The sequence below is a fragment of the Luteibacter rhizovicinus DSM 16549 genome (assembly GCF_001887595.1).
Taxonomy (GTDB): domain Bacteria; phylum Pseudomonadota; class Gammaproteobacteria; order Xanthomonadales; family Rhodanobacteraceae; genus Luteibacter; species Luteibacter rhizovicinus.
In genome coordinates this window covers 1,196,300-1,253,970 of sequence record NZ_CP017480.1, presented here as the reverse complement: position 1 = coordinate 1,253,970, position 57,671 = coordinate 1,196,300, and the positions used below count along the sequence as shown (strand labels likewise).

Here is a 57,671-nt window from a genome sequence, read left to right as displayed (position 1 = left end):
CGGCACCGGCAAGACCATGCTCGCCGAGCGCCTGCCGGGCATCCTGCCGCCGATGACCGAATCCGAGGCGCTGGAGAGCTGCGCTATCCGCTCTCTGTCCAGCGAGGCCATCGATCCGGCCTGCTGGCGCCGCCGCCCCTTCCGTGCGCCGCACCACACGGCGTCGGGCGTGGCCCTGGTCGGTGGCGGCTCGACACCGCGTCCGGGCGAGATCTCGCTGGCGCATAACGGTGTGCTCTTCCTCGACGAGCTCCCCGAGTTCAGCCGTCACGTGCTCGAAGTACTGCGCGAGCCGCTCGAGTCGGGCCAGATCGTGATCTCCCGGGCGGCGCGGCAGTCGACGTTCCCCGCCGAGTTCCAACTCATTGCTGCGATGAATCCCTGCCCATGCGGCTACGCCGGCGATCCGACCCACGACTGTCGATGTACGCCGGACCAGGTGCAGCGCTACCGCGCACGTATTTCCGGCCCGCTGCTGGATCGCATCGACCTCTGTGTCGACGTTCCCCGCGTGCCGATCACCCACCTCACCGCGCCTCGCGGTCCGCATGACGACGACAGCGCCACTGTCCGGCGTCGCGTGATCAACGCACGCGAGAAGGCCTTGCTTCGCGCTGGCCAGCCGAACGCCGAGCTGAGCGTCGTGAACCTCGAGCGCGACTGTGCACTACCGCAGGCCGAGCGCGAGTGGCTGGAAGCGGCGGTCGAGAAGCTCGGTGCCTCGGCACGCGCTTACCACCGGGTGCTACGCGTCGCGCGCACCATCGCCGATCTCGAAGGTGGGGCAGGTTGTGTCGAGCAGCACCACTTGGCCGAGGCGCTGCACTATCGCCGGTTCTGATCGCTACGCGGATCGTATCGCCGCCACCGGCGGCACGGAAGCCGCTCGCAATGCCGGTGCCAGTACGGCCAGCTGCCCAAGTATCCACAGGGCCACCGCGCCGATCGGCAAGTACCCGAAGGGCAGCCTCGGCAATTCGTAGATGCTCATCAGAACCAGGTTGATCGCATACGCGAGGATCATCCCCGCGACGATGCCGATCGTGACGATCAGGAAGTTCTCGATCTGGAAGTAACGCAGGATATCCCCACGCGTGGCCCCCAGTGCGCGGCGGACGCCAATCTGCCGGCGCCGTTGCGCGACCCAGAAACTGGCCAGGCCGACAATGCCCAGCGCGGTGGTTCCGAGCAAGGCGACGATGACGGCGATCAGCAGTCCCGTCATCACGCGGTCGCTGAGGAAGAATGTATCCCGCAACTGGTCGATAGTCCGGCTCTGCTCGAGGTCGAGGACGGCATCCGGCGCCGTTTTGAGAGCGGCAATCCGGGCGTCGCGCATGACACGGGGGAGATCCTCGGGGCTGGCGCTCAGCAGGTACTTGCCGGCGAACTGCGGGCCCGGCATGGCTGGCACCACGATGGACCAGTCAGCGTCTTTCTCTTCACCGGAGCCGGGCTGTGGAATCGTCAGGTGATCGACCACGCCGATGACACGAAAGTGCGTGTCCATGCTCCAGATCGTTTTGTCGAGCGGGTTCTCGCCCGGCCAGAGGTGCTCGGCGAGGACATGCGTTATCAGGATCGGGGCTTCCTTTGGCACGATCTGGGTCACCGGCATGTACTCGTCCGGCGCCGGCATGCGTCCGGCGAGCAGGCGGAGGCCCATGGCTTTTGCTGCGCCTGGTCCGGCGACATAGAAGTCCACGACGCCACCGAACTGCTGGCCGGCCGCATCCCGTGTCACCCCGGCGATGACACCGGGTTCGCCGAAGGGCACCGCGCCGATCGAACTGACCGATTGCACACCAGGCAATGCGCGCAAGGCGGCTGTGACGCGTGCATTGAGGTCGTTCGCTTGCGAGCCTTCGAAGCCTTCGATCTTGATCGTGCCAAGCGCATGTTCATCGACGCCGCTTTGCACGTGCATGGCTTGAACGCGGCGCACAATCAGGAAGCACGCGTTGCATAGCACGGCGCATGCGAGTGCGATTTCGAGTGCGATGACGATCGTCGCGATCCGGTGCCGACGTAACGCAGCGAGGACGGGTTGAATCTGCAGGCTACCCATCTCAAAGCACCTTCAGCTGCAGGGCGGGTTCAACGAGGCTGGCGCGCGCGGCGGGCAGCAGGCCGGCGAGCAGGCTGGCCCCCACGGAAATGAGGAACGTCACCAGGAACATCGATACATCGAGGTGGACGACGTCGGCATACGGCAGTGGCTGTCGACGCACCAGCCAGAGTCCGAGCACGGTAAGGAACAAACCACCTATCCCGCCAAGAACGCCGATCACGCCCGCCTCGACCAGACATTGCATGAACACTGCACGACGCGTGGCGCCCATCGCCCGGCGCAAGCCGATCTCGCCGCCGCGACGCAGGAACTTCGCCAGCAGCAAGCCAACGACATTGCACAGGCAGATGGCGAGGAAGGCGAATGCCAGCGACGTCTGCAGTTTCACGTCACTGGGAACGACGCCGTTGAAGTCGAGCCATTCGGTCAGGCTGCGCATCCGCGTGTTGTCCGTACGCGTGAGTCGACCGAGCGCGTGTTGCTGGGCAACGTAGCCATCGAGAAACTGACGATACGCCGCGACTTTGGCGGCATCGCCCAGTTGCACCCAGAGCGCGATCCACACGCACGATGCGTTTTGTAGATGCCCGGGCGTGGCGGGGACGGACCAGCAGGTGAACGGCTGGAAGTTGCCGTCGTTGATCTCCAGCGCGGTGGAGAATGGCGTGATGACGCCTTCCGGTTTGCCATAGAAGCTCGCCGTATCGCCACTCGCGAAGCGGCCGCCGCGCACGTCGTAGAACAACGGGGAAGGGCGCCACGGGGCAAGCACGCCGACGATGCGTACGTCGCTGTTCTTGAGTCGCAGCGTGCGGCCGACGCTGTTCTCGCCGGCGAACAGGCGATCGTTGAGATCGGCGGAGATCACGGCGACACGCGCGTGTGCCGCATCGTCCTCGGCGCTCCAGCTCCGACCGAAGCGGAACGGCACGGCGAACATCGGGAAGAAATCCGCCGTCGTCGACAGCATCGGCTGCATGAGCGGCGGAAGGCGTGTTCCGGGGGCTAGCAGCTTGATGGGGCTGTTCACGACCAGAGCCTGGCGGTCGGCACGGTGTGCGTTCCACAGGGCCGTCGCGGATGGATAGTCCAGCATGTCGTAGGGCTGCCGCCCCTTCGAATCGGGATTCGCGTCGAGCTGCGGGTAGAAGATCTGCCCGCTCCGTCCGTGCAAGGGATCGCCTGAAAGCAGGTGCATGATGGTCAGCGTCGTCATGCTTGCACCGATGCCGACGGCGATCGCGAGGACCATCAGCGCTGTCAGCACCTTGTTGCGCCTGAGGCTGTGCACGGCCAGCTCGACGTAGTATCCGATCATGCAGCGGTTCCTCCCTGTGCGAGATACCCGACCCCTCGAGCTCGACGCGGATCATGTCCCCGTCTGGGATCCGCGACATGTGCGAAAGGTAAGGATCGCCGTCGCGGCGTTGAGCGGGTATGGTCGGCTATCCCCCGTTGGGTCACCTGCCGTCCATGCCCGCGCTTACCCTGCTCAGACTCGCCTGTTTTTTCTTCTCGATCATCGTAACGATCACGGGGTGCAGTGTGACGGACGCGAGCCAGCGGCCGGACGCCGGACGGGCACTGATGGTCCACGTCGAGAACGGTTTGCCCGGGACGCCGCGACGGGATGACGAAGGCCATCCCATCGATGCCCACGATGGCCAGATCCAGCGCTTCGGCGATCGCTACTATCTCTACGGCACGCGTTATGGCTGCGGCTTTCGCTGGAACGACAAGAAATCGCCGTTCTGCGGGTTCGTTTCCTATTCGTCCACCGATCTGACGCATTGGCGTGCCGAAGGTGCGCTGTTCGATGCGTCGAGCCCTGATTGGCAGAAGCGCTGCGACGGGTCCACTTACGGATGCTTCCGACCCCACGTCGTCTTCAATGCGCGCACGCAGCGCTACGTACTGTGGATCAACAGCTACGACGTTTCGGTCGGCTACCACGTCTTCACCGCGACGACGCCAACCGGCCCGTTCGTCGAGGCGCCGCTACCGAAGCTCGCCATCAACCGCGAACAGCCGCCCGGCCTCAATCATGGCGACCACGACGTCTTCGTTGACCTCGATGGCACGGCGTATCTCGCGTACACGGACTGGCGGCAGAAAGGTGACATCGTGGTCGAGCAGTTGGACGACAGTTATCTCAGCGGCAACGGGCGCTATGTGCGTCTCGGCCTGAAAGCCACCGAAGCGCCGTCGATCTTTCGCCGTGGGTCCACGTATTACCTGACGTTCTCCGACCCCAATTGCGGCTATTGCACCACCGGCACATCGTACCTGCGCGCAACGACACCGCTGGGTCCATGGAGCGGCAAGCCTGCTCGAGGCATATCGGAGACGCAGCATCGCGGCCTGCCGATCAGCGACACATCGTGTGGCGGACAGCCTGCCGATGTCGCGATGCTGCCGGGTCGTAACGGACCGATCTATCTCTATCAATCCGATCGCTGGGACAACGGCAATCCGAGCGAGACCAAGGCGACGCACTACTGGGAGCCGTTGCGGTTCGACGCCGCCGGAGATATCGAACCGCTGACATGCGCCCATGGGTTCAACATCGAGATGACCTCATAGAGCCAGCAAAACACGGGCCAAGATGACTCAAAAGAGTTAATACTTATTTCATGTACTGGCTAGTTGACGAATCCCAGGACCGAGCGGATAGTTCTGTACCAGGCGGTTCTCTAATGGGCTGCCCGCCCCGCTCCGGTGCTGGATACCCCTCCCTCCCCCCGCTCCAGCACCGGGGCCCGGCCTTTTCTTCACCTCAGTATCCTTAAGCTGTCCCTTTCTCGGCCCGCCTCACGGTGTTGGCCGATTTTCTTTTTGGGACAAGGGAAATCATGGGTATCGAACTCGGAATGCTGCTGACCCTGATGCTCGGCATCGGGTTCCTCTGCCAGTGGATCGCCTGGCGGGTGCGGCTGCCGGCGATTCTCTTCCTCCTCCTCGCCGGCATCGTGGCAGGGCCGGTGACCGGGCTGCTCCATCCGGACAAGGTGCTGGGCGACCTTCTCTTCCCCATCGTGTCGCTGGCCGTGGCGGTGATCCTGTTCGAGGGAAGCCTGACACTGCGCTTCCACGAGCTGAAAGGCATCGGTCATGCGGTGCGCGGTCTGGTGACCTACGGGGCGATCCTTGCTCTGCTGATGCTCGCTGGCGCGGCCCACTGGATAGGGGGTCTCAGCTGGGAGCTCTCCTTTCTCTTCGGTGCGCTGACCTGTGTCACTGGCCCCACGGTGATCGCGCCGATGTTGCGCACGGTGCGTCCGAACGCCCGCATCGCGAACGTGTTGCGCTGGGAAGGCATCGTCATCGATCCGATCGGTGCGCTGTTCGCCGTGCTCGTCTACGAAGGGATCGTGTCCCATCGCGAAGGGCATTCCATCCAGGTGTTCCTGGGCACAGTCGCGTGCGGCGTCATCGTCGGTGGCGTCGCGGCGGTCATTCTCGGCCGGTTGCTTCGTCGACAGATCATTCCGGAATACCTGCAGAACTACGGGACGCTGGCGGCTGTGCTGGCGGCCTTCAGTGTGTCGAATACGGTGGCCCATGAATCGGGACTGCTGGCCGTGACCGTCATGGGTATTGCCCTGGGCAACATGCGCGACGTCCACATGGACGACATCATGGACTTCAAGGAGCACCTTACGACCTTGCTGGTGTCGACCTTGTTCATCCTGCTTGCCGCGCGACTGGACTGGCCGCTTCCCGACGGCGCCTTGCTCGCCGGCATCCTGATCTTCGTCGTCGCGCAACTTTTCATTCGGCCCCTTTCGGTATTGCTGTCGAGCTTCAGGAGTGCGCTGTCCTGGCGCGAGCGTGCGCTGATCGCCTGGGTTGCACCGCGTGGCATCGTGGCGGCGTCGGTGTCCGCTCTGTTTGCGATCCGGCTCGAGAAAATCGGCATGGTCGGTGCGGACAGAATGGTACCGCTCGTGTTCCTGATGATCATCGGCACGGTCGTGTTCCAGAGCGCGACGGCGCGTCCACTTGCGCGCTGGCTGACGGTCGCGGATCCAGAGCCACGCGGCGTGCTGATCTACGGATCCGACACGGTGGCGCGCGACGTGGCGCGTGCCCTTGCAGCAATCGATGGCCTGCGCGTGGTCGTCGCCGACGATGACTGGAACGGCATTCGCGCCGCGCGGATGGAAGGCCTGACGACGTTCTTCGGCAATCCGCACTCACAGGCGGCCGACCGCAACCTCGACCTCGCGGGTATCGGCAACCTGCTGGCCATGTCGACGCACCGCGAGCTCAATTCGCTGGCATGCGTCCACTACCGCGAAGAGTTCGGGCGCGACAAGGTGTATCGGCTGCGCAACCTCTCCCCGGAAGAAAGTCATGGCCGCGCGTCACTCGCCGGCAGCCTGCTGGCGACGGCGCTGTTCGCCGATGACATGACCCACGCGCGTTTCGTCGAGATGCTGCACGAGGGCTGGCGAATCAAGTCGACACGCCTGACCGAGACCTTCGACTGGCCTCACTTCATCGAACAGTACAGCTCGCGCACGGTGCTGCTGTTCGGCGTGGAAGAGAAGGGCGACCTGCGTATCGCCTCGAGCCGCCACGAGCTCGAGCCACGTCCGGGTTGGACGGTCATCGCCCTGGTGCCTGCGGCGCACTGAGGCCCGCGTCGAAGTTGGCCGCGCCCGGTGACTCGGGCGCGGCCAGCGATGTGCCTGAATCAGGCCGCCGACGCCGGATGGAACTGTTCTTCCTCGGTCGAACCACTCAGGGCCGAGAGTGAACTGAACGAACCCGAGATCACCTGGTTCACCGTGTCGAAGTAACCGGTGCCGACTTCTCGCTGGTGCTTCGCCGCGGTGTAGCCATCCTTCTCTGCGGCAAACTCGGCCTCCTGCAGTTCCACGTAAGCCGCCATCTGGCGATCGCGATAGCCACGCGCCAGCTGGAACATGGAGTAGTTCAGCGCGTGGAAGCCGGCCAGCGTGATGAACTGGAACGCGTAGCCCATCTCGCCCAGCTGTTTCTGGAAGGTGGCGATGGTCTTCTCGTCGAGGTTCTTCTTCCAGTTGAAGCTTGGCGAGCAGTTGTAGGCCAGCTTCTTGCCGGGATACTTCGCGTGAATCGCCTCGGCGAAGCGGCGCGCCTGCTCCATGTCGGGCGTGGCCGTTTCGCACCAGATCAGGTCGGCATACGGTGCGTAGGACAGGCCGCGGCTGATCGCCTGCTCGATGCCCTGCTTCGACTCGTAGAAGCCCTCGACCGTGCGCTTGCCGGTGAGGAAGGGCTTGTCGTTGTCGTCGATATCCGTGGTGACTAGCCCGGCGCCCATGGCGTCGGTGCGCGCCACGATCAGCGTCGGTACGCCGGCGACGTCGGCAGCGAGGCGTGCGGCGATCAGCTTCTGCACGGCTTCCTGCGTCGGCACGAGCACCTTGCCGCCCATGTGCCCGCACTTCTTGGCGCTGGCCAGCTGGTCTTCGAAGTGCACGCCGGCGGCGCCCGATTCGATCATGTGGGCCATCAGCTCATAGGCGTTGAGCACGCCGCCGAAACCGGCTTCGGCATCGGCCACGATCGGGACCAGCCAGTCGATGTTGTCCTTGCCTTCGGCGTGATGGATCTGGTCGGCACGAAGCAGGGTCTTGTTGATCTTGCGGACCACGTTCGGCACCGAGTCGACCGGATACAGCGACTGGTCCGGGTACATGGTGCCGGCGGTGTTCGCGTCGGCGGCGACCTGCCAGCCCGACAGGTAGATCGCCTGCAGTCCGGCCTTGACCTGCTGCATGGCCTGGTTACCGGTCAGGGCCCCAAGTGCGTTCACGTACGGCTTGTCGTGGATCGAGCGCCAAAGGCGCTCGGCGCCGCGGCGGGCCAGCGTGTATTCGATCTGCACCGTGCCACGAAGACGAATCACGTCCTCGGCGGTGTACGGACGCTCGACGCCATTCCAGCGGTCGTTGTTCTTCCAGTCCAGCGTGATCTGTTCGGCGGTATGCGTCTTCATGATGTGGCTCCTTGGAGGATGATCAGGACAGGTGTTCGTAGGCGGGCAGGGTGAGGAAGTCGCGAAGCTCGTCGGCGTGTGTCAGCGCGGAAATCAGTGCGGCCGCCTGATCGGCGCGCGATGCGCCGGGATGCGAGCTCTCGCGCAGGCGATGCGTGTGCGTGGCCAGCGCGTGATCGAACAGCGCGAAGTCGATCACCGCGTGGTCGCTGAATTCCAGCGGCTCGTGATGGAGCCACTGCCAGAGCTGCGCACGCGCGATCTCGGCGGTGGCGGCGTCTTCCATGAGGTTGTGGATCGGGACGCAGCCGAGTCCTTCCAGCCAGGCCGCCGTATAGCGCAGGCAGACTTCCACGTTGTTGTCGAAGCCGGCGCGCGTGATCGTGCCGATCGCCGGAGCGATAAGGGCGTCGCGCGAGGCCACCACATCGTCGCGCTGCACGTGCAGCTGGTTCGACGTGGGCATGTGTGCATCGAAGATGGCCTGCGCGATCGGCACGAGCGCGGGATGCGCTACCCATGTGCCATCGTGTCCCGCAGTCACTTCGCGGAGCTTGTCGGCCCGGACCTTGGCCATGGCTTCGTCGTTCGCTGCGTCGTTACCGCGAATCGGAATCTGCGCCGCCATGCCGCCCATCGCGAAGGCGCCACGACGATGGCAGGTGCGAATGAGCAGTTCCGAGTACGCCTTGAGAAAGGGGACGGTCATGCCGACCTGACCACGTTCCGGCAACAGACGATCGCCATGGGCGCGGAAGGTCTTCAGGTAGGAAAAGATGTAGTCCCAGCGACCGCAGTTCAGACCGACGACACGATCGCGCAAGGCGTGCAGGATCTCGTCCATCTGGAACACGGCGGGCAGGGTCTCGATCAGCACCGTGGCCTTCATCGTTCCGGGCGGCAGGCCCAGCACGGTCTCGGCGTGGGTCATGACCGATTCCCACAGCGCCGCCTCTTCCATGCTCTGCAGTTTGGGCAGGTAGAAGTACGGGCCACGGTCGCGCGCATGAAGGGCCTTCGCGTTGTGGAAGGCGTAGAGCCCGAAGTCCACCAGCGCACCGGCGACGACGTCGCCGTCGACCTCGGCGTGGCGCTCGGGGAGGTGCCAGCCGCGCGGACGCACGACCAGCACGGCCGGGTCCTTGCCGACGCGGTAGACCTTGCCTTCGGCGTTGGTGAATTCGATCGTGCCTTCCACGGCGTCGCGCAGGTTGCGCTGGCCTTCGATCTGGTTGGCCCAGGTCGGCGCGCTCGAATCCTCGAAGTCGGCCATGAACACCTTCGCGCCGGAATTCAGCGCGTTGATGATCATCTTCCGTTCGACCGGCCCGGTGATCTCGACGCGACGGTCCATCAGGGCGTCAGGTATGGCGGCGACCGACCAGTCGGCCTCGCGGATGGCCAGGGTGTCCGGGCGGAAATCGGGAAGCTCGCCGGCGTCGTAGCGAAGTTGCCGGGCGGTGCGCTCGGCGAGCAGGGCCAGGCGGCGGCTGTCGAATCGGCGGTGGAGGTCGGCCACGAAGGCGATCGCGCCGGGGCTCAGGACATCCGCGTAGGAGCTACTGCCGTCGCCAAAGCGAACGCCGGCCAGGGGGTCGATCACGCTCTTGGGAACTGCCATGGGATCGTGCCTCGGAGTGCGGGTCTGGCATTTACCCTAGGTCCGGAGCTACGATTTTGACAAAACAAATGTTTCAATGATTTGGATTAACAATGTTAATGTTATATATAACCCATTAATCTATCGAGATTAATCGCATGGTCCGCAAGCTGAATTCCGCAAAAAAAGCTGTCGTGAAGCGTGCGAAGCCGCGTATGGCGGACCGACCTGCGGACGACGAAGGTGGCCGGTTCTACTACAAGGGCAACCGCCTCAAGCAGCTGCGGGCCTTCGTGTACACCACGCGGCTGGGCACCCTCAGTCGCGCGGCCGAAGCGCTGTTCCTGTCTCAACCATCGGTGAGCCTTCAGCTGAAAGCGCTGGAACGGGAACTTGGAACCGCCTTGCTGGAGCGCACCCGCCGCCGCGTCACCCTGACGGATGCCGGCGAGGCGCTCTACGAACTCGCCCGTCCCCTGGTCGAGGGGTTCGAGAACCTGGATCGCGAGTTCCAGACAAAGACAAAGGGCGCCCAGGCGGGGCGACTGACGGTGGCGGCCGGCTCGTCGACGATCCAATATCTGCTGCCCGAACTGGTGAAGACGTATCGGGAGCGCTTTCCCCATGTCCACCTCGCGCTATCCAACGTGACCAATCGCGATGGGCTAGCACTTCTGCGCAGCGACGAGGTCGACATCGCGGTCGGCTCGATGATCGACGTGCCTCACGATATCGCCTGGGCGCCGGTCTACCACTACGACCCGATGCTGATCATGCCGCCCGATCATCCGCTGGCGTCGAAAACGGATATCCGCCTGGAGGACCTGTCTCCCTATGGCTTGATCCTCCCGCCCAAGCGCCTCACCACGTACCGCCTTGTCGACATGGTGTTCCAGCAGCGACACGTGCCATACACGGTCGCGATCGAGGTCGGCGGCTGGGATGTGATCAAGCAGTACGTGGCGATGGGCCTCGGCATTTCCATCGTCACCGGCATCTGCATCACCGAGGCGGACCGTGAACGCCTGGTCGTACGCAACTTGCGACAGTATTTTCCACAGCGCAGCTACGGCGTGGTGATGAGGAAGGGTAAGTTCCTCAGCCCGGAAGCGCGGGCCTTCATCGACCTGATCAGGCCGGGTCTGCTTACTCATCGTGATTACGATGAGTCGGGACATTCCGAACGGTGATTACGCGTAGACGTCGACCGTCTTGCCGTTAAGACAGTCGATCAGGGCCTCAAGGCCTTCTATGGCGTCGATAGCGGCCTCATAAAGTTCGACACACAGTGGGTATCTGGAAGCACCTATTGCACGTAGGGATTCGAACGCATCCTTTGTTTTCGCGAGCGGATCGAAGACACCCTTCACATCGAGCTGAAAGAAGCCTAGCTGCATCGTAGCGTCATGCGAGAGATAGCCCTCACTGTGCAGCATGTTGGCCAAGTCAGATAGTTCGAGAGGATCGATAGAGCGGATGTCTGTTGTCCGAAGACGTTCCTTTAATCCATCCGGAAGCGTTCGGGCGACATCGCGGATCTCGCCGTTTCTGATCGGCACATCTTTATAGACACACTCGGGTCGGCGACGATGCTGAACTTGCCACAGGTTACCCGCTGGCGTGGAGCCGCCCAAACCGCTTGTCACCTGCATTGTTCGCCCTTTAATGCACGTCGGTTCAACGACTGTGCCTGCGCGCGATCAAGTTCGAAAGTCGGTGTGTTGCGCGACGTTCGCGAGGGAATGTCGCCAATTTTGTGGGTCTTCGATGGCGCCACGAACTCATTGCGGTTCGCTTACGCCGATCGCGGGCTATCCCTGGTGCGTGGTCGATTTAGTCGCAAGTAACGTTCATATGCGCAACGACGCGCTAGTTCGGGAGTGAGTATGAAGACCGCATTGAAGATCATCACGACCGGTGCATTCGCATCGTTCGCGATGTGCCTCGCATTCCATCCGGGGTCGTCTTTCGCCAAGTCACAATCAGTGCAAAAACGCCGCTTTGCCTATCCCAAGGCTGCGACATCGCAGGGGCGCCTTGTCGCGAACGAGACATCCCTGCAGCTCAGCTGGACCACTAACTGCACAAGCCCATTCTTCGCGACAGCGAGCGGCAGCACGTCGCTGACCGCATACCTGCAACGATTCGAGAACGGCGACTGGCGCACGATCGATAGTGGACTGTCATTGTCCGCCACCGTCGGCCCGGGGACATACAGGGTCCTCGTGGTCAATCAAGTGGGCATGCCCAACCTGTACTCGTTCACCTATCGCAAAGCGCTCGGCTGATTGTCGGACGCGCTAGGCAGCCCGGTGCTTGCCCTGATACCCGGCGAACATGGCGCGGATGCGCGTCATGTCCGCTTCCGTATCGCCTGTCGTCTCGATAAGAGAGCCCACGGTGAACGTTTTCGTCGGGTAGTCAATGAAGATCGGAACAATCGGAACGTTCGCCGTGCGCGCGATGCGCAGGAAACCCGACTTCCACTGCTTGACCGGTTTGCGTGTGCCTTCCGGGGCGATGCCCAGCCACATCTTCTCGCGAGTGGCGAAGCGCTCGACCATCTGGCCGACGACGTCGGTCGCGGCTTTGCGATCGATCGGCACCATGCCGAGACGACGTACGATCGGCCCGAAGGGCCCGTTGAGAACTTCGCGCTTGATCATCACACCGAGGTCCAGGCCCATGGCGGATTTCATCAGCAGGCCCCACACGCCGTCCCAATAAGACGAATGCGGTGCGCCGATGACGACGACCTTGGGCAGATTCGGCAGTTCACCGACGAGGCGCCAGCCGCTACGACGAATCGCCCAGCGGCTAAGTCTCATCCACCAGGAATTCGGTAGCGATGGGATATTCGGTGCGAGATGTTCCGGGTAGGGGCTCAATCGTTGCTCCAGTCGCGCGAGCGACCGCGCTTGGTCTGGCCACGCTGAGTCTTGCCTACAAGGCGTCGCTCTTTCGAAGCGCGCGTGGGCTTGGTCGCGACACGTTTCTTCGCCACGACCGTGGCTTCGCGGATCACATCGACCAGACGGTCGCGCGCGTCGTCCCGGTTACGACCCTGGTCACGGAACCGCCGTGCCTGGATCACCATCACGCCTGCATCCGTCATGCGGCGGTCGCGGCGTGCGAGGAGCCGTTCGCGCACTTCGTCCGGCAGTGACGGTGACGAGGCGACGTCGAAACGCAACTCGACGGCACTTTCCGTCCGATTGACGTGCTGGCCCCCCGGGCCGTCGGCGCGCATGAAGCGCTCGACCAGTTCGGAGTCAGGGATCGTGATGCTGGCGGTGACGATAAGCATGGCCGGGCGATTCTAGCAGCGCGGCTCACCGATGCATGGTGCGACGCGGGACTCCGCCGGGGGAGGCCAAGCCGGCTGCCTGCTAGCTCGGCACCTTCCACGCTTCCGTCTGAGCGCCATAAGCATCCGCCCAGCCAAACCGCTCAAGCAGCTTGAGCCATGTCTCATCCAGCCCCGCGTCGATCGCCATCGGGCGCCCATCCACCGGATGCTCGAACTCCAGCCGCGCCGCGTGCAACAGCAGGCGGTGCGACGAGAAATACTGCTTGAACAGGCGATTGTGATCGCCACGCCCGTGCTGGCTATCCCCGATGATCGGGTGATGGATGTGCGCGAAATGCTTGCGGATCTGGCGAAAGCGCCCGGTGCGCGGCTCGGCCACGGCAAAGGCGTAACGCTGCTTCTCGTAACGACCTAGCGCGATGTCGACTTCCGTGGTGCCGAGCTGCCTGTAGTCCGTTGTCGCATCGCGTCGTGGACCGGTATCGCGTGAACCCGGTAACGGGTAGTCGATCGTGCCGGCGTCGGGGTCGGGCCATCCACGTACCACGGCGAGGTAGCGCTTGCGCACGCTGCGCCCCATGAACTGCTCGCCGAGCTGACTGGCGGCTTCCGGCGAACGCGCGACGAGCAACACGCCCGAGGTTGCGCGGTCCAGGCGATGGGCAAGGTGAAGCTTGCCCTCGACTTGCTCGCGGAGCAGGTCGATCAGGAAGGCATCGTCGGGTCCGACGAACTTCGAGCGATGGACGGCGAGATTAGCCGGCTTGTTGACGGCGACGATGTCGTCGTCCTGATAGAGGATCTCGAGCATGCGATCAGGCGACGCGACGCGGCCAGCCGGCGACGAAGGCGATCACGCCCGCAATGCCTGCTGCGATCGCCGGCCACATGCCGCGCGCGGCGAGCGTACCGACCAGGGCGGCGCAGACGAGCAGCGACGAACCGAGCAGGCTGCACGCCACGAGTCGGCGCATGCGGCGCGCGTCGTCCCGGGCGACGGCAAGCGCGAGCGGATCGGCGACCTGTTGTTGCTGGCCGCTGGCGACCTGGCGCAACGCATCCCGCACGAGCTCGGGCACGCGAGGCGCCGTCTGGATCCATTGCGGCAGCCGGCGGCGCACGTCGCGCAGCGTAGCGCGCACGCTGTAGCGCTCGCGGAGAATGCGGCGAAGCACGGGATGGGCAACGGCCCAGATATCGATCTCGGGATCGAGCATGCGCCCGACACCTTCGATATTGAGCAGCGTTTTCTGCAGAAGGATCAATTGCGGCTGCAGCGTGAGCTCGTATTTCCGCGCGGTCTGGAACAGCTTCACCACCAGCTCGGCGATGGAAATCTGCGCGAGAGGACGCGTGAAGTAGGGTTCGCACACCGTGCGTACGGCCGCCTCGAGTTCGTCGAGGCGGACGGTGGATGGCATCCAGCCCGCCGCGACATGCAGCTGCGCGATGCGCGCGTAGTCGCGTTCGAACAGCGCGATGAAGTTCTCGGCGAGCCAGTACTGATCGGCTTCCGGAAGGGAACCCATGATGCCGAAGTCGAGCGCGATGAAGCGCGGCTCGTCGACGCGCGACAGGTCGACCCAGATGTTGCCGGGATGCGCGTCCGCGTGGAAAAAGTTGTCGCGGAACACCTGCTCGTAGAACAGGCGCACGCCCTTCTCGGCGAGATGCTTGCGATCGAGGCCGGCGGCATCGATGGCGGCGATGTCGTCGGCGCTCACGCCGTACACGCGTTCCAGCGTCAGCACGCCTTGGGTGCTGAAGTCCCAATGCACTTCCGGCACGTAAAGGTCGACGCCGCTGGCGAAGTTACGCCGGAGCAGGCTGGCACTCGCACCTTCGCGCTGCAGGTCGAGCTCGTTCGAGAGCATCTTCTCGACTTCGGCGACGACTTCCAGCGGGCGGATCTTGTCGGCGTTCGGATGCCAGCGCTGGGCGAGTTCCCCAAGCGTGTGCAGGAGATCGACATCGCGCGCGATGCGCTTGTCGATACCGGGGCGCAGCACCTTGACCACGACGGCGCGCCCGTCATGCAGCGTGGCGGCATGCACCTGGGCGATCGACGCGGAGGCGAGGGCGGTCTCGTCGAAGCTGGCGTACAGCGTCGTCACCGAGGCCTTCAGTTCGCGCTCGACGATGGCGCGGGCCTCGGCGCCGGGGAAGGGCGGGACCTGGTCCTGCAGGAGCGCCAGTTCGTCGGCGATGTCGGCCGGCACGAGATCGCGCCGCGTCGACAGGACCTGGCCGGCCTTGACGAAGATCGGGCCAAGGTCGGTCAGGGCCAACCGCAGGCGCGCGCCGCGTGGCAGGGCGCGAACATCGGCAGGTGCGCTGGGAAACCATGGTCGAACGAGTTTCAGCGGCCGGAACAGGTGCGCCCCATCGACGAGATCGTCGAGGTCGTACTTGAGCAGGATGGCGGCAACGCGCATCAGGCGCGGCAGCAGACGCAGCGGCGTCATGCGTGACGCCCCTTCAGTGCGCGCTCGAGGCGGGCCAGGCGGGCTTCGGCCCGTTCGGTTCGCTCGCGCACGTCATCGACACCGTCGAGGAAGGCATCGGCTTCACCGGGAGCGACCGCGACACGACCCTCGTCACGAAGCCAGTCGGCACCGTCTTCGGTGAGGTGCGAGACGGTCTCGCGGGCGTGGGCGAAGGCGTCGCGAAACGCCTTCGCCAGGGGCACCCCGACGGTGTCGCCGAAGGTCTTTGCAAATGCCTCTTCAACGTCCGGTGCGTAGTGGCGAGTGAGCTTCTCGAGGCGGCGAGCCAGTTCGGCGTCACCCGCGATATCCACCTTGCCCGGCGCCACGCCGTCGTCGTCGCGGCGGATGGCCATGGCCAACAGGCTGCCCGGCGATGCCGTGACGCGCAGGCTGCCGCCTTCTTCCGGCGGACCGACGCGAAGGCGACCCTTCTGCACCGATATCCGCAAGGCCAGCTCGGGACCGCTCAGATGCACCTGCACGCTGCGACCATCGAGGGCGTCCAGGCGGGAGCGGGTGTCCGGGTCGAGGTCGACGGCGCGGTTGAGTGCCGCTTCCATCGCGCGTCCGGCAAGGACGCGAAGCGGGCGGGGCAGGAATCGATTGGGGCCGGCCTCAGCCGAGGGACGATCGGAAGTCATGCTGCGATTGTAGCCCGCCGGCCGGTGCGGAGCGGCATCCACGCGTTCAGGACGCGCCGTCGAACCCCGATTGCCGCCACGCCTCGAACACGGCGACGGCCACCGCATTGGACAGGTTGAGGCTGCGGTTGCCCGGTCGCATCGGCAGGCGCACACGCTGTGCTTCGGGAATCGCATCGAGCACATCGTCGGGCAGGCCCGCGGTCTCGCAGCCGAAAAGCAGCGCATCGCCCTCGGCGAATGAGACGTCGGTGTGCAGGTGCTGGCCGCGGGTCGAGAAGGCGAATACCCGTGGATGGCCGATCTCGGCGAGGCAGGCGTTCAGGTCGTCGTGAACGGCGACGCTGGCGAACTCGTGGTAATCCAGGCCGGCGCGGCGGAGTCGGGCGTCGTCCAGCTCGAAGCCGAGCGGTCGCACCAGATGCAGGGCCGCGCCTGTATTGGCGCAGAGGCGGATTACGTTGCCCGTGTTGGGCGGAATTTCGGGTCGGAAGAGGATGACATGGGGCATACCCCCATTATGAGGCGATGCGGGGGCAGACGATGCCATCCGGCGGTACGCCGCAGCCGTTGATCGCGGCGTGGGCCGTCGTACCGACCGCAGCCAGCTGGACCGGGTTGCCGGTGTAGGCAAGCATGTTGCCCAGGATGAGGCCGCAGACGACGAGCGAGGCGACCAGGAGACTGCGGAGCATCAGGAGTTCGTGGTTCATGGTGTCGATTCCGTAAGAAGGTGCGTGGCGGATGGTCAGAACATCTGGCCGAGGGTCATGCCGCAGATCAGCATCGAGGTGACGAGCAGGCTGCGCAGCATCAGCATTTCGTACTTCATGGCGTTCTCCGGATCGGTGCCGGGTAAGAAAGCCACCCGGTTTGGCAGGACTAGTAACGCAAACGCCGTGCCAGCTTTTAAGGGTGTGCAATCAGCTGATTCGTATGAGGTTTGTCAGGTGGCCTCGCGGAACGCTGCTGTCCGCGGACACTGATCACACGTAAGCGGACACCGTCCGGACCATGCATGAAGGCTGATTGCGTCCGATGGACCGCGCGGGCTAGCCTCGGAGGAATCGAACCATCGAGGTTCACTGGAGCTGCCATGAAGAATCGTTTCGCCCTGCTTGTTGCCGGGCTGATGTCCGTCGGGGTCGCCGGAGCGGCCACGACCTCCCCCGACGCCATCCCGGATATCCCCTTCACGCGGTTCCAGTTGTCCAATGGCCTGACCGTCGTTGTCCACGAGGATCACAAGGCGCCCGTGGTCGCGGTCAGCATCTGGTATCACGTCGGTTCGGCCGACGAGCCAGCCGGCAAGACCGGCTTCGCGCACCTCTTCGAGCACCTCATGTTTTCCGGCTCGGAGAACCGCAAGGGCACCTATTTCCAGCCGTTCGAGCTGGCCGGTGCCACCGATATGAACGGCACGACCTGGTTCGACCGCACCAACTATTTCGAGACGGTGCCGACCACGGCGCTGGACATGGCCCTGTGGATGGAATCCGACCGCATGGGCCACCTGCTGGGTGCCATTGGCCAGAAGGAACTGGATACGCAGCGTGGCGTCGTCCAGAACGAGAAGCGCCAGGACGAGAACCGTCCCTACGGCCGCGTCGACGAGAACATCCTGGTCAACACCTACCCGGCCAACCACCCGTACCACCACGACACCATCGGATCGATGACCGATCTCGATGCGGCCTCGCTCGCCGACGTGAAGCACTGGTTCAACAGCTACTACGGGGCGGCCAACACCACGCTCGTGCTCGCCGGCGATATCACGGTGGCGCAGGCCAAGGCCAAGGCCGAGACCTACTTCGGCGACATTCCCGCCGGCCCGCCGGTGCCCCGCCAGCAGCCGTGGATCACGCCCGTGGCAACCTCCACGCGCGGTACGCAGCACGACCAGGTCGCCCAGACCCGCATCGTTCGCACCTGGGTCGTGCCCCAGCTCGGTAGCGACGACTCGATCCAGCTCGACCTCGCCACCACGGTGCTCGGCGGCGGCAAGACCTCGCGTCTGTACCAGCGCCTGGTCTATCAGGACAAACTCGCCGACGACGTGAGCCTGGGCATCGCGCCCTTCGCGCTCGCCAGCCAGGTGCAGCTCACCGTCGACGTGAAGAACGGCGTCGATCCGGCGAAGGTGGAAGCTGCCGTGGCCGATGTCTGGAAGGACTACATGGCGACTGGCCCCACCGAGGACGAGCTGGCACGGGCCAAGGTCAGCAACCGCGCCGGCTTCGTCCGCGGTCTGGAGAAGGTCGGTGGCTCCGGCGGCAAGGCCGTGATCCTCGCCGAGGGCCAGGTCTACCGTAACGATCCCGAGGCGTACAAGAAGGATCTCCAGCGCGCGCAGGACGCCACGATCGCCTCCGTGCTTGCTTCGTCGAAGACCTGGCTGTCCAAGGGCGACTACACGCTCACCGTGCTGCCTGCCGCACCAGGATTCGACCCCGCCGCCGAGGACAAGGCCGTAGCCGGCCTCAAGGACGCCGCAGGTCGCCCGGCCGCCGTGTTACCGGCCGCGAAGACCTACACCGTCGGCAAGTCGACCGTGGACCGCAGCAAGGGCGTGCCGTCGGTCGATAGCTTCCCCGATCTCTCGTTCCCGAAACTGCAGCGCGGCAAGCTGAAGAACGGCATCGAAGTGGTGCTTGCCGAGCGCCACACCGTGCCGGTCACCCAGATCAGCCTGTTGTTCAATGCCGGCTATGCGGCGGATCAGGGCCGCAAGCTAGGCACGGCCAGTTTCACCTCGGCCCTGCTCGACGAAAGCACCAAGACGCTGGACTCGGTCGAAGTGGCCCGCCGCAAGGAGCGTCTCGGCGCGATCATCGGTTCCGGCTGCTCGCTCGACAACTGTTCGGTCGGCCTCAACGCGCTGAACTCCGAACTCACGCCGTCGCTGGCGTTGTTCGCCGATATCGTCCGCAATCCGGCTTTCAAGGCCGACGATATCGAGCGCGTGCGTGGCCAGTGGCTTGCGGGTATCGCACAGGAAAAAACCGAGCCCACCGGCCTCGCCCTGCGCACCTTGCCGCCCCTGCTTTACGGCAAGAACCATGCTTACGGCATTCCGTTCACGGGCAGCGGCACCGAGAAGGCGATCGCGTCGCTCACCGCCGAGGATCTCGCCAACTTCCAGCGCGACTACCTGCGTCCGGACAACGTTCGCATCCTCGTCGCCGGTGACACCACGCTGGCGCAGATCCTGCCGCAGCTCGATGCCGCGTTCGGCGACTGGGCGGCACCCGCAAGCGCCATGCCGACGAAGAATGTCGGCCAGGTCGCCGAGCAGCCCAAGCCGCGCGTCTTCCTGATCAATCGCACCGACGCATCGCAGTCGCTGATTCTCGCTGGTCTGCTCGCACCGTCGACCAAGGCGAAGAACGCGCTCGACCTCGGCATCGCCAACGCTGCGTTCGGCGGCACCTTCACCTCTCGCCTCAACATGAACCTGCGCGAGGAGAAGCGTTGGGCCTACGGCGCAGGCAGCATGCTGTCCGACGCCCAGAACCAGCGACCGATGCTGTTCTACGCGCCGGTGCAGACCGACAAGACGGCCGATTCCGCCGCGGAAATCCTCAAGGAAGCGCGTGCTGTCATCGGGACGAAGCCGTTGACCGACGACGAAATCGCGAAGATCCGGGCTCAGAAAGTTCGTGCACTGCCAGGAAGCTTCGAGACGACCTCCGCCGTGCTCGGTGCGATGACGGGCATCGTCATCTATGACCGTCCGGACGATTACGTGCAGACCCTCAAGGGCCGCATCGAAGGCGTCGACCGCAAGGCCGCGGAGAACGCCTTGACGGCCGTCATCCATCCGGATGCGCTGACCTGGGTCATTGTCGGCGACCTGCGGAAGATCGAGGCGCCCGTACGCGCACTGAACCTGGGTGAGGTGCATGTCGTCGATGCCGACGGCAACCCTGCCAAGGACGTGTCACACGCCAAGGCGGCGAAAGCGACCAAGGCGACCAAGCCTGCCAAGGGTGAAAGCTCACCCTCGCCGGCGAAGTGAGTGGTCGTGAGGGCGCGATCGAAGAAGATCGCGCCCTCACGACAGTCCGGCTAGCATAGGCAGCGATCGATTCCACGGAGTTACACATGCGCAAGGCTCTCGTCCTCCTCGTTCCTCTCGCCCTGTCCGCCTGCTCGTGGGGCATCAAGCTCGACGACGGTGCGCGTAACGTCCGCACCGCCTGGAACGGCGATGTCTCCAGCTGCAAGGAGCAGGGCAAGGTCACCGTCTCCGTCATGAACCGCGTCGGCCCGGTGGATCGCAACGACCTGAAGGTTCGTGACGAGCTGGAAGTTCTCGCGCGTAACGAAGCCGCCAAGATGGGTGCCGACACGGTGAAGCCGCTGGCCGATCCGAGCGAAGGCTCGCAGCCCTGGGGTGCCTACACCTGCGGCAGCCGCAACGTCGGTCCGTCGCGTAGCAATACGCCTCCGCCGCCCACGCAGGGCGACAGCAACCCGAAGGCGGGTTTCGAAACCGTTCCGCTGAAGAACAACTGATCCGAGGCAACCGTCACTTCGCTCAGAGCGAAGTGACGCCGTCGCGCGCTCGCGCGGCAAACGTTGCCGTCACCCAGTCGATGAACACGCGCACGCGTGGCGACAACTGTCGATTGTGTGGATACAGCAGTGAGACGGGCGACGGCGTGGGTGGGTAGTCGGGCAACACCGGCACCAGCCGCCCCGAAGCCAGGTCGTCCGCCAGGTGGTAGCGGGGCACCTGGATCAGGCCCAGACCCATGCGCGCGAGATCGATATTGGTATCCGCGCCGGTCACCGTCACGACGGAAGGCAGGTTGACCAGGCGGACTTCGCCGTTCTGGACGAATTCCAGCGGAAGCGTGCTTCCCGTGGCCGTCGAGAGAAACCCGATGGCGAGATGGCCATCGAGATCGTCCGGGGTTTGCGGTACGCCGTGGCGTTCGAGATACGCCGGGCTGGCGCAGGTCACTTCTTCGAGCATGGCAATACGGCGGCCGACCATGCTGCTGTCTGCCAGGTCGCCCACGCGCAGGACGCAGTCCACGCCTTCCCGCACGAGATCCACCCAGCGATCCCCTTCGCCCAGATGCACGCGCAGGCCCGGATAGCGGGCAAGAAAGTCGGGCAAGTCGGGCAGGACGAAGGTGCGGGCGAGCGTACCGTGCATATCCACCCGGAGCAGCCCGGTCGGTCGCGCGTCGAGAAAAGCGCTCTCGGCATCCTCGACCTCGGCCAGGATCGTGACGCATCGCCGGTGGTAGGCCTCGCCGTCCAGCGTGGGACTGACATGACGCGTCGTTCGCTGGAGCAGCCGCACGCCGAGCCGGGTCTCCAGGCGCTTGATGGCCTGGGTCACGGTCGATCGGGGCAGGTCCAGGTCGGACGCCGCCAGGGTGAAGCTGCGCCGCTCAACGATGCGGACAAAGAGGCGCATGGTGTCGAAGCGGTCCACGGGATTGTTCCAGCGTAAGGAATAGTGAAGTCATATCCTGCGGGATTATCCGGGCGTCGACAACGCCCATCCTGTTCTCGCCCGGCAATGTCGCCGGTACCGGAGAACCGAGATGAACCAGAACACCCAGAAAGTCGCCATCGTGACGGGCGCCTCGCGTGGTATCGGCGCGGCCGTGGCCAAGCGTCTCGCTCGTAACGGGTTCACCGTCGTCGTCAATTACGCCGGCAGCGCCAAGGCGGCCGAGGCGGTCGTCGGCGAGATCGAAGCGGCGGGCGGCACGGCGATCAGCGCCCAGGCCGATGTCTCGAAGTCCGCCGAGGTGCGTCGCCTGTTCGATACCGTGCAGGAAGTTTATGGCGGGCTCGACGTGCTCGTGAACAATGCAGGCGTCATGGCCCTGGCCAACGTGGCCGACCTGAAGGACGAAGACTTCGACCGTCTCTTCGCGATCAACGTGAAGGGCAGCTACAACACGATGCGTGAGGCTGCCACCCGCATCCGCGAAGGCGGTCGCATCATCAACTTCTCTTCCAGTGTGGTCGGCCTGCTGCAGCCGGGCTATGCCCCCTATGCCGCGACGAAGGCGGCTATCGAAGCGACCACCATGGTGCTCGCCCGCGAACTGCGCGGCCGTCGGGTGACGGTGAATGCCATCGCGCCGGGCCCGACGGCTACCGACCTCTTCCTCGACGGCAAGTCGCCCGAGCTCGTCGACCGCCTCGCCAAACTGGCGCCGCTCGAACGCCTGGGCACGCCCGACGACATCGCCGCCGCCGTGGCCTTCCTCGCTGGCGCCGATGGCGGCTGGGTCAACGGCCAGGTCCTCCGCGCCAATGGCGGCATCGTCTGACGCCGGCCTTATCAGGAGACTTCTCATGAAACAGATCATCTTGATTACCGGTGCATCGAGCGGCTTTGGCCTGTTGACGGCACGGGCCCTGGCCGAGGCAGGGCATACCGTCTACGCCAGCATGCGCGATATCGGGGGACGTAACGCCGCCAACGCCGATGCGGTGCTCCAGGAAGCAAAGGACCGTCGCATCGATCTTCGCGTGGTCGAACTCGATGTCACCTCGGAGGCTTCCGCGGAAGCCGCGGTGAAGACGATCGTCGAACGCGACGGCCACCTCGACGTGCTCGTGCACAACGCCGGTCACATGGTTTTCGGTCCCGCCGAGGCGTTCACGGCGGAGCAATACGCGCAGCTCTACGACGTCAACGTGCTGGGCACGCAGCGGGTCAATCGTGCCGCGTTGCCGGTCATGCGCAGGCAGAAAAAAGGCCTGGTGCTGTGGGTGTCGAGCAGCAGCGTCCGTGGCGGCACGCCGCCGTTCCTCGCCCCGTACTTCGCGGCGAAGGCGGCGATGGATTCCCTCGCCGTGAGTTATGCCGGTGAGCTGGCGCGCTGGGGCATCGAGACCTCGATCATGGTCCCCGGCGCCTTCACCAAGGGCACGAACCATTTCGCCCATGCCGGGAAGCCTGCGGATGAAACGCGAGCCGCCGAATACATGGATGGTCCTTACGCTGGCATGCCGGACCGCATCCTGCACGGTCTGGCCGCGCTCGAGCCGGCGGATGCGGACGCGGGGGAGGTCGCGACGAAGATCGTCGAGGTGGTAAACCTGCCGTTCGGCAAGCGGCCGTTTCGGGTTCACGTGGATCCCTCCCAGGACGGCGCCGAGATTGTGAATGGGGTGGCCGACCGGGTGAGGCGGGAGCTGTTCTGGCGTGTGGGGATCGATGACCTGTTGTCCCCTACGGCCTGACACAGGCAGGGTCTCGCCGTCTTCGGTGTCGCATTCAGCACTAACGTGGACGGTGCGCGGCGTCACGGACGAGTGAGGGCGAAGACGCTACCTTCCCTTAGCCGCGGAGTCGGTCCGAGGGGCATAAGGGTCCAGGGGTGGATGCCCGGGAAGCGTCGGCAAGTGCGGCTAGCGAACTCATTCCCTTACGAGAAGGATTTTGAATATGAAGTTTCTGACACCTGCGATTGCCTGCGGGCTGATGATTGCCGGCTTCGCGACATCGACACCCGTCCGCGCCATTGAGACCTGTGACAGCTGCCTGTCCCACTACAACACTTGCATGGCCGCTGGCGGCAATTCGAGCACGTGTTGGTCGTGCAATAACCCGAGATGCCTGCAACCGTCGGCGCGCGACGCCTTGCAGGACGCCCTTGGGAAGCTATCGTTGCGAAAGTCGGACCTGCTGGCTCCCGCAGGAAAGCGTGAAGTTGTCGCTCGGCAGCGAAGCTAGTCGCTGCATAGCTTCGTGAGTGCGAAAAAGCGCGGGCCATATGGCCCGCGCTTTTTCGTTCCGCGCACCGGATTCGCGTGGCTCGTTGTCGGGTAATTTTAACTTGACCAGAAGCGAAACTCGATGAAAACAGGCCTTAATCTTGGTGACGAACGAAGGCGATTGCCGGGAATTGCTGGGGTAAAGGGGGCGATCTCGGTGTTATGGCTGGGCTAAGGGCACCCACCTGCACCGTGGCCTTTGCCGGAAACCGAGCGTGTGGACCCGCTTAGGGCGGCGCCGCGCTCGGTAGCCCTCGGACTGCCGTGGCCAGGCGTATCAACGTTGCTGTGTTTAATCCGCGCGCGGCGAGCTCATCGGTTCGGCGACCGACGCGTTCCGCTATTGGATGAACCTGGGGGAGTAAGGGGTAATCAGCAGCGATGACATCCTGCTTTGAGTCGACATATCGCCGCGAACCGTCCGCATTTCGGAGCAACGTCACGCGCATCCCCGCTTCCGGCATGACAACCGTCATAGGAACGCGGAGAAAGAAGGAAAGCGCTTCAGCCATCTCTTCGACCTCTATGTCGAGGAGAACCGGCTGAAGGGAAAGACCTGCAATCGGGATGACATGCATCGAGACGCCGGATGGGTGCCCTGAAAAAAAGAGCTTGGGATCGCGATTGAACTTCCGCGCCTTCATAAACAGATTCGCGCCAAGTTCGGCGAACTGCATGGGATGCAGTGGGAAGTGCTGAAACTGAGGAAAAAATTCAGATCCCTCGACAGTTTGTGCTCCCATATCGAAAGCTGCCAGGATTCCGATACGGCCAAGTCTCAAGTAAAGCGTGCGATGTACGATGTCGTCCTTGTGTCGACCCCCCGTTAGTTAGTGCCAACCATAACCCGAGGTTGCCGGGTCATTTTGCCTTGCGGATCGAGACGATATCGCCCGCCGCCTGCAGACGATTCCAGGCATCGGTCCGCTCGCCGCCACGGCGCTCATCGCTGCGGTCGGTGATGGCAGGCAATTCCGACGAGCGCGTGACCTTTCTGCGTGGCTGGGTCTCGTGCCGGCGCAGTTCTCGACAGGAGGGAAGCCACACCTTCTCGGTATCAGTAAACGGGGAAACAGTTACGTCCGGCGCTTGCTCATCCATGGCGCGCGATCGTGCGTCATGCACATGGACCGGTCAAGAAACCGGTTAGGCGTGTGGTTAGATCAGCTCAGTCAGCGTGTTCACGTCAACAAGCTTACCGTCGCCTTGGCCAACAAGATCGCGCGCATGGCCTGGGCGATCATCACCCGTCCCGCCGAGCTCTTTCAGAGGAACGATCCCAGATTTGCCGTTTAGTTTCACCCGCCGCGTTTGCGAAGCCCGTAGGGAGATGACGAAACAGTCGATCGACGCCCTGTAACCCTGGCAAAAAAGCGGGCCTTCAGCCCGAACAGTTTATTAGGAACGGTGCGTGCGAATCTCATCATGGCCTGGTCACCAAAAGTGGCTGACTCGCGAGAGGCCGGATACATTTGTGCAAACTGCTTTTCGTCAAAACAAACTACGGTCCTTGTAGGACGGGGGCGGTCCATACATGACCGGCGCGGGCGTACCAGGTGGGATCATGCAGACCCCGGCGCGATGACCGGCCCATGCCCTTGGCCTCGTCGCCATAATGCGACACATATCACATGTTCGACAGAAGGTCGCCCCGTGGCAACCTCTCAGGAATCACCCCCGGCCCGCAGCAGCTGCCTTCCATACGGCATGGGCCACCTCGGGCTTCGCGATGTCGTTATGCGCCCCGCCCAGACCGTCGCCCTCGCATATGAAACTGGACGCATCCAGGTTGTAGACGCGGTTTCGCTCGTACTCATGAGCCAGTCCGAGGGCCGGCATGTCCATGCCGATGGCATCGGGCTGCAGGCCCTGGGCGCCAAAGGTGCCGACCGCGCCGTAGCGGGGGAGGTCCGGGACATCCATGGCGACCTGGCCCGCGATGCCTGCGGCGAGCGGATAGAGCTTGCCGACCGCCGAGTCGTGGCTCGACTGGGTCGTGACGATCGGCCCCGCGATCTTCCCGGACAGCGCGCTGAAATACCCCGGCTTGCCTCCGTCCAGGTCGATCTGCGGCGCGAACGACCATAGCGAAAGCGCACCCTGCACCAACACCATGGAACTGACCGGCTTGGGCAACTCGGCGCCATGGCCGGCGGCGGCAGCCACCACGATGCAGCCGAAGCTATGTCCCATGAGGTGCAGCCCCGCTTCGGGGGAAGCCGCCTTCGTGATCGCGCGAACGAAGGTTGCGATGCCCCCTTCGCCGACTTCGCGCGCACGCTTCTTCATGGTCCAGAACGACAGCTGCACGAGCGGGTTCAGGAGGGCCTTGCCGAATCCGCCACCGAAACTGATCACATCGCTCTTCGCGTTGCGATACGCCTTGTCCGGATCGAACGGTGCGCGGTCTTCGTCCGGCGCGCCGGCCAACTCGCCCGAACCCAGGTCGAGTTCGGCATTCAACTGAAGATAGGCCTGGCGCACCGCGTTCGGGATGTCGGGAGGATTGCCGGGTAGTGCTGCGTGTTCGAAGATCACGGCGAGTGCCTCGCGCGCCGTGGGCGTATCGACGAGGGCATCCACCGCGTCGTCGACGATGCTCCGCTCTTCGTCACCGTCGAAAGCGAACGCGACAGGCGCACCGATGTCTTCGGCGCCCCACGGCAGGCTCGGCCAGTGAAGGCCCACGAACAGCGCTTTGAAACCAGGCCGGCCCGCCTTCATCGCCGCGATATCGTCCACGTTGGCGAGCATGGCGCCGATCCAGCGACCGTACTGGTCGCGCGCCGCGGGAACGTCGCCCTTCCAGCCATGGGACATCACGAAGATATCGGTGATGTCTTCGTCCCGCACGGCACGAAGCACCTCCTCGCTGAAGAGCCGGCCATCTTCCTTGCGCTCGTCGCCATGCTTGTCGAAGCAGACGAGGTAGTAGCTGGCATCGTGTGTCGGTACCTGTTCGATGGGCATCGCCGCGTACTCCGAGGGTCGAGGTCAGACATGCAGACGAACGGCGGGGTCGCCGAACAGGACGAAGCTCCTGGCGTCGCGTTGCGCCGTCCAGTTGGAGGCAAGGTCGTCGTCCGACACATGTGCGTCGAGCCGGATATCGTCCAGCCGGGACGCCAACATGCCGGACTCCTGGGCGAAGCGCTCGCGAAAGGCGTCCATCGCGCTGCCTAGGGTCGCACCGGCCATCAGTTCGCCGAACGTGGTGCGGAACGAGGTGATATCCGCCCCCGCTTCCGTCGTGGTGAACGAACAGCTCCATGCCCGCTCCACGTGAGCCACCATGGCGAGCGCCGGGCCGCCCGCCGCGGCAAGCAGCTGCTGCGGAAGCCGCGCGACGAAGGGTGCGGGCGCGATCTGCTTCACCACGCCGCCATCGGGTGCGGGATAATCGTCCACGCGGGGGGTGCCGCCGCCGTAGCACGCGAAGCTGAAGACGATGCCACCCTCCACGGACGTCGTATCGCCCACGTCGTCGCCGGAATAGAACATCGAAGGATCCACGGGCCCACGCGAACGGAGCTTTCCCGGCCAGTCCTGGCACAACAGGGCCCCTTGCCATGCGCGCTGGTTCGCATGTCCGTTGGGATAGCCCATGCCGTGCGTCGCAGTGAACAGCAACGAGGGGGCGGTTCCCGCTTTCAGCAAGGAGGCGAAGTTGGCCTTTGTCGCCTTCTCGCGGAGCATGGCATCGAACGCCCACTCCTTCCCACCGTTCGCTTTCAACTCGGCGAGCAGGGGCTCGACGAGCTTGCCGGAACTGAGTTCGGTGGCGGCGTCGAAGGGATGGCTCGTTCCGAAGAAGGCCATGCGCCGACGAGACGGTGCGCGTAGCGTCTCGTGCGCGACGATCGCCAAGGCGTGTCGCGCGTAATCGGCCGGCGTGTCGAACGCCAGCCTGCCGACGGCGTAGGTCACGTTGAGTACGTACTGGAAGGCGAAGGGAATGGCATCCGGCCCGCCGATCAGCAGGAGGTAATAAGGCACCTTCCTCGGATCGACGGTACCGAGGGCCTTCTGCCGGGGAGGCTGGCCCAGCCAGGTCGATACCGATTCCTCGCCCGAGAAGCCTGCGTCCCCCGTGTATTCGCGGTAACGGTCGCCGGCCTGCGACCGTCGAAGGGCGAGCAACGGCGCCAGAGCCTCGCGCACCGCGGGATCCGCTTCGCGATGGAAGACCACGCCCCAGCCCGCCTCGGCGAGGTCCTGCAAATCCAGGGTGAGACCGAGGTGACGCTTCGTCGTGCGCAGCGACGCCATCTTCCGATCGTCCGTGGGCGCCGCGGATGGCTCGCCCCGCGCCAGCCGGGCGACGCTTTTCACGGTGGCATCCGGCAGCAGGTAATCGCCGCTGCTGCCGTCGATGCCGTTGACCGAAAGGTTCGTCATTGGCTGTCGTCCTCGCTGCACACACCATGATTCATACCCTTGCACCATGAAAGCCGATCGGCGCGATCAAACATCGTTCTGTGGTCGAGGTTCATGGTGTAGAGATGGTCGGTGACGACGATCACCTGGTCGTCCACGGCGCTGAGCCTGCGTACGCCGGCCGGGAGGTCCATGACCTTGCCGCACTGCGGGCGTGAGGCTTCGGACCTTCCGCCCGCGAAATTTCCGCGGCACACGCCCAGGACACCGTCGGTGTCCGCCGCAAGCAGGAGGTAGCGTGAATGCGATTTCCCGGCGGGGTCGGGCAGGTAAGCCAGCTGGCTGATGCCGTTATGGTGCAGCGAGGAGATCTCATACGCATTCCCGTTGTACCCCTCGCCCTTGCGTGCCCATCCCCAGACCCTGCCATCGTTCGTACCTGCGATCAGCCACTCGCCTCCGGGGCTGAAAACCAATGCGTTGACCGGCGCATCGCTGGAAAAGGTCCATTCCACGTTCCGCACCGGATTGTCGAGCGGCACAAGTCCCACCGCTTCCGAGTTGGCGAGGGTGCGGGTGTATGCCAGCTGTTTTTCACCGACGGCTATTGCTCTGACACCGCACAGCGGCGTGGAAATCGATTTCCAGTCTTTCGTCGACCGGATGGTCACCGCGCCATAGTCCAGCGTGGCCAGGTAATCGCCTTCGCGGCTGAAGGCGAGGGAGGCGGGAGTCCCGGAACCGGAGGATGCACAGCTGGTCGATCTGGTCGCCGGCGCGGTGGCGGTGAGCGTTCCTCCGGGCCAGGCGAGGATATCGACCCGATCGTGCGATTCGCCGAGGATCGCAAGACGCGCTCCCTTTCCATCGAATGCGATCCGGCTTGCCGGCGATGCCAGCGGCAAGGCCGGCTGCGCCAGCAGTGCGCCGTTCCGGCGGCGCCACACGTCTACCGCACTTCCATCCTGGCGCAACGCGACGACCCATTCACCCGACGAGGCGACATCGCGCGGCGGCTTCGTGCCGGACGTGTCGAATCGTGTGGTCAAGGCATTCACGCCATCGATGTCGACGGCGCGTACGTAACGGCTTCCGCCGACGGCGAGGCGTTTCGCATTCGCGGGATCGAACGCGATGCTGTAGAGCTTCTCGCCCCATCCGCCGACCTCCGTCGCCGAGACCACGGCATCCTCGACGGTCGCCGCCGCGGGGTTGAAATCGTAGCGTTTGAGGGCTTCGTCCTGCCCTGCCGACACGAGGATCTTTCCGTCCGGGGAGAACGCCACGGCATTGACCCAGCTCTGATGGTCCGTCACCTTGCCCGGCTTACGGCCTTCCATCTGCGAGGCATCGGCCAGGTCCCAGAGCCGCAGGACGCCATGATCGTCGCCCACCGCCAGCCAGCGCCCATCCGGACTGACGGCCATCGAGCGTGTCGCCTCGCTTTCGCCGGGAGCGACCTCGAGCTTTCGCTCCATGTCCGTCTCGCCCTTCGTCGCATCGCGCGACCACAGGACAAGATGCCCGTTCCAGTCTCCCGAGATCAGCTTCCCGGAAGTTCCTGGCACGAACGCGATGCGATAGATCGACGAATGATGAACCGTCCTGGCATCGACGACTTCTTCCTGTCCGGGCGTGCCATCGGGCGCCACCGGTTGCAGGAGCAGGCGTTTGTCCGCGGTCGCCATGGCAAGGAGCGAGCCATCGTCGTTGAACGCGACCGCGGTGACGGCCCTGCCGGCTATCTTGCTTCGATGGAGCAGCGTGGCTGCGTTTCCCTCCCTGCGCCAGAACGAAACCGTGCCGTCATTGTCGCCTAGGACCACGATGTTTCCGCCTGGCTGCACCGCCATGGCATTGATGCCGGACGGGTTGGCGGTCGCGCCGGGCTCGCCCGCGCGATCGGGAAACGACGCGACACGCAATGTCCTGTCCCAACCGGCGGAAAGAACCTGCCTTCCGTCCGGGGTGAACGCCACGGCCCGCACGATGCCGCCATGCCTTGCCAGCGTGGACAAGGCGGGAGCCTGCCCGCCGAGTACTTCGATCATCGTGCCGTCGACCAGGTCGGACGCGTCCTTCCGGGCAACGTCCAGGAGTTCGTCGTTGGCCTCCACCCGGCCGTAGCTGCGCAATTCGGCACCGATGTGGTTGAGCCGGACCATCTGCACTTCGCGGTAGAACCATGCGATCGCGAGGCACAACACGGTCAGCACAAAACAGACGCCGATCAGCGCACGCCGCATGAGCCTGTCGCGGCGCAACCGGTTCCGCTCGTCTATCGATGCCTTGACGAAGGCGCGCTCGGTGATACTCAAGCCATCGGGACCGGCCGGAGCCTCCGCCTGGGCGATGCCGCGGTCGAGGTTGTCGCCGTACAGCAGCATCTCGCGGGGACGGTCGGCGCCTGCCCAGAGCGCCGCCGCCTTTTGGATGACAGAGAGGTTCCCGTTTCGCCATGCCGCGTTGTCGGCGCGGATCGGCGCGATGAGGCGATCGTGCACCAGTTCGACGATCTGCCCTCCTTCGTCAGTTTCGATCCGCAGCAGGTGGCGGCCTTCGAGCAGGTCGATCGCCGTGTTCGTCGACGGTGAAAGGTAGGGATCGCGGCGCGGGCGCGCGCGCAGCCCGGAAGGCGTGATCAGCTGGCTCTCGACGAAATCGCGCAGCGCGCGCTGGCTGGCCCCGCTGGTCTTGGCGGAGGTCTCGACGGCTGCCGCGTAGAAGCTGCCGAGTGCCGCGTCCACCTGGCCGCTCTTTCCGCTGTGCTCGCCGCCACCGCCGATGTCGCCGACCTCCACGGCACGGGATTCGCCGAGGACGACCTTGTCCCACAGGCGCAGGCAACTGACCTGAAGGAGCATCGGTTCCACATAACGACCGAGCCGGCGTGCCGTATCGGGCGCGTCCGCGGTCCCGCCCGCTCCCATCGCACGTAGGTCGTCGGCCAGCCAATATGCCGCAGCCTGCGTGATGCGTCCGGCGGCCGGGCCGCAGATGGCCTGGGCGGCGGCGTCGCGATCCAGCGGCAGCAGGCGGTAGCGAAACGCGAGGCCGGTGGGCATGTGCGCGCGCAACGGCTCGAGTTCGGCGAGGAAATCCTCGCGCATCGAGATCAAGGTCCAGACGACCGGTACCGAAGCGCCTGCCCGTCCACCCTCCGCGCCGTCCTCCCCGTCGTGATCGTCCTCCTCGTCCACGCCCGCCAGCAGATCGCTCAGCTGGCGGATGAACGCATGCTTGGCGTCGGTATCCGACCGGTGCAGCGTGAAGAGTTCCTCGAACTGGTCGAGCACCAGCAGGAGCAGGTCCTTTTCCGCCTCATAGCGCTCGACGACATACGACGTGAGGCTGTGCCTGGCAAGCCGCTCGGCCGGCCACTGCTCCTCCACGGGCCGCTCTGCCTCGAGCTGCCGGAGGACCGTATCGACATAGATGTTACCTTCGCCCGCTGCGGACGCATGCGCGAGGCGGACGGTAGGCAGGGGACGAAACCGGTTGCGCGCGCGCGAGCGCAGCAGCGGAAGCAGCCCCGCATGGATCAACGATGTCTTACCCGCCCCGGACTGCGACATCAGCACCACCACGCGCTCGCTGACTAGCAGTTCCGCAAGCTCGCGTATCTCGCGGGATCGCCCGTAGATGGGCTGGCCTTCGCGGATAGGCATCGGCCCGACGAAGGGGTTGGCGGTGACGACTTCCGCCTCGACAACCTGCCCGGCCTGCGCGTTCATGCGACGGCCGCCGTCGAACGACGTGCCCAGACATCCGCGAGTCGGTCGACGAAATCGCTTGCCGAACCCCAGAAGACGCGGGTATCGAAGTTCGCATCGAAATATTTGGCCACGTATTGCGCGGCCCGTTCGGGGTTCAGGCTGACCCCCTCGTCGAAGGCCATCTGCACGGCGACGCGCACGCTGCCCTGGCTGGCCGGCGCGCCCGAACGGATCAGCACCCCGCGCAGGAGCACGCGCAGGCCCCAGTCGTCGGGCTGGAAGCCGAGCAGCATCAGTCCCGAGCCCGACAGCGCGTTTGTGACCACCGACGGAACGCGCAATCCCGATACGGCCCGCGTGGCCGTCACGGCGATAAGGAAATCGAAGTAGTCGTCTTCCGTCAGCACGATGCTGTTCTGGTCGGCGAGGTTGCCGAAGACGTGGAAGATAAGCGGCGTCTGCTCGCTGGGCTCGAAGTCGGGCGGCAGCGGTTCGCCGAACTTGACGTAGCGAAGGGTCTCCTTGTTGTCCCGAGTGCGCTCCTTCACCCAGGTGCACATGGCGACGTGCGGCTTCTTTCCCGCCTCCTCCAGCGCATCGCAAAGAAGGTTGTCCCTGTTCGCGTTGATGAAGACGGGGAAAGGCATCGCGGCAAGGAGCCGGTGCGGATCCCTTGGATTGCGGTCGCGCTCGACCTTTCCCACGTGGCGTACCAGGCTGTCGAGGAGACCCGGGAGCACCGGTGCGCCGAGCAGTTTCTCGCCGGTCGCGGCTTCGATCCGGCGCAGGTCGTCCGCGTAGGTTTCGCGGATGCGCGCGACGAGCTCCTTGCGCAGCTCGCCCAGCGCCATGTTCCTGCTCTGCCGGTAAGTGAGGTATTGGGCCACCTGGGCCAGGTCGTCGCGATCGCCGGGTGCGAGAGGGAATGCGTAGCGCTCGGCCCAGCGTTGTGCGATATCGCGCGACGAGCCGAATAACGGCTCGATCAGTCCCGGGCCGAGGACCGGAACGCACTGCCCGATCTCCATGTCGGCGGCCACCGCTTCCACGACGTCCAGGTCTTCCGCGTCGCCACGCATGCCCTGCCAGAGACGGCCGCTTTTCAGGCGCATGAACAGGACGGGCATCCACCAATCGTCCTCTTCGCGGATCGAAGCCCGGCCCACCGACATCGCCCGGTCGACACGGCCCGATCGCGAGAGCTCCGCGAGAAGGCGTGGCATGAAGCGGTCGGACGACGCCATGCTGATCGTTCCCTGCATGGCGACCACCGCGGGGATACCGGCCGCGGCAAGACTGGGACCGACGGCGGCTAGGGCACCTTCGTGTTCCTCGTCGTCCATCGCGCCGGCGCCTTCGCACGAAGCGAGGAGGACCAGCCGGGGACGCCGCTCGATATCGCGCACGCATTCCACGAAGGCCGCGCCGGATACGGATTGTCCCGTACCGTCGCTTCCTTCCAGCAGGAGGCGCGGACTTCCCTGTGCGAACGCGCCGTGGCATACAAGGTAGAGGATGTCGATGTCCAGCCAGGTCAGCGCGTCGCGCAGGTTCGTCAGCGATGCCTGTCCCTCGAGGACATGGCAACGCATGTCGACCATCGAGTCGCGCGCGGCACTCGCCACCGCGGCTCGGGCTCGCGCCACGACGTCGTCGCGCGGGATCGCGGGAAGACGCCACTTGCTCTCGATATCCGTGGGATTCGCCACGACCACGAGCGCGTCGAAGCCCCGATGTCGTGTCGCCGGCCGGTAACGGACATCGTGCACGGCAAGGAAGCGGGAAAACCAGAAGTTGTCCTGCACGAGGAGGCGGGATCCGTCGCCGGGATCGCGCAGCGTTTCCCAACGCAGGCCATGCAGGGGCGAAGCATCAGCGGCGATGGAAAGCCGCACGCGAAGCGCCTCGTCGCCACCGGTCGCCCTGCGCGCGTCTCGGAATGCCACGCCCACCGGGTCGGCATCCGAGACACCGAACAGCATGGCCGACAGCCGCTTCCCGTAGGCGTCACGATCCGTCTCGCGCGCCAGCGCGTCCACGTCGATCGAGATATCCGCCCGGTCCACCAGGACGTTTTCGAGGTCGTTGTCGGGGTCGGTGAGGCGCATGTCGAGACGCCACAGGGCATCGTCTGCGCGTTCGATACGGATCTCGATCTCGCGAACGGACATGCGCGATGCCTCCGGTACCCAGAGCGAGCGGCCGTCGGCCGATCGACGCCTGAGGGTCCTGCCCTCGCAGGGCACCGGCAATACGCCTAACGATCTAATCCATTGGTTCGGCTGTTTTCGCGCTTCGCTCCGCGGCCGGGCAGCTTCGACACAGCCTTCCGAGGCCCCGCATCGCCGCACCGGTTCCTTGCCGGCGCCCAGTTGACGGAGAAATGTGTGCCGAAAATGCGGGTAAGCCCGTCCGCCCTCTATCCCCGGTGGCCCTTGAGTCGAATACTGCGTCTAACCGGCTCACAGCGGGAGTGGCGATGAGCGAGTTTCGTTGGATCTGACAGCAATCGGGCTGGCCCTTCACGTGGCAAGCCGACGTCCTTGCGTCCGACTTGCGCGACTGCCAGCGCGTCCAGGGCCAGCTCATGCCTGAAAAGGGGGTGCGTGGGATAGGCCACCGCGGGCGGGGTTGGGTGAACGGTAATGGGCTAGGCGCACCTGGCTGCCCGCGAAATGCCCCGGTTAAAGCCCGAAAAAGGTGTTCACTGCGCGTCTTAAGGGTAATTGGCGTCTTTAAGGGTCAAGTGCTGGGCTTAAGCGCTGGCGACAACTTAGGGGCGAATAGGCTGCTATTCCAAGAATGCAACAGGTATTGATAATACAGAAATGAACTATATACTTATGAGGCAATCCGCCGACAGGACGCCCTCATGAGTGATTTCGCCCCCACCGAAGCTCGGCTACAGGTCACGCGCTCGAAATATCCGGGCTTCCCGCGCGACCCGGCGGCGCTTGTCCGGCTGATCAAGCATCTCTACAAGGAGATCCACGACGAAGCCAACGCGGTGATGAAGCCCTACGGGCTCAATCATCCTGAGTACAACATCCTGATGATGATGTACGGCTCGCCGGATAACGCGCTCAATCCCTCGCAACTGGCCGATGCCGCTGGCGAAAAGTCGGCCAACGTGACCCGGCTGACCACGCAGCTCTGTGAGAAGGGCTACATCGCGCGCGCCTCCAGCGAAGACGATCGGCGCAAGGTCACGCTGACGCTGACCCCCGAAGGTATCGCGCTGATCGAAAGCTTCCTCCCCGATATCGTCAGCCTTCTGTTCCGGCAGACCCGCAAGCTGGATGCCACCGAACAGGCCCAGCTCGAGGTCCTGCTGAAGAAGATGCTCGCCGGGTACGGCGAGTAAGAAGCACCCCTCATGTCCGCGTCCGATCTCGCCATCACACCACCCGCCACCCGCCAGGTCGTCGTCGAGACGCTGCGCGAGGAGGCCTCCGTGTGGCTGTTCGTCGTGAAGACGCTGATCGCATTCTTCCTGACCGGCTGGCTGGCCATGCGCTTCGCTTTGCCGGCGCCGTCGACCGCCATGCTGACCACGGTCATCGTGGCGAACCGGCAGTCGGGCATGGTGCTGGCGAAGAGCTTCTACCGGGCCATCGGAACGCTGGCCGGGGCCACGGCGGCCATCGCCATCGTCGCGTCGTTCCCGCAGCAGCGGGATCTTTTCCTCGTTGCGCTCTCCCTGTGGATCGGCCTGTGCGCGGGCGGAGCCACGCTGTACCGCAATTTCAAGTCGTACGCCTTCGTCCTGGGTGGCTATACCGCGGCGATCGTCGCGATCCCCGTGATCGACAATCCGCCCGGTGTCTTCGATTCCTCATGGGCTCGCATCAGCGAGGTGTTGCTCGGTCTCGCCGTCAGTGGCGTCGTCAACGACGTGGTCTTCCCCAGCCGCATGCGCGATGTGCTGCGCCGCGCCGCGCGCGAGCAGTTCTCGCACTTCGTCGCCTTCGTGCGCGACAGCACCCGTGGCCGCATGGCGCGCGAGACCATGGAGAATGCACACCTGCGCTTTGTCCGTGACGCCGTGACGTTCGAGGATCTGCGCAGCTCGGTGATTTTCGAAGATGCCGAGGCGCGTGCCCGCAGCGGCCACCTGCGTCTGTTCAACCAACGCTTCATGGCGGCCTCGACCAGCTTCCAGTCGCTGCATCACCTCATCAATCGACTCAAGCGCGCTCACCGCGACCTCGCTGCCGACACGCTGGTCCGGCTGTATGCACCCATCGGTGCCGCGCTCGATGCGCCGATCGATGCCGGCGTAGTGGCGCGCGAGTTGCTGCCACGGCTGGCGACGGCTCGCGAGAGCCTGCGTGCGCAGCGGTCGCCGTTACGCGCCTCGCTGACCGACACGCAGGACATCCGCGACTTCGATACCGGCGCCTCCTTGCTGCTGCGTTTCGTCGACGAGCTTTACGCGTATGTCGACGCCGCGGCATCGCTACAGGCGCCGCGTGTCATCGCCGCCTCGGGCGAACGCGTGCGTTTCGATCGCGGTAACGATTTCCTCGGTGCCGGTCTCGCCACCCTGCGCACCACCCTGACGATGCTCGCCCTCGGCGCCTTCTGGATCTGCAGCGCGTGGCCGCTCGGCTCCAGTGCCATGTTGCTCGCCACCGTGTTCGCCGGCCTGTTCGCGACCATTCCCAATCCGACACGTGTGACCTGGATGGTCATGCTCGGCTACCTCTCCGGCATGGCAGCAGCCTTTGTCTGCGAGTTCTTCGTACTGACCCAGGTAGACGGCTACCCGTTGCTGGTCATCGGCATCGCGCCCTTCCTGGCGATAGGGCTGGTCATGATGATGAGCAAGCGTCTCGCCTCGTATGGTCTCGGCTGGGCGATGGGCCTGGCGTACATTCTCGCGTTGAAGAACGTGCAGGTCTACGACCCGGCGCACTTCATCAACGATGCGATTGCCCAGGTCGTCGGGCTTGGCGCGGCCGCTGTGTCCTTCGTGGTCATCCCGCCTGCGATCGGCAGCGCATGGCTGCGTCGGCGCCAGCTCGCGCGGCTGCGTGGACAGGTTGCGCTCGCCGCGGAAGCACCGCTGCCAGGCCTCCGTCATCGGTTCGAGAGCGTGAACCACGACCTCGTCAGCCAGGTGGTCGCGCAGACGGAGCCGGGCAGTGCGGATTCGCGCGCCCTGATCGCCTGGGCGCTGGCGGTCCACGAGACCGGTCGCGCGCTCATCGAGCTGCGCCACGACATGGCGCGCGCGGACTTGCCGACGACGCTGCGTCCTTACCTCACCGAGGCGCTGCGTACCCTGGCCCGCTTCTACGAAAAGCCAGACGCCCCCGGTTACCTGCTGGCGCGCGACGCCGTCGCAACGGCAATCGCGAGCGTCGGCGAGCACGAGGGCGTACGCCACCTGCTCGACCACCTTCACCTCGTCCGCATGGCGCTGCTCGACGGTGAATCCGTCCTCGCTGCCTACATGCCAAACGCGCCGCTTGCCAAGGAGATCGTCCATGCCTCGTGAGATCGCACTCGGCGACGCCCTCGTTCCGGGGCTGCTCGTCCTCTTTGTCCTGGCGCTGCTTTTGCTCTGGGCGCTGGACTGGGTGGCGGGCCGCTTCGGTCTCTATCGCCTCGTCTGGCATCCGCCGCTGTTTCGCCTGGCTGTGTTCGTCTGTGTCTTCGGCGCTTGCGCGCTCTTCCTGCTCTGAGTGATCCCGTCATGAAACTGTCGACCCTCATCCGCTTCGCCGTCACCGCGATCGTCGTGCTTGTCGCGGCCCTGGTCGGGCATACCATGTGGAAGCACTACATGTATTCGCCGTGGACGCGCGATGGCCGTGTGCGCGCGGAGATCGTGCGCATCGCGCCCGACGTGGCGGGACTGGTCACCGACGTACGGGTGATCGACAACCAGACGGTGAAGAAGGGCGACATCCTCTTTGTCGTCGATCGGGCACGCTACGAAAATGCGGTGGCACAGGCCAAGGCGAACCTCAACGCCGCCGAGGCGGCCGCCCGTGCCGCCGGCGCCAGCATCAACGCCGCTTCGGCGGGCGCCGAACAGAGCAAGGCGAACTACGAGATGTACCAGGCGCAGTCCGAGCGCCGACAGAAGCTCATCAACAACGTGATTTCGGCCGAAGACAAGGCAAACGCCGCCGCCGCCGCGAACGCAGCCAAGGCCGGCTGGCAGCAGACGCTGGCCAGCACGAAGCAGGCGAGTGCGGCCCAGCAGCAGTCACTGGCGGCCGTGGCGCAGGCGCAGGTCGAACTCGCCTCGGCGCAGCTCAACCTGGATCGTACGGAAGTGCTCGCTCCGGTGGATGGCTTCGTGACCAACCTCGATGTGCGCGTGGGTGACTACGCGAACGCCGGGACGCCGCGTCTTGCCTTGATCGACAGCCATTCTTACTGGATCTACGGCTACTTCGAGGAAACCAAGTTGCCAGGGCTGCGCATCGGCGATCCCGTCGATATCCGCCTCATGAGCGGCGGTGTGCAGTTCAAGGGCTCGGTGGAAAGCATCGCCCGCGGTATTACCGATGCCGACAATCCGACCGGTAGCGACTTACTCGCCGACGTGAATCCGACCTTCAACTGGGTGCGTCTGGCACAGCGTGTCCCGGTGCGCGTGAAGATCGACGCAGACCATCTGCCGGCGGGCACGGTGTTGTCGGCAGGCATGACGGCGACCTTGATCGTCCATCCGTCGCATCCTGACGCTGTCGCCGCCCGCTAAGGGCGACGATCGGGGGGGAGGCCGGGTCTCAGGCCGGCGGCGGAGCCAGCCGCATGAGCCGCAGCTGCAGCCACTTGTCCACGTCCGGCCACTCGGTGGACAGGATGCTGTAGCAGACGGTATCGCGGAGCGAGCCGTCGGAGCGCCGCTTGTTGGCACGGAGCACGCCTTCACGTTTGGCACCCAGCTTTTCGATGGCGCGCTGGGAATCCTGGTTGTAGGCGTCCGTATGGAACGTGACCGCGACGACGCCGACGTTCTGGAAGGCGTTATCCAGCAGCAGGTGTTTGCAGGCCGTGTTGACGTGGCTGCGCTGCCAGCGGCGCGCATACCAGGTGTAACCGATGGCGACGCGGGACGGATCGTCTTCGATCTCGTAGTAGCGGGTCGAGCCGACCACCTGGCCAGTCTCGTTCTCACGTACCACCCAGGGTGACATGCGGCCCTCTTCCTGGCCGCGCAGGGCGGATTCGACGTAGTCCGTCATGCGCCCGGGGCCGGGGACCGAGGTGAACCAGAGATCCCACAGGTTGCCGTCGGCGGCGGCCTGCTCCAGCGCGGGAATATGCGCCAGGGTCATCGGTTCGAGGGTGACGTAGGCGTTTTCGAGGCGGACAGGCGTCATGAAGCGGGTCTCAGGCGTCGAGGTCGGGGATCAGGCGGCTTTCGATCCGGGAAATGGCGTCTTTCAACAGCAGCTTGCGCTTTTTCAGGCGGGTGAGCTGGAGCTCGTCCCGGCTGATGGAGGCGGCCAGGTGGTCGATGGCGGCGTCGAGGTCGCGGTGCTCGACCTTGAGCTCGGACAGCCGTTTGTTCAGTTCAGCGGGATCCGGGACCTGCATGGCGATGGCCGGGCGGGAAGAGAAGGCGCAAGTGTAACTCCCGGCGGGGTCCCCCGCAGCGGCTACAATAGGAGGCCGTCCCTCCCGAACACCGCCAACGCATGTCCGCCATCCCCGATGCCACCCGCAAGCAGAGCTACGAAGCCGGCAAGCTGGCCAAACGCCTGCGCCGCCAGGTCGGCCAGGCGATCGCCGACTACGGCATGATCGAGGACGGCGACCGGATCATGGTCTGCCTCTCCGGCGGCAAGGACTCCTACACGATGCTGGACATGCTGCTTTCGCTCCAGGCGAAGGCGCCCGTCCGTTTCGAGTTGATCGCGGTGAATCTCGACCAGAAACAGCCGGATTTCCCTGCGCACGTGCTTCCGGAGTACCTCGCGGAGCGGAGCATCCCGTTCCACATCATCGAGCAGGACACGTACAGCGTCGTCACTCGCGTGATCCCGCAGGGCAAGACGATGTGCAGCCTGTGCTCGCGCATGCGTCGCGGCGCGCTTTACCAGTGGGCGTCGGACAACGGGATCACCAAGATCGCGCTTGGCCACCATCGCGACGATATCCTCGGCACCTTCTTCCTGAACATGTTTTACCAGGGCAGCCTGAAGGCGATGCCGCCCAAGCTGCTCTCGGACGACGGCCGCCATGTGGTGATCCGCCCGCTGGCCTACTGCCGCGAAGACGATATTGCCGCTTACGCGGATGCGCGCGCCTTTCCGATCATCCCCTGCAATCTTTGCGGCTCGCAGGAGAACATGCAGCGCAAGGTGGTCAAGCGCATGCTCGAGGACTGGGAGAAATCCAACCCGGGCCGTAGCGAGACGATTTTCCGCGCGATGGGCAATATCGCGCCGTCGCAACTCACCGATCGCAAACTGTTCGACTTCGCGGCGCTCGGTGCACGCGAGGGCGCGGCGCGCGCCGACACCCATGCCTGGCTTGCCGGTGGCGACGCCGGCGACGACAACGACAACGACTAATCATCTAAAACTCCGCTTCAAGGCCTGCCGACCATGACCCTCTTCTCCGCTGTCGAACTCGCTCCGCGCGACCCGATCCTTGGCCTGAACGAAGCCTTCGGCGCCGATACGCGTCCGGACAAAGTCAATCTCGGCGTCGGCGTGTACTACGACGCCAACGGCCATGTACCCCTGCTGCGCGCCGTGCGCGAAGCCGAGAAAGCGCGCCTGGAAGCCCAGCTGCCGCGCGGTTACCTGCCCATCGATGGCATCGCGCTTTACGACGCCGCCGTACAGAAGCTGCTTTTCGGCGCTGCTTCGCCGCTGCTTGCCGAGCGTCGCGTCGTCACCGCACAGGCCCTCGGCGGTACCGGCGCACTGAAGATCGGCGCGGACTTCCTGCATCGCCTGAACCCCTCGGTGCCGGTCGCCATCAGCAACCCGAGTTGGGAAAACCATCGCGCGCTGTTCGAGGGTGCGGGCTTCCAGGTCGTGGAATACCCGTATTACGACGCCGCCACGCATGGTGTGGATGTCGAGGCCATGCTCGGCGGCCTGGCGAAGCTGCCGAAGGGCGCGATCGTCGTCCTGCACGCGTGCTGCCATAACCCGACGGGTGTCGACCTCGGTACCGAGGACTGGAAGCGCGTGATCGAAAGCGTGCGCGAGCACGGCCTCGTCCCCTTCCTCGACATCGCCTACCAGGGTTTTGGCGATGGGATCGAGGCCGACGCGATCGCCGTGCGCCTGTTCGCCGAAGCGCGCGTGCCGTTCTTCGTCGCCAGCTCGTTCTCGAAGTCGTTCTCGTTGTACGGCGAACGCGTCGGCGCGCTGTCGATCGTCACCGACTCGCATGACGAGGCGGTTCGTGTGCAGTCGCAGCTCAAGCGCGTCATTCGCACGAACTACTCCAACCCGCCGACGCATGGCGCCGCCGTGGTCGCCGCCGTGCTCAACCACGACGACCTGCGCGCCACCTGGGAAGCCGAGCTGGGCGAAATGCGCGAGCGTATCCGCACGATGCGACGTGGACTGACGCAACGCCTCGCCGCGCACGGCGACTTCGGCTTCATCGAAGCGCAGCGCGGCATGTTTTCTTATTCCGGTCTCTCGTCCGCGCAGGTGGATCGCCTGCGCGCGGAGTTCGGCATCTACGCCGTGGGCACGGGTCGCATCTGCGTGGCCGCGCTCAACGACGGCAATCTCGACCGCGTCGCCGAGGCGATCGCCAGGGTCATCTAGCCGTCCATTGCCACCTTCGCCGGCGAACGCTTGCCGTTCGCCACGGCCCTCCATTCGCAAGAGATATCCCGATACATGTTTTTTCGAAACCTGACGCTGTTCCGCTTCTCCGCTCCCGTCGCCACCGATCTCGACCGCCTCGAAGAGGCGCTGCCCGAGCATCGCCTGCGCCCGGTCGGCCCGATGGAAATGTCGACCCGCGGTTTTATCTCGCCGCTCGGCCGCAACGAGGAAGCGCTGGTCCATAACGTGGGCCGCAACACCATGGTCACGGTGGGCAGTGAGGATAAGCTCCTGCCGTCGGCTGTCGTGAACGACGAGATCGCCAATCGCGTGCAGAAGATCGTCGACGAAGAGGGCCGCAAGGTCAGCGGTCGCGAGCGCAAGCGCATGAAGGACGACGTCATGAACGAGTTGCTGCCGCGTGCTTTCGTGCGCACCTCGCGCATGTCCGGCTATGTCGACAAGAAGCACGGCTGGCTGGTGCTCGATACCTCCAGTCGCAAATCGGCCGAGAACACCCTGAGCCAGGTTCGCGAGGCCCTGGGCAGCTTCCCGGCGGTGCCCCTGGCGCCTGAAGAGTCCCCCCGCATCCTGATGACCCATTGGGTGGCCACGGGCGAGCTCCCGGCCGGCCTGGTCCTGGGTGACGAATGCGAGCTGCGTGACCCGGCCACCGCATCGGGCGCCATCGCTCGCTGCCGCCGCCAGGATCTCGACACCGATGAGATTCGTGAGCACCTGCGCACCGGAAAGCAGGTGTTCCAGTTGGGTTTGGTCTTCGACGACCGCATCTCGTTCGTGCTCGGGGAAGATCTGATCCTGCGTAAAATCAAGTTCACGGACGTGGTGCTCGACGGACAGGCGGACAGCCCCGAGTCGGCCGCCGCGGAAGCGGACGCAAACTTCGCCCTGATGGCACTCGAGTACGAGCGGCTACTGGGCAAGCTGGAAGAGTGGTTCAAGCTGCCGCGGCCGGAGTAACGCCGGAGCGGCCGCGTCGCAGGATTCGATATGGCTTGGTGGCAAGTTCGTCGGGATCGACCAGAGACTCGCGACATGGCATCTGAAGAAAGCGAATGGCTGGAACTGTCGACCCCGACGGGCGGCACCATTCGCGTGCTCAAATCGGCGCATCCGCGCGCGCGGCGGTTGCGCCTGACGGTGACGCCCAAGGGCGCTCGCCTCACCTATCCGAACGGGACGCACACGGCGCAGATGGCCGCGTTTCTTCGCCATCACGCCGACTGGCTGGAACAGAAACTCGGTGAGTTCCACCTGGACGCCACGCCGCTGCCTGCGCTCAAGGTCGGCGTGCCGACCTCGTTCCCCTTTCGTGGTGAAGAGGTCGCGCTGGACTGGGCGGAAGGCGCCTATCCGCGTGTCGATCAGCACGCGGGAGGTCTCACGCTGGTGATTCCGAAACCGCATACGCGCGCACTGATGGTGGCCCGCGGTTTGCTCGCGACGACCTTCGAAGCGCAGATTCGCCGTGACGTCTCACGCTGGCTGCCGGCGTACATCCCCGTGATCAACGCCGCGCCGACCGCGCTCAAGGTGCGCCCGCTGAAAAGCCTCTGGGGCAGCCTGGATACGCGCGATCGGATCAACCTCGATCTTGCGCTGGCCCTGGCGCCGCCGGCGGCCCTGCGCTACGTACTCGTCCATGAGTTGTGCCACCTGAAGGTGCGCAACCACTCGCCGCGCTTCTGGCATTGGGTCGAAACCGTGTTCCCCGATTACAAGGAACAGCGTGCATGGTTACGCACGCACGGCAGCGGGCTGAAGATGCAGCTGGACAGGTTGGTGGCCGACGTCGCCGACTGAGGCGGCCACACGGGCCGCCTCCATGTCACGGTGAATCAATGCGCCAGCGCGAAGCCGGTGATGATCTTCGCCGTTTCTTCCGGCTTCTCCAGCATCGGCATGTGGTTGCAGCCATTCATGATGGTCGCGCCGATCGAAGGTGAGCTCTTCAGGCCGTTGCGCAGCGTGTCCAGTGCGGAGACATCGATGATCTTGTCCTCGCGGCACCAGAGGCCGAGCACCGGCATCGACAGCTTGCCGATCACCGGATCCAGCGAGTAGGCCTGCGCGGGCTCCTTGAGCTGTTCGAACGTGTGCGCGATGAAGTCGTGGTCCTGCTGGTTGCGTGCGAGCAGGGCGTCTTCGAGGCGACCCGGAATGTTCGGCTTGACCAGGAAGATGCGGCCAAGCAGGGCTTCCAGGTCCGCGCGATCCTTGAGCAGGAACGGGTCCTTGCCGGCCTTCACGTCACGAACGAAATCGTTCTCCTTGAATGTCAGGCCGAGCGAACTCGACAGCACGAGGCTCGCCACTCGCTCAGGATGCTGATCGGCGTAGACACCGGCAATCGCGCCGCCCATCGAGTGACCGACAAGCAGGAAGTGCTGGGCGCCGACCGCGGTGGCGAACGCTTCCAGGCGTGCGGCCTGTGCCGGGATGCCGTAGTCGCCGCCTTCATTGCGCGACGACTCGCCCCAGCCCGGGAGGTCGGGAGCGATTACGCGGAAGTGATCGGTCAGGCCCTTGGCCATGGTCAGCCAGGTCTCCTTGTTCGCCGCGAAGCCGTGCAGCAGCACGATCGTCGGCCCGCTGCCGCCTTCGTAATACGACCAGGTCGTATCACCGGCGACGATCGTTTTCTTCTCCATGTGGGCGGACATGGCAAGACGCGCCGCGTCGGCCTTGAGCAGGAGCGACGGGGCGATCAGGTAGACGCCGCCCGCGCCGATGCCGAGCACGAGGGCGACGACGACGAGGAACTTGAGACGGCGAAGGAGCAGCCGCTGCCAGAGCGGACGGCTGTCGGTGGAACCGGGAGTCGGAATCTTGGCCATGCTGCGCTTACTTCTTCTTCGACTTGCCGGCGAGGATGGCTTCGACGGCCTGTTGGGTCATCGGGTGATAGCCGCCTTTCGCCTTGGCGTAGGTTTCTTTAGCAAAGGCCAGGCCTTCCGGGGTGCGCGCAAACGCGCGGTACACCGGCGTGGTCAGGTACAGGCGACCGATACGGGTCATGTGTTCGGCAGCGGCGGTCCATACGTCCTTGTCGCCGGCGGCGATGGCGTGCGCATACCAGCGCATGCCGATCTCCGCGTTCGGCGTACCGGTGAGGTGCCAGGCGGCATCGATTTCCTTGACCTTCGCCAGTGGCATGACATCCGGCATGCGATCGAGGAAGTACATCCACTCCTGGGTGTTCCAGGTCTTCGCATCGAGCTTGTCCGCCGACAGCTTGCCGGCGAGGAAGTCGGTGCGCTCCTTGTCGATGCCGTCGAAGCGGGCGGACGTGGGCAGCGGCGCGACCTTCGGGATGCCCGGCTGCCAGATCCACGCGCGTGCCTCGGCCTCGCTCATCTTGCCCGGGTACTTATCGAGCAGGTTGGTCTTGAGGTACGCGAACATCGTGTCGGTATCGATGCTCTGGAAGGCGAAGTGTGCGAAATAGCCCTTCAGGTAGGCATCGAAGGTCTCGCGGCCGAAGCGCTGTTCCAGCGTGCGCAGGAACCACGAGCCCTTGTCGTAGGCGACCGCGGACAGCGAGTCGTCGGCGCCGACGCCGCGCGCGTCCGGCGTGAGCTTCTGCGAATTGACCGGCATGTCGCCGATGGTCTTCTGCAGTTCGCGCGCGGAGAGCAGCGCTTCCTCGTCGGCGAGCGTCTTGCCGTAGACGGCCTCGGTGATACGGCCCTGGACGTAGGTGGTGAAACCTTCGTTCAACCAGATGTCGCGCCACGCGGCGCTGGTCACCAGGTTGCCGGACCACGAGTGTGCGAGCTCATGCGACACCAACGAGACCAGGCTCTTGTCGCCAACCAGCACGGTCGGCGTGGCGAAGGTCATGTTCGGGTTTTCCATGCCGCCGAAGGGAAACGACGGCGGCAGAACGAGGATGTCGTAACGGCCCCATGCGTAGGGGCCGTAAAGCTTTTCGGTGGTGGCGATCAGCTTTTCGGTGTCTTCGAATTCGTGCGCGGCCTTGCCAACCACGCTGGGCTCGGCATAGACGGCGCTACGCGGACCGGTTTCCTTCACGGCGATATCGCCGGCGGAAATCGCCAGCAGGTACGACGGAATCGGATGCGGCTGGTCGAAGGTAAAGTCGCCGTTGAGCGGATGCTTCGCATCATTGATCGCGCTCATCACCACGCGCACATCCTTCGGCGCGGCGACGTGCGCGTCGTAGGTGAAACGGATGGCAGGCGAGTCCTGCAGCGGCACCCAGGAGCGCGCATGGATCGACTCGGACTGCGAGAACATGAAGGGCTGCTTCTTGTCGGCCGTCTGGTCCGGCGTGAGCCACTGCAGGCCGGAGGCCTCGGGCACCGTCGTATAGGCGATACGCACGCTGGCCGGATGGGCCGGCGCTTCGATGGTCAGCTTCGAGCCGAGTTCCTTGTCGCGCGGGGCGAGGGCGAACTTCAGCGGGGTGGCCTTGCCCGAACCGTCCACGGCGTCGACGCTGGCGATCTTCAGGTCGCGCGTGTCGAGCACGAGGTCCTTCGCCTTGGCGTCCTTCCAGTCGAGCTTCAGCGTGGCATTGCCCGCTAGCTCGCGCTTGCCGAAGTCCAGCTTCAGGTCGAGGTCGAGGTGGGTGACCTTGACGACGGCGGGCTGGGCGTAGGAATGGGGGTCGGCGGCGAAGGCCACGACGGGGAACGCCATGGTGAGGGCAAGGACGGGGAGCAGACGCATCGAGGGGATCATCCGATGGAAGGAGAGCCCCAAGTATGCCACCCCCGTCAGAGCTTGTAGGCCCGATGGATCGCGACGATCCCACTGGTCAGGTTGCGGACTTCCACGTGCCCGAAGCCGGCGTTGAGCATCATGCCCTTCAGGGTGTCCTGGTCAGGGTGCTTGCGAATGGACTCGGCCAGGTACTGATAGCTGTCGGCGTCACCGGCAAAGAGCTTGCCCAGGCGCGGCAGGATCTTGAACGAGTGCACGTCGTAGAGCTTCGACAGGAGCGGGCTCTGCACCTTGGAGAACTCCAGCACCAGGGCGCGGCCACCGGGCTTGAGGATGCGGTGCATGTCCGCCAGCGCCTTGTCCTTGTCGGTGACATTGCGCAGGCCGAAGGCGATCGTGACGGCGTCGAAGCTGTTGTCCGGGAACGGCAGCATTTCCGCGTTCATCTGTGCCCAGCGCAATCCGGCAACGAGGCCACGATCGGTGAGGCGGTCGCGTCCGACGCCGAGCATGGCGGCGTTGATGTCGCCCACCACCACCTCGCCTTCCTCACCCACGACCGGCTTGAGCAGGGCGGCGATATCGCCCGTGCCGCCGGCGAGATCGAGGACGCGGTCGCCACGACGGACGCCGCTGACGGCGACGAAGTGGCGCTTCCACAGACGGTGGACGCCGAACGACATGAGGTCGTTCATCAGGTCGTAGTTACGCGCCACGGAGGTGAACACCTGGCCGACAAGTTTCTGCTTGTCGGCCAGGGGAACGTCGCGGAAGCCGAAATGGGTGGTTTTCTGGGAATCCATGCTGCGCATGGTACTCCGGTTCGCCCCTCCCCGGCAGCCGCGACACCGCTCAGGGACTGGCCGGTGGCAGCGTGCTCTCGACCTGGAACTGGCCCATTCCCAAGGCGAGTCGGCCTCCGCTTCGCGGGCGCGCGAAGAACACGCTCCCCGGTGCGGTGGTCGGCATGAGCAGATCGGCGAGTGGCCCATCGCCCGCCAGCCAGTAACGGCTTCGCCAGATGCCCGACATCGGTTCATACAGGCTGGCCGGGTCGATGCGCACCGAGAACGTGGTTGTTCGCGTGAGATCCGGCGCGCCCATGGCCCGTCGGATCTCGGCGATGGGTGCCGTGGGCGGTACGGTGGTCAGCCGGACACCGTTGCTGCCTTCGCCGATGTATTGCACCGATAGTTCCGCCATTTCCGTGCTGTATCGGTGATTTCCACGGGGGCGATACAGATCGCTGTTCTTGAATGGCAACTTGCCGTAGTACCAGAGATCGGCCGGGGCCTGTGCTCGCGTTACCGGATGGAGGCCGCCGGCGGCGCCGGGAACGCGAGTCAGGCGGAGCGCGGCGTCTGACGGGTCTGTTCCCGGAAGCGCCGTGCGCAGAGCCCTCTGTGCCCGTGCACGTTCCATGGCCCCGGTCCAACGAACACGCTGTGCTTCCGAAATCACGGGGGGCACGTATCCGTCTACCCGGCCGGCATACGGCGTGCGTTCGAACCTCATCCGCGTGGCGACGAGGTCGCGCTCGAAGGCGTCCGGGAAGGCCAGTTCAACCTGTGCCTGGAGTTCGTCGTAGAGGTCCGGTAGTCGTTCCGGGCTGCTCGCCAGCCCACGCCCGCTGCCGCCGCGCAGTCCGACACGGTGATAAGACCAACTCCCCGTCGCCGTGCGCTGAATCGCGGGCCCGCGGAAGGCGGTGCCCGCGTCGGGCTTCGTGAGCCGCCAGCTGGCGACGTCACTGTCATGGATGACCCGATACAGCGCGTCGTGATGCTCGATGTACGTCTTGCCACCAATCGTGTAGATGCCTTCCCGATCGGCCTGGCCGGCCTTCCGTACGTTCCTCGCCATGAAGCCTGGCTCGAAAACCACCGCGGGTTGTACAGCAGGGCTTGCCTCGACCAGACGTATGCCTGCGCGAAAGCGCGCGCCGGCGATCGCGTGTGCCGCAGCCGTCGAACTCGAGGCATACACGGGAAGCGCGGCGGAAAGCGAGGCGTTGTAGAAATCCGCGAAGTCGACGACCGCCTCGGGGTAGTCGCCGGCCTTGACGTTGTCGTAGAGGCGCCACGAGGCCTGGGCAGCCCTCGAAGGCGCGATGACGATGCCCTTGAGGACGTCCATCACGATCTGGTTGAGAAGGGTTCCGGGCTGCTGCCCGCGCAACCATGCCCAGTCCGCGCGCTCGGCGCTGCGTGCGAATACCTGCATGTTGCGCAGGCCGGACTGCACGTCGAGCTCATAGGCGGCGGCGAGGAAATCGCCATCCACTTCACGGTCCTCGAAGCGCGCCGCGGTCCGCGTATAGCCCGAGGTCGTGCTCGCCCCGAGCACCCAGTTGGCCAGATGGTCGCCGGCAAATTGCCGGGCATGTCCGTTGGGCAGCACGCGCGCATAGTCGGCAGGCAACCGGTCCAGGAGATATTCGCGGAAGGCCGGATGATAGAAGAAGCGGCGCCCGGCGTCGGCCTTGTCGTCGAACTCGCGAAACGTGACGCCGTCCGGTGCGTCAGGCGTGTAGAGGACGATGCTTTGCACGCTCTCGGCATGGCGCGCGCCGAACACGAGGATGTCGCGCAGCGGCGTGTCGAGGTAGGTCACCTGGCGCACCACGACCTCATGGCCTTCCACGCGTGCACGGCCGTCGGGAGAAGGATGGGCGAGTGCTGCCTCGACCCAGCGATAGCCACGTTCGGCATGGTCGGGACGGAACGAACGCGGGGCTTCGTCCAAGTAGTAGGACAGCCGTGCCTCGGCGGCGAGCAGCCGCATGTGCGCCCGTTGCAGATCCGTCGAATGGATGCGACGCAGCGCGGCGTCATCGCCTGATCGATACATGTGCTCCACGTAGGCTCGATAGCGTGTCGAAAGATCGAGGCCTCGTACGAGGTTTCGGATCCTCGCATCGTCCAGCATCGCGATGGGACTGCCGTCGCTCGTGCTTGCACTGAGTCGGACCGGGTCGAAGGCGGCGATGTTCTGGTAAGCAAGATCGACCAGCTTGACCTGCACGGATGCCGGGCCCTCGAACAGGCTCTGCAACGATTCCAGGCGTGCGGCCGGGTCGGTGCTTCGGTCGATATGCACCAGGATGCCGGCTGGGTCCCCGGTGACGCCCAGCGCGCGCAGGCGCTCGGCGATCGCTTGCGACGCGTAGGTCCGCAGGTCCGATGCCGGATGCAGTCCGGCCGCGCCTTCGCGCCCCGCGATCGATCGCAAGGTGTCCTGATAGCTGCTGTTCGCGTCGCGCCAGCCCGTGGCGACGGCGACGGGAACACGTTCGAGCCGTTGTTCGTTGAGGGCGGTGAGGAGGGCGGCATGACGGAAGGCAAGCATGGCCCCGACGTCGAACGTGCGCTCCAGGCGCAGGGCGTCGAATGCCGTGTCCGCAAGCACTCGTGTCCGCGACGATGCATCGTCGTCCAGGGTGTACTCGAACCAGGCCTGGCGAAGTTTATCCTCCTGTACGCGCATCACGCGGTCAACGAGGGTCGTGAAGGGATTGCCGGTTATCTCCCGGGAGCTCACGAACGGATCGGGGCCGATGCTGCCCAGGTGCTGGCGAGCGATACCGGCGAGGTCGACGGTGTGAACGAGCGCCAGGCGCGCGCGTCGTTCCAGTTCGGCGTGGGCGTCGACCAGACGAGGAAAGGATTCCCAGCCGCGATCCGGCGAGAGAACCAGGGTGCGATCGGCATCGTGTTCGTGATGCAACAGCAGGACGCCGGCGTAGGCGGTGTCGTTGAACATCAGTTCACGAATGGTTGCTCCAGGAGCGAGCGACGGGACCCCGGTGGACGTCAGCGAGCGAATCGACGCCAGTTCGTTGGCGTCGAGACGACCATCCTGGTGGGCGAGCACGGCGAGGTCGTGAGTGGCGTCGGCGATGCGACTGGCCAGTGCGCGACGTCGCGAATCGCGCCCGGAAGTGTCGGTGGTGGGGCTATTCCAATAGGTCTCCAGGGCGACCAGGTAACTCGCCTGGGTGTCGGGTTCCTCCTCAGACGGGAAGGGTGGGATCGCCGCCTGTTCGTTGGCCAGCCAGGCCTGGAAACCGACAACGCGATGGAACGCCTCCAGGCTTTCCTGGAAGCGGCTTTGTGTCTGGACGGGTGGGGATGGTGGCGGACTCATGTCCATAGGGATCTCCTTGTCGTGGAAGGTCAGTCACGGACCGGCGGAAGCGGCGCTGGACTGGCACCCCGGCGTCCGGTGTCGACGATGTACCGGGACGGAACGTGGAGCGGCACGAGGCTCTCCAGGAAGTACTGATACTCGCCGCTGGGCAGGACGCGCCGGCGCATATCGAAAGCGAGCTCGCCGCGGCGTCCATGCGGAAGGTCTCCCCAGGCCCTGGCGTCACGGATACGCGCCGTGTCGATCTGTAGCGCGTACCCGAGTGGATCGCGTTGCCCTGCCTGATGGAGGGGTGATGTGCCAAGCACCTCGGATAGCCGCGGTGTCGGCATTTCGGGTGGAAGGGCCGACAACGAGTAGGTGTAGATGCGAGCGCCGGCAGCGTCGTCGAGCCAGCCTGTCGTACCCTCCAGGGTGACGCCCTGACGTGCTTGTCCGGGTAAGACTTGGGCCGCGAACGGACGATCGCTGAAGTACCACATGCGTTCCGGCCACTGGTCCGCCGGAACGATCTCCGTCGCGGCCAGGTCCTCGATGGGGGACGCGGTGACCGTCGCGGTCGGCGCACGCTGCGGCGAGCGCGGGGTAGCTCGCGCCACCGTGAGCGCTTCATCCCAGCGTGCCTGCTGACTGGCAGACAGCGTCGGCAGCGCAGGCGTCACCTCACCCGTGGTGGAGGAAATGTCCGGCGACTGGATGTCGCCCATCGGACCGGGCGAGGCCGGTCGCGAAGGAACACGACGGCCACCGGGTTGTGACCATCCGCCGATGTCGAGCACCTCGGCGCGTTCGGCCCGCAGCGGAAACTGTGTATCCAGCTCATGCAGGAAAATACGACGCTGGTGTGCACTGAGTTCCGCGAGGTCGGGATGGAGGTGGGTGTCCTGAATCAGGGCGCTGCGGCGGCGGACGATAAACTTCAGGTGGCTTCCGTCGGACCTGAGAAATGCGGCTGCGGATGGATTGTCGTTCAACACGGCATCGATCTCGGCCCGGTACGGTGCGACCAGTGCGGCGGCGCTGTTCCGTCGAGGGGCATCCTGATATCGCCGTCGACGATGCGCTCCTCGAACGCTTCCTCCGTCACCGTGCCGCGTTGTGCGCCGGGAGCAGCCAACACCCAGTTCGCCTGTCGCGTGCCCTTCGCGACGCGGAAGCGCCGTCCGCTTCCATTGCCCCGCGGTTCGCCAAACTCGGTTGGCAGGCGCGCAAGCAGGTATTCCTCGAAGACGGGAGCGTAGAGAAAATCCCGGGCCAAGGCGGACCGGTCACTGAATTCGCGGAAGGCGCGTCCGTCGGGAGCATCCGGGGTGTACAGCACGACTCTCGGTGAGCCGCGGACATCACGGACGCCGATGAGCAGGACGTCACTGACGACAACGCCGCGGTAGACCAACTGGCGAACGGCGATCCGGTGGCCGTCGACGGCCGTCCGGGTCGCCGCGGCGGGGCTGTTCAGGACGGCCTCGACCATGCGGTATCCACGATCGCCGCGATCGTCCAGAAAGGCCACGGCTTGCTCGGGAAGGTACGTGGCCATGCGTGCGGCGACGGCTTCGGCCCGCATCCGCGCCTGCTGGATCTGCATCGTCGCGCTGCGGAAATCCCGCCCCTGCGGATCGCTGACCCGTTCGCGAAGATAGGATGCGAAGCGCGAGGCGAGATCGAGTTCCCGGACCAGTTGACGCAAGGTATGAGCGCCAGGCAACGGCGCGCCCGGAGGTACACCGTTGGTAACGACGCGGATGTGTCGCCTTTCGTACCGGCCCGTGTTGTGCAACGCGAACTCGGCAAGGCTCATCCGCACCGGGGGTGGGGGGCTTACGCCCGTGGCCGGCACGCCGAGGCCTTCGTCGTCGCGAACCTCCAGATGAATATCGTCCGGGTCCAGCGTGATCCCGCGCTGGGCGAGTGCTGTCAGGAGTTCCTTCCGGCACCAGCCTGCCAGCGTCAGCGGCGCGTCGTCGGCGCCGCGCCGCGTCGGCGACGCGGCGAGCAGCAAAGCCGTGTGGTAACCCTTCGCCGCTTCGCGCCAGTCGCGCGCGACGTCCTCGGGCACGCGAGCGAGCCGTTGTTCGTCGACCGAAGTCGTGAGGCGGTTCTCGCGCGAGGCAAGCAGTGCGGTGATATCCAGCGTGTCGTGGAGATCGAGGGCAGACAGAAGGTGGTCGTTGGACCACTCGGATGTGCTGGCGTCGCTGGTCGCCGGCCATGCGTCCTCGACTTTCCCCCGCTGTAGCGAGACGACTCTCCGTGCCATCGCGCCGAAGACGTCTCCTTGCAGGGGGAGCGAATCGACAAAGTGTTCGTTGGCGACGACACGCTCGATGTCGTCGACGCGTACGCCCGGCAGCTCACGCCGGCGTGCCAGTCGCTGCCTCCATGCGGCTTCGGTTTGCGCATGCAGGCTTGGAAGGTCGGTGAACACATCCCAGCCGTGGTCGGGTAAGAAGCGCAGGACGACCGTAGGATGGTCGCGCTCGTGCACGATGATGGCGCCCGCATAGTCGGCTTCGCCGACGCGCAAGGACCGGGCGATGAGTCCCGGTGGCACCTCACCGTCCGACGTGCGTGCGAAACGCTCGGCCAGATCGGCGGCGGCGCCGTCCAGCGTCCCGTCGAGACGACGCACGATGGCGTCGTCCCGCAAGACCGACGCTATCCGCGTGGCCAGCGCATCGATGCGTGCGACGGGCACTTGACCCGGAGAGTCCTCCACCGTCTGCCGCCAGAACGCGTCAAGGGAGGTGAGCCACGCGTCGCGGCTGTCGGCGGTGACAGGCGAGGGCAGGTCGGGCATGCCTTCCTGCTGGCCGGCCAGCCAGGTCTGCATGTCGATGAGGCGACCGAGACCACCGATCGCTTCCTGTTGCGTGCTGCTCACGGCGGCAGGCGGTGCCTGCGGCGGCGCCACGTCCATGTTGCATCCCTTGCGTGGAACTCCAGCGCAAAGGGTAAGCCGTCGTCAGGGAGACATCTGTCTCCGATAACGACGACGTAGCGTCATCCTGACGACAGCTGAGGTGTCAGCTCAAAGCGGATGCTTATGCCGCGTTTCTTCATTGGCGACGTGGCGATCATGCAGCGACTCCGCAGAGGTCTCGCCCGGGTCGTCCGGTGGACGCGCGTCCAGATCGCGCTCGTTCTCGCCGCCGGGCGTGATCTTGAGGATCGAATGACGCACTTCGCGCGCGAGGATCACGCGTGCATCGCGGACCATGTCTTCCAGTGCATCGCTGAAGTCGAGCTTGCCGGCCTCATCGGTCCAGACCACCTTCACTTCGCGCAGCTTCTGGATGAAACCGCGGAAGAGCGCCTTGTCGAAGAACTCCGGCGCCGACAGTTCGTTGAGCAGGCCCAGGCGCTGCGCGGTGAGCGTGCACGCGGTTTCCAGCTCACCCGAGCTCATGGTGTGCGGGCCGTTCTTCACCAGGGCGGCGATGGCGATGTAATAACGCTCGAAGGCTTGCAGCATGCTGCGCGCGATCACGCGCAGCTGGTACGCGCCGTCGTCCTGCCCCGGCCCGCGCTCGAGCACGCGGCCTTCGCTGCTGGATTCGAGGATGCCGCGGCGGACGAAGAATTCGATCGTTTCCTGCACTTCATTGGCGAACCCGTCCTGGTCCCAGGGCAGGAACAGCTCGCCCTGGATGAAGGGATAGATCAACTTGCCCAGGCGCAGCACGGACGAGCGTGACATGCGTCGGTTGTTGAGGAAGCATGCGGCCACCCACGCAGCCGCTGCATTGAGGTGCAGGACGTTGTTGCGGAAGTACGAAAGGAGGACGGCCTGTTCGCCTTCGGTGACGAGCACGTCGCCGAGCGGATGACGCACGCGACGGATCCAGCCCATCTGTTCGCCGTAGGCGACGATGCCCTGCGGATTCATGGGCGTAATCGTGACGCGGTCGGAGTAAGGCAGTTCCTGGAACAACGACTTGGTCAGCTCGATCTGGGCCAGCAGGTCGTTCTCGGCCATCGCATGCTTGGGCGTGGCCAACAGCGCCAGTGCGAGCAGGTTGATCGGATTGACGTCGGCCGCGCGATTGATGTTGACCTGGATGCGCTCGGCGAGATCGTCGACCAGGTGGCTCATCCATTCCGGCTTGGCATCGTGCTCGGCCGTCGTCACGCGCCAGTCGGGCGCGACGGCGTCCAGCATGGGTGTGAGCAGGATGGGCTCGCCGAAGTTGAGCGTGACATGCCCGTAGCGCTGGCGCAGCACCTTCAGGCCGCGGATAAGGCCAAGCAGGGATTCCTTCTCCTTCGGCTTGCCGGAAAGCTCACCGGCGTACGACTTGCCTTCCATCAGCTTCTCGTAGCCGATATACACGGGCTGGAACAGGACGGGGCGGCGTGGCGCGCGCAGGAAGGCGCGCAAGGTCATGGCCAGCATGCCGGCGCGTGGCGCCAGCAGTCGGCCGGTACGTGAGCGGCCCCCTTCGATGAAGTATTCCAGGGGCACGCCGCGGTCGACCAGCTGGGCGAGGTATTCGTTGAAGACTACCGAATACATCGCATTGCCCTTGAAGCTGCGGCGCAGGAAGAACGCGCCGCCGCGACGGAGGATCGGACCGACGCCGGGCAGGTTGAGGTTCACACCGGCGGCGATGTGCGGCGGCACCACGCCCGAGTAATGCAACTGGTAGGACAGCAGCAGGTAGTCGGTGTGGCTGCGATGGCATGGCACGTAGACCACTTCATGACCCGGCGCCGCGGCGCGGGCCTTGTCGAAGTGGTGCATGGCGATACCGTCGTAAAGCTTGTTCCAGAAATTGGAGAGCAGGAAGGAGGTCGAGCGAACCACCGGGTGCGAGTAGTCGGCGGCGATCTCGAGCGCGAAATCGCGTGCCCGACGCTGCGCCTTGGCCAGCGTGATGTTTTCCTTGCTCGCCGTCGCGGCGATCGCGTCGCGTACCGGCTCGGTGTTGAGTACCGCATCGACCACGGTGCGGCGGTGCGACAGGTCGGGACCGATCACGGCCGCACGGATGCGCCGGAAGTGCGTGCGCAGCACGCGGGCGATCTTGCGGGTGAGCCGTTCGGGCGACAGGCCGTTCGAATCGGCCAGCACACTGCGCAACGATACCGGCGCGGAGAAGTGCACGACGGTGTCGCGACCATTGAGCAGCAAGGCGAGCATGCGGCGGAAGCGGCCGACCACCAGCCAGTTCTCGGCGAACAGCACGCTGAACCAGCCGCTCTCGCGGTTCGGTGCACGGCCCACGTAAATGGAAACGGGAACGACCTGGATATCGCGCTGGGGATCGTCCTCCAGCGCGCGGATGAGCTGGCCGATCGGTTCCTTCGGTCCGCGCGCATCGGTTCGCCCAAACAGCCACCCATGGCGACGGCTCAGCGAGAACACGGAGCGACGGCGGCGACCGGGCAGTTCCAGCAGCTGCATCGGGCTGGGCAGGCCTGCCTCGCGACAGGCGCGTTCCAGGATCAGCGCATCGGAGGCACCATCGCGTTCGATCGCGTAGCACACGGCGGCCCCGCTCTTGAGCAGGGTGGTGGGCTCGGCGGGATCGCGCTTGATCCGCACCCAGGGTTCGAGAAGCCGACCCAGCAGCTTGAACCACCAGGGTGAACGGGCGACATGGACGTGCGGATCCGCACTCATCGGAATTTCGGGCATCGTCGGATTGTACGGCTTCAGCGGGGCCGGGCGGCCGCTACCGGCGCGCCGTCGTTGCGCGGCGGCGGCGGAGCGGTGCCGGACGGGGCTGCCGCGCTGCCCGCATGAGCGGGCTGCGCGGGCGGATTGAGCTGCAGGTGCTGGGCGCGGACGCTTTGCAGAAGATCGCTGTCATACCAGCGGCCGTCGAGGAGCACCAGGGTCGCGTCGGTCTGGATGGGCTTGTCCAGCAGGGTGTAGGTGATCTTGACGTGCGCCGAGCCACCGCTGTTCTCGATGGTATCGATGCTGATCGATTCGAAGCTCTTGTCGATCGACAGTCCGTAAACGGCAAGCAGGCGCTTGAACCCCAGCCACGCGGTGGACCAGGTGGCCATGGACTCATCGAAATTCATCGCGTGGAGCGCGTCGGGCGTGGAAAGGTTGGCCTTGCGTGCGGTGTCGACGAGGATGCCGATGGCTTCCTTCGCCTTGGCCTGGTCGCCCCACGCCACGGTCTGCGTCCACGGTGCGACCACGTTCGCGGCTTCGCGCAGCTGGCGCTTCTGGGATGCGGTGAGGTCCTTGGCCTGCTCGATCGCAGTGAGCGCCATGGACTGGCCGACACCGGACAGCAGCGGCATCTGATCCTTGTAGTCGTGATCGAAGTGGACCAGGGTTGGCCGCAGGTCGGCGAAGAGCTTCTTCTCCGCATCCGGCTCGGTCAGGCGCTTCACGCCGGCCTCGAACTTGGCACGGTCGTCGGCATCGAGGGGTTCGGTCGGTGCGTTGCGCTTGACCCAGTCGGCGCGCAGCGCAGCGAAATCCGCCGGCGGCAAGGCGTGTCGCCAGAACATGTCGAACTTGCCGTCGCGGACCAGGTCCAGCGAATCGCGCATGGCATCTTCGGGCGAGCCGCCGCCAGGTGTGCCGGGCGCGTCCTTCGGCTTGTGGTTGCAAGCGGAAAGCAGGACGACTGCCAGCAGGAGGATCCAGGCCAGGTGCGATAGGCGGCGCATGAGGGCTTCGACGTCTTCGGGAGGCGGGGACGGGGAGCGTACAAGAAAAAACCCCGGAGGCTCATCGCTTCACGGGGTTATCCAGCCCGAGGCCGGTAAGGGAAATGGCCTTGCCCGCATAGCTTTTGGCGCGACGGGTTTCGGCAAGGCCATAATAGTTAAATAACATTGCTAAAGCAATGCCTTAACTTTTACATCGTAACTACATGATTTTACTTGGTCCGAAGCGCGTCGATCTTTTTCTGGCGACGCTCACTGCGCGGCAGGCTGAAGTCGTTATCGAACAGCGCCGGCTCCCAGCTGCCGTAGGTGGGGTTCGGAAGGACGAACCAGCGCTCGCCGATCCACGCCGTATACGGCGCCATCGCGCGGGTGCGGCCCTCAGCGTTGTTGCCCAGAATATTGGCGAAATCGCCGATCTGGTCGCCGAACTGCATGAGGACGCGGTAGTTCTT

At 65.0% G+C, this 57,671-nt stretch carries 46 protein-coding genes and 1 pseudogene (2 of these 47 running past the window's edge); 18 read left to right on the top strand and 29 right to left on the bottom strand.

Annotated features, from left to right (window positions below; translation table 11 throughout):
* Positions 1 to 841, top strand: partial view of a YifB family Mg chelatase-like AAA ATPase gene (locus BJI69_RS05735; RefSeq protein WP_071924889.1) — the 3' portion only. The gene continues 662 nt to the left of window position 1, outside the view; 841 of the gene's 1,503 nt are visible here — the last part of the coding sequence; its start codon lies beyond the left edge, outside the window; the stop codon is at positions 839 to 841.
* Between the two features lie 3 nt (positions 842 to 844).
* Here the strand turns inward: BJI69_RS05735 and BJI69_RS05730 are convergent, their stop codons facing one another.
* The gene (locus BJI69_RS05730) at positions 845 to 2,059 is read right to left on the bottom strand and encodes an ABC transporter permease (protein ID WP_046981240.1); all 1,215 of its coding nucleotides are present in this window, start codon (positions 2,057 to 2,059) and stop codon (positions 845 to 847) included.
* Between the two features lie 10 nt (positions 2,060 to 2,069).
* Positions 2,070 to 3,389, bottom strand: a complete 1,320-nt coding sequence (locus BJI69_RS05725) for an ABC transporter permease (RefSeq protein WP_046969541.1) — start codon at positions 3,387 to 3,389, stop codon at positions 2,070 to 2,072.
* Positions 3,390 to 3,508: 119 nt separating this feature from the next.
* Here BJI69_RS05725 and BJI69_RS05720 point away from each other — a divergent pair, with 119 nt between their 5' ends.
* Both BJI69_RS05720 and BJI69_RS05715 read left to right on the top strand, forming a co-directional pair.
* Entirely contained in the window at positions 3,509 to 4,654 is a 1,146-nt protein-coding gene (locus BJI69_RS05720) for a family 43 glycosylhydrolase (RefSeq protein WP_071924888.1), read from the top strand.
* Between the two features lie 269 nt (positions 4,655 to 4,923).
* On the top strand, positions 4,924 to 6,711 hold the full coding sequence (locus BJI69_RS05715; protein ID WP_046966485.1) for a cation:proton antiporter: 1,788 nt from the start codon (positions 4,924 to 4,926) through the stop codon (positions 6,709 to 6,711).
* Positions 6,712 to 6,770: 59 nt separating this feature from the next.
* Here BJI69_RS05715 and aceA read toward each other — a convergent pair whose 3' ends face one another.
* A complete protein-coding gene (aceA, locus tag BJI69_RS05710; protein ID WP_244465216.1) occupies positions 6,771 to 8,063 on the bottom strand; it encodes an isocitrate lyase in 1,293 nt (430 codons plus the stop codon).
* Positions 8,064 to 8,082: 19 nt separating this feature from the next.
* Complete coding sequence (gene aceB / locus BJI69_RS05705; protein ID WP_046966487.1) at positions 8,083 to 9,681, bottom strand: malate synthase A; 1,599 nt, start codon at positions 9,679 to 9,681, stop codon at positions 8,083 to 8,085.
* A 194-nt stretch (positions 9,682 to 9,875) separates the two neighbouring features.
* Here aceB and BJI69_RS05700 point away from each other — a divergent pair, with 194 nt between their 5' ends.
* The gene (locus BJI69_RS05700; protein WP_046966552.1) at positions 9,876 to 10,850 is read left to right on the top strand and encodes a LysR family transcriptional regulator; all 975 of its coding nucleotides are present in this window, start codon (positions 9,876 to 9,878) and stop codon (positions 10,848 to 10,850) included.
* On the opposite strand, the gene BJI69_RS22225 is transcribed toward BJI69_RS05700, so the two are convergent.
* Positions 10,851 to 11,312 carry a hypothetical protein gene (locus BJI69_RS22225; protein WP_125902993.1) on the bottom strand — a complete coding sequence of 154 codons (462 nt, stop codon included), beginning with the start codon at positions 11,310 to 11,312 and terminating at the stop codon, positions 10,851 to 10,853.
* A 234-nt stretch (positions 11,313 to 11,546) separates the two neighbouring features.
* On the opposite strand from BJI69_RS22225, the gene BJI69_RS05690 reads away from it, so the two are divergent.
* A complete protein-coding gene (locus tag BJI69_RS05690) occupies positions 11,547 to 11,948 on the top strand; it encodes a hypothetical protein (RefSeq protein WP_046966489.1) in 402 nt (133 codons plus the stop codon).
* A 12-nt stretch (positions 11,949 to 11,960) separates the two neighbouring features.
* Here BJI69_RS05690 and BJI69_RS05685 read toward each other — a convergent pair whose 3' ends face one another.
* The 7 genes from BJI69_RS05685 to BJI69_RS05655 all read right to left on the bottom strand — a co-directional run bounded on the left by BJI69_RS05685 (position 11,961) and on the right by BJI69_RS05655 (position 16,813).
* Positions 11,961 to 12,548: a 1-acyl-sn-glycerol-3-phosphate acyltransferase gene (locus tag BJI69_RS05685; RefSeq protein WP_046966490.1), complete on the bottom strand. Its 588-nt coding sequence runs from the start codon at positions 12,546 to 12,548 to the stop codon at positions 11,961 to 11,963.
* Positions 12,545 to 12,967: an alternative ribosome rescue aminoacyl-tRNA hydrolase ArfB gene (gene arfB, locus BJI69_RS05680; protein WP_046966491.1), complete on the bottom strand. Its 423-nt coding sequence runs from the start codon at positions 12,965 to 12,967 to the stop codon at positions 12,545 to 12,547. Before arfB ends, BJI69_RS05685 begins: the two co-directional genes overlap by 4 nt.
* Before the next feature lie 82 nt (positions 12,968 to 13,049).
* Positions 13,050 to 13,781, bottom strand: coding sequence for a pseudouridine synthase (locus BJI69_RS05675; protein WP_046966492.1), 732 nt, complete (start codon positions 13,779 to 13,781; stop codon positions 13,050 to 13,052).
* Positions 13,782 to 13,785: 4 nt separating this feature from the next.
* Positions 13,786 to 15,435 carry a ubiquinone biosynthesis regulatory protein kinase UbiB gene (ubiB, locus tag BJI69_RS05670; RefSeq protein WP_046966493.1) on the bottom strand — a complete coding sequence of 550 codons (1,650 nt, stop codon included), beginning with the start codon at positions 15,433 to 15,435 and terminating at the stop codon, positions 13,786 to 13,788.
* Positions 15,432 to 16,100, bottom strand: coding sequence for a ubiquinone biosynthesis accessory factor UbiJ (locus BJI69_RS05665; RefSeq protein WP_046979259.1), 669 nt, complete (start codon positions 16,098 to 16,100; stop codon positions 15,432 to 15,434). The genes ubiB and BJI69_RS05665 overlap by 4 nt, the downstream gene beginning before the upstream one ends.
* Positions 16,101 to 16,146: 46 nt before the next feature.
* Positions 16,147 to 16,611 (bottom strand): tRNA (cytidine(34)-2'-O)-methyltransferase, encoded by a 465-nt coding sequence (locus BJI69_RS05660; protein WP_046966494.1) that lies wholly within the window; start codon positions 16,609 to 16,611, stop codon positions 16,147 to 16,149.
* A gap of 7 nt (positions 16,612 to 16,618) precedes the next feature.
* Positions 16,619 to 16,813, bottom strand: a complete 195-nt coding sequence (locus BJI69_RS05655) for a hypothetical protein (protein ID WP_046966495.1) — start codon at positions 16,811 to 16,813, stop codon at positions 16,619 to 16,621.
* 383 nt (positions 16,814 to 17,196) lie between these two features.
* Between BJI69_RS05655 and BJI69_RS05650 the strand changes: the two genes are divergently transcribed.
* Positions 17,197 to 20,118: a M16 family metallopeptidase gene (locus BJI69_RS05650; protein WP_046966496.1), complete on the top strand. Its 2,922-nt coding sequence runs from the start codon at positions 17,197 to 17,199 to the stop codon at positions 20,116 to 20,118.
* Between the two features lie 86 nt (positions 20,119 to 20,204).
* Positions 20,205 to 20,618 carry a DUF4156 domain-containing protein gene (locus BJI69_RS05645; protein WP_046966497.1) on the top strand — a complete coding sequence of 138 codons (414 nt, stop codon included), beginning with the start codon at positions 20,205 to 20,207 and terminating at the stop codon, positions 20,616 to 20,618.
* A 22-nt stretch (positions 20,619 to 20,640) separates the two neighbouring features.
* On the opposite strand, the gene BJI69_RS05640 is transcribed toward BJI69_RS05645, so the two are convergent.
* Positions 20,641 to 21,552 carry a LysR family transcriptional regulator gene (locus tag BJI69_RS05640; RefSeq protein WP_046966498.1) on the bottom strand — a complete coding sequence of 304 codons (912 nt, stop codon included), beginning with the start codon at positions 21,550 to 21,552 and terminating at the stop codon, positions 20,641 to 20,643.
* Positions 21,553 to 21,664: 112 nt separating this feature from the next.
* On the opposite strand from BJI69_RS05640, the gene BJI69_RS05635 reads away from it, so the two are divergent.
* Together BJI69_RS05635 and BJI69_RS05630 are read left to right on the top strand one after the other, a co-directional pair.
* Positions 21,665 to 22,405 carry an SDR family oxidoreductase gene (locus tag BJI69_RS05635; protein WP_046966499.1) on the top strand — a complete coding sequence of 247 codons (741 nt, stop codon included), beginning with the start codon at positions 21,665 to 21,667 and terminating at the stop codon, positions 22,403 to 22,405.
* Between the two features lie 25 nt (positions 22,406 to 22,430).
* Positions 22,431 to 23,324, top strand: a complete 894-nt coding sequence (locus tag BJI69_RS05630) for an SDR family oxidoreductase (RefSeq protein WP_046966500.1) — start codon at positions 22,431 to 22,433, stop codon at positions 23,322 to 23,324.
* A gap of 761 nt (positions 23,325 to 24,085) precedes the next feature.
* Here the strand turns inward: BJI69_RS05630 and BJI69_RS05625 are convergent.
* Positions 24,086 to 24,535 carry a hypothetical protein gene (locus tag BJI69_RS05625; RefSeq protein ID WP_125902992.1) on the bottom strand — a complete coding sequence of 150 codons (450 nt, stop codon included), beginning with the start codon at positions 24,533 to 24,535 and terminating at the stop codon, positions 24,086 to 24,088.
* Positions 24,536 to 24,740: 205 nt separating this feature from the next.
* Between BJI69_RS05625 and BJI69_RS23105 the strand changes: the two are divergent.
* Positions 24,741 to 25,154: pseudogene (locus tag BJI69_RS23105) on the top strand (transposase); the annotation flags it as partial.
* 375 nt (positions 25,155 to 25,529) lie between these two features.
* On the opposite strand, the gene BJI69_RS05615 reads toward BJI69_RS23105, so the two are convergent.
* Genes BJI69_RS05615 through BJI69_RS05600 form a run of 4 tightly spaced genes read right to left on the bottom strand, consistent with a single transcriptional unit; the run spans position 25,530 to position 34,122 of the window.
* Positions 25,530 to 26,828: a hypothetical protein gene (locus BJI69_RS05615; protein WP_046966502.1), complete on the bottom strand. Its 1,299-nt coding sequence runs from the start codon at positions 26,826 to 26,828 to the stop codon at positions 25,530 to 25,532.
* A gap of 24 nt (positions 26,829 to 26,852) precedes the next feature.
* On the bottom strand, positions 26,853 to 28,256 hold the full coding sequence (locus tag BJI69_RS05610; RefSeq protein WP_046966503.1) for a C25 family cysteine peptidase: 1,404 nt from the start codon (positions 28,254 to 28,256) through the stop codon (positions 26,853 to 26,855).
* Positions 28,253 to 31,969, bottom strand: a complete 3,717-nt coding sequence (locus BJI69_RS05605; protein ID WP_046966504.1) for an nSTAND1 domain-containing NTPase — start codon at positions 31,967 to 31,969, stop codon at positions 28,253 to 28,255. Before BJI69_RS05605 ends, BJI69_RS05610 begins: the two co-directional genes overlap by 4 nt.
* Entirely contained in the window at positions 31,966 to 34,122 is a 2,157-nt protein-coding gene (locus BJI69_RS05600) for a CHAT domain-containing protein (RefSeq protein ID WP_046966505.1), read from the bottom strand. The genes BJI69_RS05605 and BJI69_RS05600 overlap by 4 nt, the downstream gene beginning before the upstream one ends.
* 701 nt (positions 34,123 to 34,823) lie before the next feature.
* On the opposite strand from BJI69_RS05600, the gene BJI69_RS05595 reads away from it, so the two are divergent.
* Genes BJI69_RS05595 through BJI69_RS05580 form a run of 4 tightly spaced genes read left to right on the top strand, consistent with a single transcriptional unit; the run spans position 34,824 to position 38,672 of the window.
* Positions 34,824 to 35,315 (top strand): MarR family winged helix-turn-helix transcriptional regulator, encoded by a 492-nt coding sequence (locus tag BJI69_RS05595; protein ID WP_046966506.1) that lies wholly within the window; start codon positions 34,824 to 34,826, stop codon positions 35,313 to 35,315.
* A gap of 12 nt (positions 35,316 to 35,327) precedes the next feature.
* Positions 35,328 to 37,454, top strand: coding sequence for an FUSC family protein (locus BJI69_RS05590; protein WP_046966507.1), 2,127 nt, complete (start codon positions 35,328 to 35,330; stop codon positions 37,452 to 37,454).
* Positions 37,444 to 37,641, top strand: a complete 198-nt coding sequence (locus tag BJI69_RS05585) for a DUF1656 domain-containing protein (protein ID WP_046966508.1) — start codon at positions 37,444 to 37,446, stop codon at positions 37,639 to 37,641. The genes BJI69_RS05590 and BJI69_RS05585 overlap by 11 nt, the downstream gene beginning before the upstream one ends.
* Before the next feature lie 11 nt (positions 37,642 to 37,652).
* Entirely contained in the window at positions 37,653 to 38,672 is a 1,020-nt protein-coding gene (locus BJI69_RS05580) for an HlyD family secretion protein (RefSeq protein ID WP_046966509.1), read from the top strand.
* A 28-nt stretch (positions 38,673 to 38,700) separates the two neighbouring features.
* Here BJI69_RS05580 and BJI69_RS05575 read toward each other — a convergent pair whose 3' ends face one another.
* Both BJI69_RS05575 and BJI69_RS05570 read right to left on the bottom strand, forming a co-directional pair.
* Positions 38,701 to 39,297: a GNAT family N-acetyltransferase gene (locus BJI69_RS05575; protein WP_046966510.1), complete on the bottom strand. Its 597-nt coding sequence runs from the start codon at positions 39,295 to 39,297 to the stop codon at positions 38,701 to 38,703.
* A 10-nt stretch (positions 39,298 to 39,307) separates the two neighbouring features.
* On the bottom strand, positions 39,308 to 39,514 hold the full coding sequence (locus tag BJI69_RS05570) for a YdcH family protein (RefSeq protein WP_046966511.1): 207 nt from the start codon (positions 39,512 to 39,514) through the stop codon (positions 39,308 to 39,310).
* A gap of 101 nt (positions 39,515 to 39,615) precedes the next feature.
* On the opposite strand from BJI69_RS05570, the gene ttcA reads away from it, so the two are divergent.
* From ttcA to BJI69_RS05550, 4 genes are all read left to right on the top strand, one after another.
* Positions 39,616 to 40,494 (top strand): tRNA 2-thiocytidine(32) synthetase TtcA, encoded by an 879-nt coding sequence (gene ttcA, locus BJI69_RS05565; protein ID WP_046966512.1) that lies wholly within the window; start codon positions 39,616 to 39,618, stop codon positions 40,492 to 40,494.
* 33 nt (positions 40,495 to 40,527) lie between these two features.
* Positions 40,528 to 41,715, top strand: coding sequence for an amino acid aminotransferase (locus BJI69_RS05560; protein ID WP_046966513.1), 1,188 nt, complete (start codon positions 40,528 to 40,530; stop codon positions 41,713 to 41,715).
* A 75-nt stretch (positions 41,716 to 41,790) separates the two neighbouring features.
* The gene (locus BJI69_RS05555) at positions 41,791 to 42,699 is read left to right on the top strand and encodes a recombination-associated protein RdgC (RefSeq protein ID WP_046966514.1); all 909 of its coding nucleotides are present in this window, start codon (positions 41,791 to 41,793) and stop codon (positions 42,697 to 42,699) included.
* Positions 42,700 to 42,774: 75 nt separating this feature from the next.
* Complete coding sequence (locus BJI69_RS05550; RefSeq protein WP_046966515.1) at positions 42,775 to 43,542, top strand: M48 family metallopeptidase; 768 nt, start codon at positions 42,775 to 42,777, stop codon at positions 43,540 to 43,542.
* Between the two features lie 35 nt (positions 43,543 to 43,577).
* Here the strand turns inward: BJI69_RS05550 and BJI69_RS05545 are convergent, their stop codons facing one another.
* From BJI69_RS05545 to BJI69_RS05505, 9 genes are all read right to left on the bottom strand, one after another.
* Positions 43,578 to 44,576, bottom strand: coding sequence for an alpha/beta fold hydrolase (locus tag BJI69_RS05545; protein WP_125902990.1), 999 nt, complete (start codon positions 44,574 to 44,576; stop codon positions 43,578 to 43,580).
* Between the two features lie 7 nt (positions 44,577 to 44,583).
* A complete protein-coding gene (locus BJI69_RS05540) occupies positions 44,584 to 46,434 on the bottom strand; it encodes a M1 family metallopeptidase (protein ID WP_046966516.1) in 1,851 nt (616 codons plus the stop codon).
* 47 nt (positions 46,435 to 46,481) lie between these two features.
* Positions 46,482 to 47,231 (bottom strand): bifunctional demethylmenaquinone methyltransferase/2-methoxy-6-polyprenyl-1,4-benzoquinol methylase UbiE, encoded by a 750-nt coding sequence (ubiE, locus tag BJI69_RS05535; RefSeq protein ID WP_046966556.1) that lies wholly within the window; start codon positions 47,229 to 47,231, stop codon positions 46,482 to 46,484.
* Between the two features lie 49 nt (positions 47,232 to 47,280).
* Positions 47,281 to 50,574 carry a dermonecrotic toxin domain-containing protein gene (locus tag BJI69_RS05530; protein WP_125902988.1) on the bottom strand — a complete coding sequence of 1,098 codons (3,294 nt, stop codon included), beginning with the start codon at positions 50,572 to 50,574 and terminating at the stop codon, positions 47,281 to 47,283.
* A gap of 29 nt (positions 50,575 to 50,603) precedes the next feature.
* Positions 50,604 to 51,554, bottom strand: a complete 951-nt coding sequence (locus tag BJI69_RS05525) for a hypothetical protein (RefSeq protein WP_156165887.1) — start codon at positions 51,552 to 51,554, stop codon at positions 50,604 to 50,606.
* Positions 51,548 to 53,497 carry a dermonecrotic toxin domain-containing protein gene (locus BJI69_RS05520; protein ID WP_046966519.1) on the bottom strand — a complete coding sequence of 650 codons (1,950 nt, stop codon included), beginning with the start codon at positions 53,495 to 53,497 and terminating at the stop codon, positions 51,548 to 51,550. The genes BJI69_RS05525 and BJI69_RS05520 overlap by 7 nt, the downstream gene beginning before the upstream one ends.
* A 111-nt stretch (positions 53,498 to 53,608) precedes the next feature.
* On the bottom strand, positions 53,609 to 56,203 hold the full coding sequence (gene plsB / locus BJI69_RS05515; RefSeq protein ID WP_046966520.1) for a glycerol-3-phosphate 1-O-acyltransferase PlsB: 2,595 nt from the start codon (positions 56,201 to 56,203) through the stop codon (positions 53,609 to 53,611).
* 32 nt (positions 56,204 to 56,235) lie between these two features.
* Positions 56,236 to 57,216 (bottom strand): hypothetical protein, encoded by a 981-nt coding sequence (locus BJI69_RS05510; RefSeq protein ID WP_046966521.1) that lies wholly within the window; start codon positions 57,214 to 57,216, stop codon positions 56,236 to 56,238.
* 212 nt (positions 57,217 to 57,428) lie between these two features.
* Positions 57,429 to 57,671, bottom strand: partial view of a 5'-nucleotidase, lipoprotein e(P4) family gene (locus BJI69_RS05505; protein WP_046966522.1) — the final stretch only. 672 nt of this gene lie beyond the right edge of the window; 243 of the gene's 915 nt are visible here — the last part of the coding sequence; its start codon lies beyond the right edge, outside the window — the gene reads right to left on this strand; its stop codon occupies positions 57,429 to 57,431.

Bases quoted from the DNA above. Each gene is read 5' to 3' on its own strand.
- BJI69_RS05725 (WP_046969541.1), bottom strand. From the start codon at position 3,389: ATGATCGGATACTACGTCGAGCTGGCCGTGCACAGCCTCAGGCGCAAC.
- BJI69_RS05720 (WP_071924888.1), top strand. From the start codon at position 3,509: ATGGTCGGCTATCCCCCGTTGGGTCACCTGCCGTCCATGCCCGCGCTT.
- BJI69_RS05715 (WP_046966485.1), top strand. From the start codon at position 4,924: ATGGGTATCGAACTCGGAATGCTGCTGACCCTGATGCTCGGCATCGGG.
- aceB (WP_046966487.1), bottom strand. From the start codon at position 9,681: ATGGCAGTTCCCAAGAGCGTGATCGACCCCCTGGCCGGCGTTCGCTTT.
- BJI69_RS05700 (WP_046966552.1), top strand. From the start codon at position 9,876: ATGGCGGACCGACCTGCGGACGACGAAGGTGGCCGGTTCTACTACAAG.
- BJI69_RS22225 (WP_125902993.1), bottom strand. From the start codon at position 11,312: ATGCAGGTGACAAGCGGTTTGGGCGGCTCCACGCCAGCGGGTAACCTG.
- BJI69_RS05690 (WP_046966489.1), top strand. From the start codon at position 11,547: ATGAAGACCGCATTGAAGATCATCACGACCGGTGCATTCGCATCGTTC.
- arfB (WP_046966491.1), bottom strand. From the start codon at position 12,967: ATGCTTATCGTCACCGCCAGCATCACGATCCCTGACTCCGAACTGGTC.
- BJI69_RS05675 (WP_046966492.1), bottom strand. From the start codon at position 13,781: ATGCTCGAGATCCTCTATCAGGACGACGACATCGTCGCCGTCAACAAG.
- ubiB (WP_046966493.1), bottom strand. From the start codon at position 15,435: ATGACGCCGCTGCGTCTGCTGCCGCGCCTGATGCGCGTTGCCGCCATC.
- BJI69_RS05665 (WP_046979259.1), bottom strand. From the start codon at position 16,100: ATGACTTCCGATCGTCCCTCGGCTGAGGCCGGCCCCAATCGATTCCTG.
- BJI69_RS05660 (WP_046966494.1), bottom strand. From the start codon at position 16,611: ATGCCCCATGTCATCCTCTTCCGACCCGAAATTCCGCCCAACACGGGC.
- BJI69_RS05655 (WP_046966495.1), bottom strand. From the start codon at position 16,813: ATGAACCACGAACTCCTGATGCTCCGCAGTCTCCTGGTCGCCTCGCTC.
- BJI69_RS05650 (WP_046966496.1), top strand. From the start codon at position 17,197: ATGAAGAATCGTTTCGCCCTGCTTGTTGCCGGGCTGATGTCCGTCGGG.
- BJI69_RS05645 (WP_046966497.1), top strand. From the start codon at position 20,205: ATGCGCAAGGCTCTCGTCCTCCTCGTTCCTCTCGCCCTGTCCGCCTGC.
- BJI69_RS05635 (WP_046966499.1), top strand. From the start codon at position 21,665: ATGAACCAGAACACCCAGAAAGTCGCCATCGTGACGGGCGCCTCGCGT.
- BJI69_RS05630 (WP_046966500.1), top strand. From the start codon at position 22,431: ATGAAACAGATCATCTTGATTACCGGTGCATCGAGCGGCTTTGGCCTG.
- BJI69_RS05625 (WP_125902992.1), bottom strand. From the start codon at position 24,535: ATGCAGTTCGCCGAACTTGGCGCGAATCTGTTTATGAAGGCGCGGAAG.
- BJI69_RS05615 (WP_046966502.1), bottom strand. From the start codon at position 26,828: ATGCCCATCGAACAGGTACCGACACACGATGCCAGCTACTACCTCGTC.
- BJI69_RS05610 (WP_046966503.1), bottom strand. From the start codon at position 28,256: ATGACGAACCTTTCGGTCAACGGCATCGACGGCAGCAGCGGCGATTAC.
- BJI69_RS05605 (WP_046966504.1), bottom strand. From the start codon at position 31,969: ATGAACGCGCAGGCCGGGCAGGTTGTCGAGGCGGAAGTCGTCACCGCC.
- BJI69_RS05600 (WP_046966505.1), bottom strand. From the start codon at position 34,122: ATGTCCGTTCGCGAGATCGAGATCCGTATCGAACGCGCAGACGATGCC.
- BJI69_RS05595 (WP_046966506.1), top strand. From the start codon at position 34,824: ATGAGTGATTTCGCCCCCACCGAAGCTCGGCTACAGGTCACGCGCTCG.
- BJI69_RS05590 (WP_046966507.1), top strand. From the start codon at position 35,328: ATGTCCGCGTCCGATCTCGCCATCACACCACCCGCCACCCGCCAGGTC.
- BJI69_RS05585 (WP_046966508.1), top strand. From the start codon at position 37,444: ATGCCTCGTGAGATCGCACTCGGCGACGCCCTCGTTCCGGGGCTGCTC.
- BJI69_RS05580 (WP_046966509.1), top strand. From the start codon at position 37,653: ATGAAACTGTCGACCCTCATCCGCTTCGCCGTCACCGCGATCGTCGTG.
- BJI69_RS05575 (WP_046966510.1), bottom strand. From the start codon at position 39,297: ATGACGCCTGTCCGCCTCGAAAACGCCTACGTCACCCTCGAACCGATG.
- BJI69_RS05570 (WP_046966511.1), bottom strand. From the start codon at position 39,514: ATGCAGGTCCCGGATCCCGCTGAACTGAACAAACGGCTGTCCGAGCTC.
- ttcA (WP_046966512.1), top strand. From the start codon at position 39,616: ATGTCCGCCATCCCCGATGCCACCCGCAAGCAGAGCTACGAAGCCGGC.
- BJI69_RS05560 (WP_046966513.1), top strand. From the start codon at position 40,528: ATGACCCTCTTCTCCGCTGTCGAACTCGCTCCGCGCGACCCGATCCTT.
- BJI69_RS05555 (WP_046966514.1), top strand. From the start codon at position 41,791: ATGTTTTTTCGAAACCTGACGCTGTTCCGCTTCTCCGCTCCCGTCGCC.
- BJI69_RS05550 (WP_046966515.1), top strand. From the start codon at position 42,775: ATGGCATCTGAAGAAAGCGAATGGCTGGAACTGTCGACCCCGACGGGC.
- BJI69_RS05545 (WP_125902990.1), bottom strand. From the start codon at position 44,576: ATGGCCAAGATTCCGACTCCCGGTTCCACCGACAGCCGTCCGCTCTGG.
- BJI69_RS05540 (WP_046966516.1), bottom strand. From the start codon at position 46,434: ATGCGTCTGCTCCCCGTCCTTGCCCTCACCATGGCGTTCCCCGTCGTG.
- ubiE (WP_046966556.1), bottom strand. From the start codon at position 47,231: ATGGATTCCCAGAAAACCACCCATTTCGGCTTCCGCGACGTTCCCCTG.
- BJI69_RS05530 (WP_125902988.1), bottom strand. From the start codon at position 50,574: ATGAGTCCGCCACCATCCCCACCCGTCCAGACACAAAGCCGCTTCCAG.
- BJI69_RS05520 (WP_046966519.1), bottom strand. From the start codon at position 53,497: ATGGACGTGGCGCCGCCGCAGGCACCGCCTGCCGCCGTGAGCAGCACG.
- plsB (WP_046966520.1), bottom strand. From the start codon at position 56,203: ATGAGTGCGGATCCGCACGTCCATGTCGCCCGTTCACCCTGGTGGTTC.
- BJI69_RS05510 (WP_046966521.1), bottom strand. From the start codon at position 57,216: ATGCGCCGCCTATCGCACCTGGCCTGGATCCTCCTGCTGGCAGTCGTC.